Source organism: Propioniciclava sp. MC1683, assembly GCF_014164675.1.
Taxonomy (GTDB): Bacteria; Actinomycetota; Actinomycetes; order Propionibacteriales; family Propionibacteriaceae; genus Propioniciclava.
Genome location: NZ_JACJFX010000004.1, coordinates 1 through 57,671, shown reverse-complemented (window position 1 = coordinate 57,671; position 57,671 = coordinate 1). Strand labels below are relative to the sequence as shown.

The following is a 57,671-nucleotide window of genomic DNA, read 5'->3' as shown; positions in this document are numbered from 1 at the left end:
GACGCCGAGTCCGTCCCCGACGGGTCGGCCACCATCGGCCGGATCACGCTCACGCCCGAGCAGAAGCTGCTCGTCGTCGCCCTCTGCGAGGACGTGCTGCGCCGCGGCGACCGCGGGGCCGGGTCGGTGCCGCAGTCGGCGGCCGCGGCCGCCCGCCTCGGCTGGCCGGTCACCAAGTTCAACCGCAAGCTGGACGCCGTGTGCGCCAAGCTGGCCGACCAGGGCGTGCGCGGCCTCCACGGGGGGGCGGCCAAGCTCGCCACGTCACGCAAGGCGCGGCTGGTCGAGTACGCCATGGCCTCCCGGATCGTGACGTCCGACGACCTCGAGCTGTTGCCCCCTGTAGCCTGACAAGGAGATTCACCCGCCCCCATGAAGGTCACCCCCATGTCTCGACGCCCGCTCGCCCTGTTGCCCGCCGCCATCGTGGCGCTGGCGATGGTCGTGCTGGTGGCCTTCGCCGCCGTGGCACCGGGTTTCCCGGTGCGCAAGCTCGACCTCAACGACTCCGGCATCTGGGTGACCAACGACGCCGAGGCGCTGTTCGGGCGGCTCAACAAGTCCGCCGAGTCGCTCGACGGCCTCCTCGGCCCGGCCGGGGGAGCCCAGGCCGCGACCAGCTTCGCCCTCGACACGCTGCAGGACGCCTCGGCCGTCGTCGCGCGCGACCTGCGCTCGGGCCGCGTCACGTCGGTCGACGTGGCCGGGGTGGCCCACCGCACCGACCGCGGCGGCACCATCGACCCGACCTTCGCCCTCGACCTGCGCGGCGGCACCGCCGCGGTGCTCGACCCCGCCAACGGCCGGGTGTGGGCGGTGCGCTACTCCGCCGACAACCCGCTGGTCGACGTGCCCCGGCTCGAGGCCAGCCAGAAGGTGGTGGCCGACCTCGGCAAGGCCCCCGACGGCGTCGTCGCCGGGCAGGCGGCCGGGCTGTCGGTCGGCCTCGACGGCGTGATCCACGCGGTCTCGACCAACGGCAAGGTGGCGGTCATCCGCCCGGGCGGCGACGCCTTCGCCGAGCCCGAATACCGCGACGGGCCCGCGCGCAGCGCCGTGCAGGTGGCGGCGATCGGGGCCGACCACGTGGTGCTGGACGCCCAGGCCGGCGTCCTGACCCGCGCCGACGGCAGCACCCACGACCTGGGCAGCGACCCCGAGGCCCAGCTGCAGCAGGCCTCGGCCGCTTCCACGCAGGTCGTCGTGGCCACCTCGACCGCCCTGTTGGGCATCGCGAAGGGGGAGGCGACCCAGCTCGCCGAGGGCAACGGCGCGAGCCCGGCCCGCCCGGTGGTGCTGGCCGGCTGCGCGTTCGGCGCCTGGCCCGGCGAGCCCGGCACGGTCGTGCGCTCCTGCGACGGCGTCCCAGCCAGCGCCGAGCCCGGTGCGGAGGCGCTCGCGCTGAAGGCCCCGGCGTTCCGGACCAACCACGGCCAGATCGTCCTCAACGACACGGCCGACGGCAAGATCTACTCCTTCGAGGAGCAGCGCTACATCCAGAACTGGGAGGAGACCCAGCCGCAGGAGAGCTCCGACCAGGGCGACCCGAACCGCGAGAGCCGCGCCCGCGACGACGTGCCGCCGCACGCCGGCGACGACCGGGTCGGGGCCCGCCCGGGCCGCACGACCGTCGTCCACGTGCTCGACAACGACGCCGACCAGGTCGGTCGCATCCTCGCGGTCGTGGACGTGACCCAGCCGATCGGCGGGGCCACGGCGTCCATCGCCCCCGACGGCCAGACGGTGCTCGTCACCCTGCCCGAGGACGCGCACAACACCTCGTTCCACTACACGATCACCAACGGTGCGGGCAGCGACACGGCCCGCGTCGACGTCGAGGTCCGCCCCGACGGCGACAACCACGCCCCGAACCTGCGCGCGGGCGCCGAGCCGCGCACGTTCTCGGTCGCGTCGTGGGGGACCATCGTGCTCCCGGCGCTGGGCGACTGGCGCGACGACGACGGCGACCCGGTCGCGATCGAGGAGGTCCGCGCCGGCGACCACAAGGTCGGCACGACGCCCGACGGCCGGATCACGTTCACCGCACCCCGCGTCACCGAGCCCACGATGGTGGCGATCACCTACGACGTCTCCGACGGCCGGTCCGAGCCGCAGCAGGCGACGATGAACGTCAAGGTGCTCGCCTTCGACGCCACCAACGGCGACGCGCCCATCACCGAGCCCGACGCCGTGCGCGGCGAGGTCGGCCGCCCGATCCTGGTCCGCCCGCTCAGCAACGACATCCCGGGTGCCGACCCGCTGAACCCGCGCGCCACGCTCGAGCTGGCGTCCCGGCTGCAGGCCGTCGACGGGCTCCAGGTCGACACCGACCTGAAGTCCGGCGAGGTGCTGGTCACGGCGGCCGAGGCGCGCACGTACTTCCTCGAGTACACCGCGAAGTTCGGGGCGGCCAAGTTCGCGCAGGGCAACATCCGCATCGACGTGGCCGAGTCCGGCCCGAGCCGGCCGACCGCCTCGCCCGACCACGTGACCATCCGGGGCACTGCCTCGGTCATGGTCGACGTGCTGGCCAACGACTCCGACCCGACCGGCTCCCTGCTCACGGTGCAGTCCGCGCGTCCGGCCGACGCCGGCGACGACGGCGGCCAGCTCCAGGTGGCCGTGCTCAAGGGTCGCTGGGTGCGGATCATGCCGCGCACCGAGCGCCTCGACCCCAACCCGCAGGTCGTGCACTACACGATCTCGAACGGGATGGGCGACCCGGTGCAGGGCACCATCACGGTCACGCAGCTGCCGCAGCCGCGCGTCGACGAGGCGATCATCCACGACGACTTCGCCACCGTCCGCGCGGGCGACACGGTGCTGGCCGACGTGCTCGCCAACGACACCTCGACCTCGGGGGAGCAGCTGGTCATCGACCGCAACACCCCCGACCTGCCCGCAGGCCAGCTCGCGGTGGTCGACCCCAACCTCGGTGCCGTGGAGGAGGCCCCCGACCTCGGCGCGGCCTACGTCGTCGACGACCGGGTGCGCTACATCGCGCCCGCGACGGTGGCCGCGCCCCGCGAGCTGCGGGTCGAGTACCAGGCGGCCGTGGCCGGGGGGACGCCGCAGACCGGCGTGCTCACCGTGACCGTGCTGCCCGCGCCGACCGAGGAGACGCCCAACCGGGCGCCGGCCCCGCAGAACCTCGAGGCGCGGGCGTCCTCGGGGCAGACGATCGAGATCCCGATCCAGCCGTGGGGCCAGGACCCCGACGGCGACACCGTCACCGTCCTGGGGCTGGCCACGCCGCCGACCAGGGGCCGCATCCTCGGGTTCACGCCCAACGCGCTGACCTACCAGGCGTACCCCAACCTCGACAACGGCGGCACCGACACCTTCCGCTACCTCGTCACCGACGCGTGGGGGGCGACCGAGGCCGGCATCGTCCGCGTGGCGATCACGCCCCCCGGCGACGTCCAGCCGCCCGTGGCGGTCGCCGACGTCGTGACGGCCGAGCCCGACACCGACGTCCAGCTCTTCCCGATGACCAACGACATGGTCGACGAGGCCGACCGGGCCACGATCGTCCCGTTCGAGGACCTCGGCAACCGGGTGCCCGACGGCATCGCGCTCGCGGGCACGACGGGGCCGATCACGGGCCGGACGCCGGGGCGCGACGGCGCACCGGTGCAGTTCGCCTACGCCCTGCAGTCCTCGGGCGGCGTCGGACCCGCTGCGCAGGTGACGATCCGCTCCCAGCCGGGCTACCTGAACCCGCCGCGCCTGGCCGACACGGTCGCGGAGGCCTCCGGCACCAACGCCACCGCCGACGTGTTCGAGCGCGCCTGGGACCCCGACGGCCCCAACTCCGAGCTCCGGGTCACGCGGGTGAGCAACGAGGGCGCCACGGTCAGCGGCGGCACCATCAGCGTGCCGCTGGCCGAGCGCGCCCAGGTGGTCAGCTACGAGGTGACCGACCGGACCGGCGCGACCTCCTCCGCGGTGGTCTTCGTCCCGGCCGCCGGGGCGGGCCTGCCGCACCTGAAGCCGGGCACGCTCATCGAGATGTCGCCCAACAGCACCCACAGCTTCGACCTGTCCGAGCACATCGTGTCCCCGCGCCAGCAGCCGGTGCGGATCACGGTGGCCGAGTCCCTGACGACCTCGCCGGCCCAGCTGTCGGTCGCGGCCGAGAGCGCCGAGCGGCTCACGCTCACGGCAACCGGCGACTACGTCGGGCCCGCGTCGGTGACCCTCGAGGTGATCGACGGCGAGGCCGATGAGGGCGCCCGCCCGGCGGTCATCTCCATCCCGGTCCAGGTGGGGCCGGCCACGCCGGTGCTCCGCTGCCCGCCGACCACCCAGCGCCTCGTGCAGGGCGGCGCCCCGGTGACGCTGCGCATCAACGCCATCTGCAGCGTCTGGACGCCCAACCCGGGCGACGCCGAGACCCTCGAGTACTCCGCCGAGCTCGCCGGCGGCCTCGGCGACGTGCGCGCGTCCGGCGACGTCGGCACCGTGACCGTCGAGGCCGGCTCGAACGCCGTCCCCGGCGCGTCTGGCATCCTCCGGGTCGGGGTGGCGGGCAGCCAGACCACGCCGCAGGAGATCAACGTCGAGGTCGTGGCGGCGCCGAAGCCCAGCCTGGTGGTGCGGGACATCACCGACGTGCAGCAGGGCACCTCGGTCAGCCAGGACATCCAGCTCAGCTCGCCGCTGCGCCGACCGACGCCGCAGGTCATCGACATCGACCAGCTCGGCGGCATGCCGGCCGAGGCGACCTACGACGGCTCCCGGTTCACGATCACCCCGGGCAAGGACAGCTCCGGCCTGATGACCTTCCGGGTCATCGCCAGCGACGTGGCCGACCGGGGCCGCACCGACCGCCACGTCACCGCGACGCTGTCGGTGACCGTCTATGGCCGCCCCGACATCCCGACGCCCCCGCAACCGGCCATGCAGCTGCGCAGCAGGGCGGCGTCGGTCACCTACACCCCGGGCGCCGACAACGGGGCCCCGATCACGGCGTTCCGCGTCGAGGTCGTCGAGACCGGGCGCATCGTCCAGTGCGGGCGGGCAACCCTGTGCGACATCACCGGCCTCGAGAATGGCGACCCCGTGAGCTTCCGGGTCAGCGCCGAGAACAAGGCCGGCTGGTCGGAGTGGAGTGCCCCTGGTCCGAGCGTCACCCCCGACGAGGTCCCCGGCCGCGTGCCCTCGTTCTCGACGGGCAGCCCGTCGGACGGCTCGCTGGTCCTCACCTGGGCCCCGGCGATCAACGAGGGCTCGGCCCTGACCGGCTACGCCATCACCTACGGCGGCCAGACCGTCGAGGCACCCGGCTCGGCCACCAGCACGACCATCCGGGGGCTCGACAACAACGCGAACTACACGTTCACGATCGTGGCCCGGAACAACGCCGGCACCAGCAAGTCGCCGACCAGCACGACCGGGCAGTCGTCCGGGCGCCCCCGCCTGTCCACCCTGAACGTGGCGGCCAGCGACCTGGGCGCGACGGCGCAGGTGACGGTCTCGTGGACGGCGGCCGACCCGCAGGGCCCGCGCCCGGTCACCTACACGCTGACCCGCTCGGGCGGCAGCGCCGGGTCGCGGACGTGGACCGGGATCACCGGCACCTCGGTCGCCGACAACCTGACCTACGACGGCTCCCGCTACACCTACGCCGTGACGGCCACCAACGCCACCGGCGGGCCATCGCACACCTCCGCGGCGGTGTCGAAGCAGTTCACCGCGACCGGCAAGCCGGCGCCGTGGGGCTCGTGGACCGCGCGCCCGACCGGCACCGACGGACAGCTGTCGCTCACCTACACCGTGCCCGCCTCGCGGGGCGGCCAGTCGGTGGTGACCCTCACCGGGGCCGGCGGCACCCGCACGATGGCGGCGGGCAGCGGAACAGCGTCCACGACCTTCAACGGCGTGGTCATCGGGGGCCTGAGCAACGGGCAAGCCTATTCGATGCAGCTGCGCGTCTGCAACGAGGGCGGTGCCTGCAGCACCTCGTCAACGGTGACCGCGACGCCGTACGGACCCCTGCCGCAGCCGACCCTGACGGCCAACGCGAAGGCCGACGGGTTCACGTGGTCGGCCGGCGGCAACGGCAACGGCCGCAACGCGGTGCTCACGGTCAACGACACGGTCGGCTCGCCGACCCGCACGGGCGCCGGGGCGCTGTCGCTAGGCCCCACCACGCGCACCGTGGGGTACAGCAAGACCGTCACGATCACGGCCACGCTCTCCGACCCGGCCGGCGGGCGCTCGTCGACCTCGGTGTCGCGCACCGTGACCACCGAGCCGCCGCCCCCGCCGCCGCCTCCGCCGCCGCCCCCGCCGCCACCGCCCAAGACGGTGACCGTCTGGAAGGGCGGGCGTGCGCCGATCACGGAGCAGTGCTCCCGCTACTACGGCGACGGTGGTGCCTGCTTCTTCGTGGGCGTCACGACCGAGGGCTTCAGCGGCACCTACACGTGCTCCATCCAGGGGAACTACTCGGGCACCTTCGAGCAGTTCGGGTCGGTGCGGATCACCGGCAGCGCCTCGGTGCAGAGCACCGCCCGGTACGGCTACCCGGCGACGGTCCGCGTCGTCTGCCAGGACACCAGCGGCAGCCTCAAGTGGTGAGACAGGAAAGAGGAACACGATGAGCATCAGCCCCGACCAGGCCACCTGGTTCGCCTCGACGTTCGACCAGCTGGTCGCGAACGTCGGCCTGGCCATCCGCGGCAAGGAGCGGGTGATCCGGCTCGCGCTCACCTGCATGCTGTCGGAGGGCCACCTGCTGCTGGAGGACAACCCCGGCACCGGCAAGACCGTGCTGGCCAAGGCGCTGGCCGCGACGGTGCAGGGCACGCACCACCGCATCCAGTTCACCCCCGACCTGCTGCCCAGCGACCTGCTCGGCGTGACGGTCTACGACCAGAAGACGCAGAGCTTCGAGTTCCACAAGGGGCCGGTGTTCGCCACCGTCGTGCTCGCCGACGAGATCAACCGCGCCTCACCCAAGACGCAGTCGGCGCTGCTCGAGGTCATGGAGGAGTCGCGCGTGACCGTCGACGGCGAGCCCCACTCGGTGGGGCGTCCGTTCATGGTCATCGCGACCCAGAACCCGATCGAGCAGGCGGGCACCTACCGCCTGCCCGAGGCGCAGCTGGACCGCTTCCTGATGAAGACCGAGGTGGGCTACCCCGACCTCGGCGTCGCCGTCGAGCTGATGGCCCAAGCGGCCAACCGCGACCGGGCCGCCGACGTGCGCCCCGTGATCGCCGCGCACGCGGTGTCGCAGATGTCGTCCTTCGCCAACCAGGTGCACGTCGACGAGGCCGTCCTGCGGTACGTGGGCACGATCGCGGAGGAGTCGCGCCGCCACACCCACGTGAAGCTGGGCCTGTCGATGCGTGGCTGCCTGGCGTTCATCCGGGCGGCCAAGACCTGGGCGCTGTCCCAGGGCCGCCAGTATGTGATCCCCGACGACATCAAGGAGCTCGCCATCCCCGTCATGGCGCACCGCCTGATCCTGAACGCGGAGGCCCAGTTCTCCGGCGTCAACGTCGAGCGCGTGATCGACGACCTCCTCGCCTCGGTCCAGGCGCCGGCGGACCGCGTCCGTTGAGTTCCCCCGCCGGCCCCGTGACTCCACGGTTCGCCACCCTCCGCCGCTGGTGGGGGGTGCTCGCCGACCTCGCCCGCCCCGTCACCGACGTCGTGCGGGCGGGGGCCGACTGCGTCTCCGGCCTGGGCTGGACGACCCTGGTCCTCGGCGTCGTGGCGCTCGCCGCCGGCTGGGTGCTCGGCTGGGACGAGTTCCGCATCATCGGGGCGAGCCTGCTGGTCCTGCTCGGGCTGTCGGTGCTGTTCCTGATCGGCCGCACCCAGCTCGAGGTCGACCTCGAGCTGTCCCCGGCCCGGCTCGTGGCTGGCGACTCCTCGGCCGCGCACGTGCACGTCACGAACGTGGCCCGGACGCCCCTGCTCCCGGTCGGCCTGGAGGTGCCGGTGGGGGAGGCGTCGGCGCGGTTCACGCTCCCGGCGCTGGTCCCAGGCGGCACGTTCGAGGACGTGCTGGTGATCCCCACCGAGTCCCGCGGCGTGATCCCCGTCGGGCCGGTGCGCACGCAGCGGGGCGACCCGTTCGGGCTGCTGCGCCGCGAGCTGGAGTGGAGCGAGGGGCTCGACCTGTTCGTCCACCCGCGCACCGTCGCACTGGAGAGCCTCGGCTCGGGCCTGCTGCGTGACCTCGAGGGCCAGACCAGCAACGACGTGTCGATGAGCGACCTCGCCTTTCACACCCTGCGCGAGTACGAGCCCGGCGACGACCGGCGCTACATCCACTGGCGCAGTTCGGCGAAGGCGTCCGGCGCGTCGGGCCAGAGCGCGTTCATGGTCCGCCAGTTCCTCGACACCCGCCGCTCGCACGTGGCGGTCGTGGTCGACGTCGACGAGGCGGCCTACACCCACCCCGACGAGTTCGAGCTGGCCCTCTCCTGCGGTGCCTCGGTGACCCTGCGCGCGCTGGCCGACGAGATGGAGACCACCGTCGTGTGCGGCACCCAGTCGGCCGTCCAGCCCGCGCCGCACACCGCCCTCGACACCTACAGCCGCGCGGCCTTCGGGCCGTGGCCGCTGCCGGCGGCGACCTCCCGCCTGGGCACGCTGGCCCCCGACGTCTCCGCGGTCGTGCTGGTGACCGGGCCGCTGACCACCTTCGAGGTGCTGCAGCGCGCCCGCGCCTACCTGGCCCCCCAGGTGCGCCTGGTCGCGGTGCAGGTCGTCCCCGACAGCGCGCTGTCCTACCGGGAGGGCGCCGGCATCGTCGTCGTCACCCTCGCCGAGCTGTCGGAGCTGCCGCTGGTCCTGGCAGGGGGTGTGACCGCATGAGGGTCGTCGCACCCCGCCGCGCCGAGCCCACCACCGGCTCGGCCTTCACCGGCACGCTGCAGCTGCTGCGGCCCTCCTCGGCCGACCTGACCGATGCCGCGTTCGTGCTGGGCCTGGGCCTGGTCGCGCTGGCCGCCTGGGCGTCCACCTTCAGCACCGGCACCTACCTGGCCGTTGGCGCGCTCGGCCTGCTGCTCGGCGTGCTGGCCGCCCACGTCACCAACGCCCTGCGCTGGCACTGGGTGACCGCGGTGGGCATCGTCGTCGTGCTGTACGCCCTGCTCGGCGGGGTGGTGGCGCTGCGCGACGACCTCGTCGCGGGCTTCCTGCCCTCGGCCAAGACGATCCGCGGGCTCGCCCACGGCGCGGTCGGCGGGTGGAAGGACCTGCTCACCACGCTCGCCCCGGTGCCCGGCGACTTCGAGTTCCTCGTCCTGCCGTGGCTGGTGGGCCTGGTCTTCGGCGCCGGTGCCCACCTCCTGGCCCGGCGCACCCGCAGCGTGTGGGGCCCGCCCGCCCTCGCGGTCGGGCTGCTGGCCGGCACCATTCTGCTCGGCTCGTTCGTGGCGGCGACCCCGCTGGCCGTCGGGGTCCTGGGCACGCTCGGTGTGTTCGTGTGGCTGTTCGTCCGCCACACCCGCCGCCGGTCGCTCGGCGGCACCGGTCTCGGCCGCTCCACCCGCTGGACCGCCGGCGCGCTGCTGTTGGCGATCGCGCTGGCGGGGGGCGTGGGGGCCTCCTTCCTCATGCCCGGCCCCGAGCGCACGCCCCGCACCGTGCTGCGCCCCTGGGTGCAACCGCCGCTCGACGTCGACCGCTACCCGTCGCCGCTGGCCGGGTTCCGCAAGTACTCCTCCGACTCCCAGGCGCTCTACGACCAGCCGCTGCTGCGGGTGGAGGGCGCCGCACCGGGGACCCTGCTGCGCATGGCCGTCCTCGACGACTGGGACGGTTTGGCGTGGAGCGCCTCCGGCGGTGTCGAGGGCGACCCCCGCACCGGTTTCCAGCGCATCGGCGCCGTGATCCCCGGGGCCGCCACGGGCCGGACCACGACCGTGCGGCTCACGGTGGAGCCGGCCTTCGCCGCCACGCGCGAGCTCGCGGTGTGGCTGCCCGCCCCCGGCCCGGCCACCGAGATCCAGTTCACCGGCCCCAACGCCCGCGCCCACGGCGAGGTCGTCCGGTACAACATCGGCACCGGGCAGGGGCTGGTGCCCGACATGCTCCGCGCGGGGGACACCGTCGAGGTGACGTCGGTGGCGCTGCCGTCCGAGACCGGCCAGCTGCCCCAGGCTGCAGGGCCGGTGTTGGTCCGCGACGCCGTGAGCGCCCCGCTGGTGCCGATCCTCGACTCGCTGAGCGCCGCGGCCGGCGACCCGTGGAGCCGGGCCGAGGAGGTCGCGAAGGTGTTCCGGGAGACCGGCTCCTGGAGCAACGGCACCAAGCCCGGCCAGCAGCAGTACCTGCCGGGGCACGGCCTGAAGCGCCTCCTGACCTTCGGCACCGAGCTGGTCGGCAGCGACGAGCACTACGCGGCCACCTACGCGCTGGCCCTGAACCGGCTGGGCTACCCGGCCCGCGTCGTCATGGGCGCGGCCGTGCCCGAGGACGGCGTGGTCAAGGGGCAGCACGTGCAGGCGTGGGTCGAGGTGAGCCTGGCCGACCGCGGCTGGGTCACGATCCCCACCGAGGCGTTCACGCCCGACCGCAACAAGGAACCCAACAACATCCCGCCCAAGTCGCTGGAGCAGCAGAACGCGCCGTACGTGCCCCCGCCGAACCCGACGCGCCCGCCCGGCTCGTTCGACTCGCTGTTCAACACCCACGGGGTGGGGGACGTCCTCGAGCGCCCGGCGCGGTCGACGGACTGGATGGCGATCATCCTCGGCGCAGTGCGCGTCGTCGGACCGCCGGTGGCCGCGATCCTGGCCGTCGTGGGGCTGCTGCTGGGGGCCAAGGCCGTCCGGCGGTACCGCCGCCGCACGCGCGGTGCCGCCTCCACCCGGGTGGCGGCCGGCTGGCTGGAGTTCCTCGACCGGGCCCGCGACCTCGGCCGTCCCGTCCCCGCCCGGGCCACCCGGCTCGAGCAGGCGGCGGCCGTGGGCGGACCCGAGGCGCTGGCCCTGGCCCGCTCGGCGAACCAGGCGGTCTTCGGCCCCGGTGAACCGGACGCCGAGGCCTCGGGCGGCTACTGGTCCGGCGTGATGGACGCGCGCAAGTCCGTCCTGGCCGGCCTGCCCTGGTGGCGCCGTTGGGCCGTCGCGCTCAACCCGCGCTCCCTGGTGCCGCTGGGTTCCGACCGCTCGGGGGGGGGCCGTGACGCCCGCCCCGTGCGCCGTCGGCGAACTCGGGGCTGAACCTCGCGCTGGTCACCCCAAACGGTGGCCGAAGGTGGCAGGATCGGGGCATGAGCGAAGACGGATATGCAGACCAGTCCTCGGGTGAGGACAACGTTGAGCAGCTCCAGCAGGCGGACACGCTCATCGACCGTGGGGTCGACGACGTGCTCGACGAGGGGTACATCGCGCCCGACAACTGGTCGCCCGCCCAGGGCTTCGGCAACACGCCCGCCGAGATGCGGCAGCGCGAGAACCTGGACATGCGGGTGAAGCAGGAGGAGCCGGAGGCCGAGGCCCCCGACGACAGCCCCTGGAACCCCGACGGCGAGTCGCGCGAGGTCGGCTCCGTGCGGGCCGGGCGCCTCGTCGACACCGGTGAGCGCGACCACGAGTCGGTGGCCTTCTCCGTCGGCATCGACGGCGGGGCGGCCTCGGCCGAGGAGGCCGCGATGCACGTGATCACGCCCGAGGACGACGACGACGTCGTCTGAGGTCACCGACCCGCGAGCCGGCGGGCGTCGCGCAGCCCGGAGGGGCGTGCAGGCCCACCCCCGCGGTGGCGGGGCGTGTCTAGACTGGTCAGCACGCCCGGGCGTCCCGCCGGGGCACGACGAACTTGGAGACGACCCTGTCGACCGACACGACCGCACCGCGCCCCGCCACCCGCCGGATCAGCATCCCGGCGTCGATCCCGATGGTGAACATCGTGGGGCCGCGCGACGAGTTCCTGCGCATCCTCGAGCGGGTGCTGGACGCCGACATCCACGTGCGCGGCAACGAGATCACCCTGTCGGGCAGCGCCGAGGGCGTCACGCAGGGCGCCGAGGTGCTCACCGAGATGACCACGATCGTGCGCACGGGCCAGGGCCTGACCGGTGACGCCGTCGAGCGCATCGTCAGCATGAACGGCGAGGCCGGCGAGCTGCACCCGGCCGAGGTTCTGACCCAGAACATCCTCTCGTCGCGCGGCAAGACCATCCGGCCGAAGACGCTGAACCAGAAGCGCTACGTCGACGCCATCGACGCCCACACGGTCGTCTTCGGCATCGGCCCCGCCGGCACGGGCAAGACTTACCTCGCCATGGCCAAGGCCGTGCAGGCCCTGCAGGCCAAGGAGGTCAACCGGATCATCCTCACCCGGCCCGCCATCGAGGCCGGTGAGCGCCTCGGGTTCCTGCCCGGCACGCTCAACGACAAGATCGACCCCTACCTGCGGCCGCTGTACGACGCGCTGCACGACATGGTCGACGCCGAGTCGGTACCCAAGCTGCTGACCGCCGGCACCATCGAGGTCGCCCCGCTGGCCTACATGCGCGGCCGCGCCCAGCCCGTGGACACCCCCGTGCTGACCCCGGACGGGTTCCGGCCGATCGGCGAGCTCGCGGTGGGCGACCTGGTGGTCGGGTACGACGGGCAGCCCACACCGGTGATCGGGGTCTACCCGCAGGGGCGCAAGCCCGTCTACCGCGTGACGGCCCAGGACGGCGCGTCCACCCGGGCCTGCGCGGAGCACCTGTGGCAGGTGTGGACTCGGGCCGACCGGCGTCGCAACCCGGCGGGGCGGGTGCTCCAGACCCGGGAGATGGTCGGGAAGCTGCGATCGTCTCACGCGCGACGCTACGAGTTGCCCGTGGTGGCACCGGTGCACATGCCGGACCGCGACGTTCCTCTGGACCCCTACGCGCTCGGGTTGCTGCTCGGCGACGGCTGCCTCACCACGACCACGACGCCCATGTTCTCGACCCGTGACCCGGAACTGGCCGAGGCTCTGGACGCCGCGATCCCCGGTATCGCCCTGCAGCCCAAGGGCGAGGGGGACTACGTCCTACGCCGCCGGAACGCGAGCCGCGGCGGCGTCATCGTGACGAACCCCGTGACGCAGATCCTGCGCGACCTGGGGCTGGCAGGCACTCGGTCCCACACCAAGTTCGTGCCCACCGACTACCTGCTGAACAGCGTCGCGAACCGTCTGGCGCTGCTCCAGGGCCTGCTCGACACGGACGGGGGACCGGTTACCCAGGTCGGTCGGAGCGCCCGGATCCAGTACACGACGTGTTCGGACCAGCTCCGTGACGACGTCATCCAACTCGTTCGTTCCTTGGGTGGCGTCGCGTACACCAGGACGCGCCGTGCGGAGGGCCGCCGGCCCGGCTTCGCCGCCGGTCGTCCCGTCCCGTACCGCCATGACGCCCACGTCGTCGAGATCCGACTCCCGGACGGGATGTACCCCTTCCGACTGGAGCGGAAGGCCGACCTGTACGAACGGCACGGAGGCGGTCGCCCCATGCGGTTCATCGACTCCATCGAACCTGACGGTGAGGCCGAGTGCGTGTGCATCGCGGTCGCAGCCGCTGACTCCCTCTACGTCACCGAGGACTTCCTCGTGACCCACAACACCCTGAACGACGCGTTCATCATCCTCGACGAGGCGCAGAACACGTCGATGGAGCAGATGAAGATGTTCCTGACCCGACTCGGCTTCAACTCCAAGATCGTGGTCACCGGCGACGTCACCCAGGTCGACCTGCCCGGCGGGGTGAAGTCGGGCCTGCGCGAGGTGCAGTCGATCCTGGACGGCGTGGAGGACATCGCCTTCTGCCAGCTCACCAACCACGACGTCGTGCGGCACCGCCTGGTCGGCCGCATCGTCGCCGCCTACGACCGCTACGACGCCACCCAGCCGCCGCCGTACAAGCGCGACCACAAGGACCGCCGGGACCGGAAGGACCGCTCATGATCGACCTGAACAACGAGTCCGGCGTCGAGGTCGACGAGCAGCGGCTCGTCCAGCTGGCCCGCTTCGCGATGGACCAGTTGCGGATCCACCCGCAGGCCGAGCTGTCGATCCTGCTCGTCGACGAGAAGACCATGGCCGACTACCACGTCCGGTTCATGGACCTCCCCGGCCCCACCGACGTGCTCAGCTTCCCCATGGACGAACTGCGCCCACCCTCCGACGACGAGGAGCCGCCCCTCGGACTGCTCGGCGACATCGTGCTCTGCCCGACCGTGACCGCCGCCCAGGCGGCCGAGAACGGGCGCACGCCCGACTCCGAGGCCGACTACCTGCTCGTGCACGGGCTGCTGCACCTGCTGGGCTACGACCACGCCGAGCCAGCCGAGAAGAAGGTCATGTTCGACCTCAACGACCGCCTCGTCGCGGCGTGGGACGCCTCGCGGTCCTGATCGCAGCCGCGTTCGTCCGCCCCTGAGCGCGCCCTTCATGCAGGCCGATGGCCCGGGCGGATGATTCCGGTCGGGTTCGGCCTGCTTGGTCGGGCGTCGGGTGTCAGGCGACGTAGGGCAGGGGTGTCTGTCGTTCGCCCGGGTCGGGTGGGATCGGGGCCGTGCCTGCTCGGCCGGGTGGCCCGAGGTCGTCGGGTGGCTGGTGGTCGGGTGGTTCCTGGTGCCACCACCGGTGTTGGGGTGGTTCGGGTTTGCCGATCCGGATGGTGCCGGCGGCTGTGACCGCGTACTGGTAGCCCAGGGGTGAGCGCCACAGGAACAGGCCGGGGGTGGGTTGTTCGAGGTGCCAGCCGCCGTGGGTCTTGAGCCGGTGGGTGAAGCTCGACAGGGGACCGAGGTTGCCCAGGTGGGTCTGCCCGGTGAGGCCTGCTTGGTAGGGGATGGTGTGGTCGGCCTGGCAGGAGCCGGCCGTGCGGGTTCCCCACGGGAAGACGTCGACGGGGTTGCGTTCTTCGAGGACGCGGCGCATCTGGTCGGGGATCTGGTAGCCATCGACGGCCGGGAGGCTGGTGTCGATGACGATCGGGCGGACGGTGACCTGGCAGCCGGTGAGGATCGTCCCGAGTTGGGAGAGCAGCACGTGCCCCCACCCGGCGATGTCCGCGGTGCCGCTGCCCGGGTCGGCGAGGTCAGCGCTGTCGATCCGCACGACGATCTCCGCCTTCTTCGCCACGCCACCGGTGGGGAGGGTGTCCTGCCCGAGCACGGTGCGTGCCATGAGCCCGAGGGCGCTGGCACGCCGGTGGTCGATGGTCTCCCCGTCCAGGTTCTCGGCGAGGTAGTTGAGGGCGTCGTCGAGGGCGAGTCCGTCGGCGGCGTCCAACTGGCCCCACAGGCCGACGTGGCCGGCCTTGATCGGGCCGAGGTCGACCCGTCGGCGTCCGGCAGCCGCTGCGGCGTTGGCGGCGGCCTGGGTGGGGTCGGCCTTGACCAGCCAGCGTTCGAGCTGGCACTTCACGCGTGCCCAGGGTTGGAGGGCCAGGGCGTGGGCGCACATGCGGTCGAACCGACTGCAGGCGTCGGCGTCGAGCTTCGCGGCTGCGGCGGCGTCGGCGACCAGGAAGGCCTCGTGGGCGCGGATGTCGCCGGTGACCACGAGCGTCCAGAGGGTGGGGTGGCGGTGGCGCAGGTTGAGGACCCGGTGGATGCGGAGCACGGTGGCGCCGATGCCGGCGCCGAGCAGGCCGGCGATCTCGCCGATGACGAACTCGCCGATGTGTGGGGTGCCGTCGGCGCCGCCGGGGACCCAGCGTTCGCACCCGTCGACCAGCACGGACTCGTCCACCTCGTGCAGGTCACACAACGCGGCGATGGCCAGGCACTGCGCGACCTCGGCGGCGCGGATCGTGTCGGTGGCGTGGTCGAGGGCTGCTGCTGCCACCGCCACCGAATCCAGGACCAGTTCCGCCATGAACCAACCCTCCCAGCCCCCACTGACAATTTCCGAACGAGGGGCCGAATCCGCCGGCGTCCAGGCATCACGATCAAGTCACAGCGCGGGAGCGACCACCGGGGTCGCAGGGGCTGGCGGTGCGGGGGGACAGAGTGCCGCGGCGCGTCGCCCGCCCTGGGCCGTGCGAACCGGGCGGCCGCTAGACTGCCCCCGTCGCCTACGAGGGAGTCGTGAACACAAGCCTTGACAGAAACTGAGTGGATCCTGCTCGGGGTCGCGCTCGCCTGTGTCCTGGTGGCGGGGTTCGTCACCACGATCGAGACCGCGCTCCAGTCCTTCAGCAAGTCGCGCGCCGAGGCCCACGTCAAGGACGGCGCCCGCAACGCGGGCAAGCTCCTGCAGGTCATGCAGGACCCGGCGCCCTTCCTGAACACCGCGCTGTTCCTGCGGATGGTCTTCGAGATCGCCGCGATCGTGCTCGTCGGCGTGGTCGTTTTCGACCGCTTCGACGCCCTCTGGCAGCGCCTGCTCTACACGATCGCCCCCATGACCATCGTGTCGTTCGTGCTGCTCGGCGTCGCCGCCCGCACGCTGGGCCGGCAGCACGCCGACGCGGTCGCCCTGCGCACCGTGGGGCTCATCTCGGCCCTCACCACCGTCGTCGGGCCGATCCCGCAGGTGCTGATCATCCTCGGCAACCTCGTCACGCCGGGCAAGGGGTTCACCGACGGCCCGTTCAACTCCGAGGCCGAACTGCGCGAGATGGTCGACATGGCCGAGGCGTCCGACCTCATCGAGGCGGGCGAGCGCCGCATGATCCACCAGGTCTTCGAGCTGGGCGACACCATCGTCAAGGAGGTCATGGTCCCGCGCACCGAGATGGTGTGGATCGAGGGAGACAAGACCCTCCGTCAGGGCCTCTCCCTCGCCCTGCGCAGCGGCTACTCCCGCATCCCCGTCATCGGCAACGACGTCGACGACGTGCTGGGCATCCTCTACCTCAAGGACCTCATCCGCCGCTCCTACGACAACCCCACCTCGCAGTCGACCGAGACCGTCGAGTCGCTCATGCGGCCGCCGACGTTCTGCCCCGACTCCAAGCCGGTGGACGCCCTGCTCAAGGAGATGCAGCTCACCCGCAGCCACGTCGTCATCGTCGTCGACGAGTTCGGCGGCACCGCCGGCCTGGCCACGATCGAGGACATCCTCGAGGAGATCGTCGGCGAGATCGTCGACGAGTACGACGAGGAGATCCCGCCGCACGTGCAGCTGGCCGACGGCCGGTTCCGCGTCTCCAGCCGCCTGCCCGTCGACGAACTCGGTGAGCTGTTCGGCCTGCGCGTCGACGACGAGGACGTCGACACTGTCCTGGGCCTCATGGCCAAGGAGCTCAACAAGATCCCGATCCCCGGCTCGGCCGTGGTCTGGGAGGGCATCGAGCTGGTCGCCGAGCGCGCCTCCGGCCGCCGGCACGCCATCCAGACCGTGGTGGCCGGCCTGATCGACGAGTCGGCCGACTCCGACACCGCGGTCGACGCCACCGTCGAGCTGGCCGCCGTGTCGGCCAGCGAGTCCGGACGCCGCCGGCTCGACACGCGCTCCCCGGCGACCCCGACCAAGGAGGACGCGTGAGCGACCAGACGCCCGACACCCAGCCCGACGACGGCTTCGACACCGAGGGACTGGACGCCGCCGAGCTCGCCCTGCTGCGCTCGGCCGGCGCGCCCGCGCCCGGCCCGATCCCGTTCCCCAAGGGCTTCCGCTCCGGTTTCGCCTGCTTCGTCGGACGCCCCAACGCCGGCAAGTCGACGCTGACGAACGCGATCGTGGGGGAGAAGATCGCGATCACCTCCTCCAAGCCCCAGACCACCCGCCGGATCATCCGCGGCGTGGTGAACCGGCCGGACGCCCAGCTGGTCCTGGTCGACACCCCCGGCCTGCACCGCCCGCGCACTCTGCTCGGCGAGCGCCTCAACGACCTCGTCTACGAGACCTGGTCCACCGTCGACGTGATCGGCGTCTGCCTGCCCACCAGCCAGCGCATCGGCCCCGGCGACGAGTACCTGCTCTCCGAGATCGCCAAGCTTCCCCGGCGCCCCAAGCTGGTGGCGCTCGCCACCAAGACCGACCTCGTCTCGCCCGAACGCATCGCCCAGCACCTGGTCAAGATCATGTCGCTGGAGGAGAAGCTCGGCATCCGCTGGGAGACGGTCATCCCGGTCAGCGCCCTGACCGGCGACCAGGTCGACATCGTCGTGTCCGAGCTGATGGCGCACCTGCCCGACGGCCCGCCGCTGTACCCCGAGGGCGAGGTCACGGACGAGCCCACCGACACCCGCATCGCCGAGTTCATCCGCGAGGCGGCGCTCGAGGGCGTCTCCGAGGAGCTGCCCCACTCGATCGCGGTCGTCATCGACGAGATGAAGCTGCGCGAGGGGCGGCCGGAGGACAAGCCGCTGATGGACGTCTTCGCCAGCATCGTGGTCGAGCGCGAGTCCCAGAAGGGGATCATCATCGGCCACCGCGGCGAGCGGCTGAAGCAGGTCGGCCAGGAGGCGCGCCTGCAGGCCAAGCAGCTGCTGGGCATGCCGGTCCACCTCTCCCTCCACGTCAAGGTGCTGTCGGACTGGCAGCGCGACCCCAAGCACCTCAACCGCCTGGGCTTCTAGGGCCATGCGCCGCTGGGTGCTCTTCGTCGCCGCGCGGATCCGGCAGGGGGGACGCCGGGTCGGCGGCTCGTTCGTGCCCATCCTCCAGTCCGCCGTCGCGGCGGCCATCGCCTACGTGATCGCCGAGCAGGTCTTCGGACGCCCCGCGCCCCTGTTCGCCCCCATCGCGGCCTGGGTGTGCCTGGGCTTCAAGGCCGACCGCGTGCCCCGAAAGGTCGCCGAGCTCGGCGTCGGCGCGACGGCCGGCGTCCTGAGCGGAGAGTTCTTCGCCGCCTGGCTCGACGTCGGCTGGTGGCAGGTCGGGCTTGCCCTCCTCGTCGGCGCGCTTCTGGGCCGGTTCCTCGACCGCGGCGACCTCACCACGATCCAGGGCGGCGTGAACGCCGTGGTCGTGGTCAGCATGTCGTGGCTGACGTCGGTGACCGGCGGGGTCACCGGCCGCTGGGTCGAGGCGCTGGTCGGCGCCGGCGTCGCCCTGGTCGTGGCCGCCCTGCTGCCGCGCAACCCCACTGCCCGGCCGCGCCGGTACGCCCGATCCACGCTCACCGAGTACGCGACGCTCCTCGGCGTGGTGGGCCGCGGGCTGCGGGCCGGCGATGTGCAACTCCTCGCCGACGCCCGGGGCCAGCGGCGCGCCGTGGTCGAGCTCATGGTCGACTGGGAGGAGACCCTCACCACCGCCCGCGAGGTCGTCGCGATCAACCCCACGCTGCGCCGGTACCGCCCCGAGGTGGCCGAGCTCAGCCGGGTGTTCCGCCTCATGCAGCGCACGCAGCGGGCCTCCTACCTGCTGGCCCGCCAAGGACTGGCCATGACCGAGGAGGTCGGGCCGATGCCCGAGGTGGGCGAGGCGCTGATCGAGGTGTCCACGGCGCTGAACTCGCTGGCCGGGGCTGTCGGCCACTGGAACCGGCCCGTCCGCGCCCGCGCGATCCTCCTCGCCGTGGCCCGGACGGCCGCCCCGTCGGAGGTCGAGGGCGGCGACTGGCGCCCGGTCGCGCTCCTCTCGCTGCTGCGCGCGGTGGTCGTCGACCTGCTGCAGGTCACCGGACTCTCCCGGGCGCAGGCCCGTGACGCGCTGGCCGACACGTGGGAGCGTCCCTTTGAGGACCGCGACGTCGAGCTCACCCCCGGCGAGAGCGACGACGACGCCTCACCCCTGTGGGGCTGAGTGGGATGCTGGGGCGATGACGACCGCGCCGCGTGAGATCACCGCCCCCGTCGAGCTGGTCCGCCCCGACGGGCGCCTGAACCCGGACGCCGTGGGCTGGAGCCGGCGTCCCCTCCACGACACGTCCGTCGCGTCGACGAGTCCGCGGTGGTGCCGTTCGCATGGCACACCGACCTCCCCGGGTCGCTGGGCGCCGGGGTCGCCGAGGCCGGCTCGCGCGGCCTGGCCGGGCGCATCGAGGAGACGGCCGGCGGCACCCGGCTGCGGGCCCGGGCCGAGGGCGTCCGGTTCGACGTCACCGCAGGACGCCTCGGGGCCGGTGGCCGTACTCGATGTGGTGGAACTGGGCCGCCGGGGCCGGCCACACCGCCGACGGCCGGGCGCTGGGGCTGCAGTTCGGCGGCAAGTGGACCGACGGCACCGGCCAGCGCGAGAACGCCGTCGTGGTGGACGGCACGCTGTTCCCGCTGCACGATTCGGCACGTGGCACGGCACCGTCACCGCCGGGGGAGAGCAGCTGGAGGTCGACGGCGTGCTGGGCTTCGCGGAGGACGTCCGCAACCGCTGGTGAGGAGGGGGTTGCCAGCGCGGTCCGCCGTCACGTACCGTTGAAATACCCAGGGGGGTATGGCATCGACGAGGATGCCGACGGAACGGGGGAGCACACATGGCACGCACGGTCATCCTCGGCGCGGGGGTCTCGGGGCACACGGCGGCGCTGCACCTGCGGCGCCTGCTCGGCAAGGAGCACGAGGTCGTCGTCGTGACGCCGAACAGCCAGTGGAACTGGATCCCCTCCAACATCTGGGTGGGGGTCGGCACGATGCCGAAGAAGGACGTCGTGTTCCCGCTCGCCCCGGTCTACGCCAAGCAGGGGATCACCTACGTGCAGGCGCTGGGCCGCACGATCTGGCCACACGGCGATGCCGACAGCCCCCAGGGCGCCGTCGACGTCGAGTACACCTCGCCCGAGCGGCGCGGCGAGACCGAGCGCCTGCGCTACGACTACCTGATCAACGCCACCGGCCCGAAGCTCAACTTCGGCGCCACCCCGGGGCTGGGCCCCGACGCAGGCCACACCGTGTCGGTGTGCACCGCCGACCACGCCGTGCACGCGGCGGCCGAGCTCGCGGCGTCCATCGAGCGGATGAAGGCCGGTCAGCGCCAGGTCATGGTGGTCGGCACCGGGCACGGCGCCTGCACCTGCGAGGGCGCCGCCTTCGAGTACGTCTTCAACGTCGAGCACGAGGTGCGCAAGGCCGGCGTGCGCGACCTCGCCGAGATCATCTTCCTGACCAACGAGTACGAGCTGGGCGACTTCGGGGTCGGGGGCATGGAGTTCGAGGAGAACGGGTTCCGCACCACCGGCAAGATCTGGACCGAGTCGCTGTTCCGCGAGCGCGGCGTGCGCGCCATCACCGGCGCGGGCTGCACCCGGATCGAGGAGGGGCTGATCCACTACGAGCTGCTGGACGGCACCGAGCACACCCAGGCGTTCGACTTCGCGATGCTCCTCCCGCCGTTCTCCGGGGTCGGGCTCAAGGCGTCCGACCGGGACGGCACCGACATCACGGACAAGCTCTTCGCGCCCAACGGCCTGATGCGGGTGGACGCCGACTACTCGGGCAAGGCGTACGAGGAGTGGAAGGCGTCCGACTGGCCCCGGACCTACCAGGTGCCCGGTCTGGACAACGTCTGGGCGGTCGGCATCGCGTTCGCCCCGCCGCACCCGATCAGCAAGCCGCGCAAGAGCCCGAAGGGGACCGTCATCTCGCCGGCCCCGCCGCGCACCGGCATGCCGTCGGGCGTGATGGGCAAGACCGTTGCGATGACCATCGCCGACCGGGTGAAGGGGAGGGCCAAGCCGCCGCACGAGGCGTCCATGGCGAACATGGGGGCAGCCTGCGTGGCCTCGGCAGGCACCGGCCTGTTCGAGGGCTCGGCCGCGGCGATCACGATGATGCCGGTGGTGCCCGACCATGAGCGCTATCCCGAGACCGGTCGCGACCTCGGCGAGACCAAGGGCGAGATCGGCCTCGCCGGCCACTGGATGAAGGCCTCGCTGCACCACCTGTTCCTGTACAAGGCCAAGGCCCTCCCGGGCTGGCAGATGATCCCGGAGTGAGGACGATGACCCACAACGAACACGCCACCATCGGCAACATCGACCACGTCATCGCGGCCGCGCCGCTGCCGACCAGGGCCACGCTCCGCCGGCGGTTCAATCCGGTCTGGCAGCTGTTCCGTGGTGCCGCGTTGATGATGCGCATCATGCGGATGGTCATCAAGGGGCACTCCGGCCACTGAGCGGCTGGCGCGCTCCTGCATACTGGAGCGCATGCCGCAACCTGCACCGGAGGGTTCCCATAGTCCTTGTGATCTCGGAGCCGCCCCGTGACACCCGTCGTCTCGCTCATCGTCGGCGTCGTCGTGGTCTTCGCGATCACCGTCGCCACCGGGTACTTCGTGGCCCAGGAGTTCGCCTACGTCGCCGTCGACCGCTCCCGCCTGGCCAGTCGTGCCGCCGCGGGTGACGAGAAGGCAGAACGCACCCTGGGCATCACCCGCCGCACCTCGTTCATGCTGTCGGGCGCCCAGCTCGGCATCACCGTCACCGGACTCCTCGTCGGCTACGTCGCCGAACCCCTGATCGGCCAGGCCCTCGGCTCGCTGGTCAGCGGCGGCGCCAGCACCGCCATCGCCGTCACCATCGGCGGCATCGTCGCGATCGTGTTCTCGACGCTGGTGCAGATGCTGTTCGGCGAGCTCTTCCCCAAGAACTACGCGATCGCGAAGTCGGCGGAGGTGGCCGACGCGCTCACCCCGTCCACGCGCCTGTACCTGACGATCTTCGGCCCCCTGATTTGGATCTTCGACAAGTCCGCCGAGCTGCTGCTGCGCGCGCTGCGCATCGAGCCCGTCCACGACGTCGAGGACACGGCCTCGGCCACCGACCTCGAGCGCGTCGTGGACGCCTCGCGCCGCGACGGCACCCTGTCGGAGGAACTGGGCCTCATCATCGACCGGATCATCGACTTCCCGCGCCGCGACGTGCAGCACGCCATGGTGCCCCGGGTCGCCGTCGACACCGTGCGCGACACCGCGACGGTGGCCGAGGTCCGCGCGCTGATGGCCACCGGCCACACCCGCTACCCGGTGCTCGACCCCGAGGAGGGCATCGTCGGCGTCGTAGCGCTCGTCGACGTGCTGGACGCCACCGACCGCCCCGACGAACCCGTCACCACCATCGCCCGTGAGGCGCTGGTCCTGCCCGAGTTCATGCCGCTGCCGGACGCCCAGCAGGAGCTGCGCGACACCGGCCAGGAGATGGCCTGCGTCGTCGACGAGTTCGGCAGCTTCACCGGCGTCGTCACGCTGGAGGACCTCGTCGAGGAGATCGTCGGCGAGCTGACCGACGAGCACGACCCCGACGACCCCGACTACCTGCCGAGCGAGACAGACGGCGTGTGGGTGATGGCCGGTGACGTGCACGTCGACGAGGTCGAGCGCGCGCTCGGGCTCGACATGCCGCCCGGCGACCACGAGACCATCGCGGGACTGATCATCCAGGTGCTCGGCGCCCTCCCCGAGGTGGGGGAGACGGTCACCCTCGACCTCGAACCGACCGCCGCCCAGCTCGCCCTCGACGGCGACGCCCGGGCCCGGCGGGTGCTCATCGAGGTGCTCGCCATCGAACGCCACGTGCCCTCGCGGGTGCGCGTGAGCCTCCCGGACGGAGACCCCGCATGACGCCCCTCGAGACCGGCATGGGCGGATGGGCCGTCGCCGGCTGGACCGCCCTGCTCATCGTGCTGAGCGCCTTCTTCGTGGCCGCCGAGTTCGCCCTGATGGCCGCGAAGCAGCACCGCCTCGAGGAGCGCGCGGGGTCGGCCGCCGGCCGCGCCGCGCTGCGCAACTCCGCCGAGCTGACGCTCGTGCTGGCCGGCTCCCAGCTCGGCATCACCGTCTGCACGCTGGCGCTCGGTGCCATCACCAAGCCCGCCGTGCACCATGCGCTGACGCCGCTGCTGGCGGCGTGGGGCATCCCGCTGGCCGTGGCCGACGTGGCCTCCTTCGTGCTCGCGCTGGTCTTCGTCACCTTCCTGCACCTGGTGGTCGGCGAGATGGCCCCCAAGTCGTGGGCGATCGCGCACCCCGTGCAGTCCTCGGTGCTGCTGGCCCTGCCGATGCGCGCCTTCATGTTCGTGATGCGCCCGATCCTCATCGCGATGAACTCCGCCGCCAACTGGCTGGTGCGCAAGGCGGGCGCCACCCCGGTCGACGAGCTGTCGGCCGGCCAGGACGCCGCCGGCCTGCGCCAGCTGGTCGAGCACTCCGCGAACGTGGGGGCCCTGGACGCGCGCTACCACCAGTCCCTGACGCGCGTGCTGACGCTGCGCGACCAGACGGTCGCCGACGTGGTCCCGCAGGGGCAGGAGCTGGCGTGGGTGCCGGCCGACGCCACGCTGGCCGATGTCCAGGCCGTCACCCGGCAGCACCGCCACCTGCGCGTGCTGCTGCGCGAGGGGGGCCGCACGGTGGGTGTCGTGCACGTCCGCGACACCCTCGCCGAACCGGACCTGACCCGTCCGGCCCGCGAGATCGCCCGCGAGCCGGTCCTGCTGCCGCACGACACGCACCTGGCCGAGGCGCTCAAGCGCATCCGGCAGGCGCGCACGCAGCTGGCGATCGCCACCCGCGGGGACGTCGAGCTCGGCGTCATCACCCTGGAGGACGTGCTGCCGGCGCTCATGCCGACCGCGATCCTCGAGGAGGAACCGGTCGCCGCGGCCGGGCACTGAGTCCACCCGAACCCACGGCGTCCGCGTGTCGGACGCCGTGGCACGGGGGCGTCAGGGGTGTACGATCCCAGCCATGGCATGGGTGACCCTCCTCCTTGGTCGCCGCAGCGAGGCCTAGGCTTCCTCGACACAGTCCCGTCGAGTCGAGCCGGTCGGGCTTCCTCGTTGCGGAGAGTTTGCGCGCCTGGCAACCCCCATCGTCTCGATCCAGCGAAGGACACCAGCATGACCACCACCGCCAACACCTTCGGCACCCGCACCCAGCACGGCGCCCCCGTGCAGCAGCCCAGCCCGATGCCGTACCACCGCTACAAGGCCTTCGAGCCCGTCGATGTCCCCGACCGCACGTGGCCCAGCAAGAAGATCACCCAGGCGCCGCGCTGGCTGTCGACCGACCTGCGCGACGGCAACCAGGCCCTGATCGACCCCATGACCGTCTCCCGCAAGCTGAAGATGTTCGAACTGCTGGTGAAGATGGGCTACAAGGAGATCGAGGTCGGCTTCCCCTCGGCCTCGCAGACCGACTTCGACTTCGTGCGCAAGCTGGTCACCGAGGACCGCATCCCCGACGACGTGCAGATCTCCGTCCTGGTCCAGGCCCGCGAGGACCTGATCTCCCGCACCGCCGAGTCCCTGGTCGGCACGAAGCGCGCCAACATCCACATGTACAACGCGACCGCCGAGATGTTCCGCCGCGTCGTGTTCGGCATCGACGAGGCCCAGTGCATCGCGATGGCCACCCGCGGCACCGAGTTGGTCATGAAGTACGCCGAGCAGTTCCTGGGCGAGACCGAGTTCGGCTTCCAGTACAGCCCCGAGATCTTCACCCAGACCCCGACCGACTTCGCCGTCGAGGTCTGCAACCACGTCGCCGACGTCTGGCAGCCCGGCCCCGACCGCGAGATCATCTTCAACCTGCCCGCCACGGTCGAGATGAGCACGCCGAACACGTACGCCGACCAGATCGAGTACTTCATCCGCAACGTCCGCAACCGCGAGAACGTGGCCGTCTCGCTGCACCCGCACAACGACCGCGGCACTGCGGTGGCGGCGTCCGAGCTGGGCATGATGGCCGGCGCCGACCGCGTCGAGGGCTGCCTGTTCGGCCACGGCGAGCGCACGGGCAACGTAGACCTGGTCACGCTGGGCATGAACCTGTTCAGCCAGGGCATCGACCCCAAGATCGACTTCTCCGACATCGACGAGATCCGCCGCACGGTCGAGTACTGCACCGGCCTGCCCGTGCACCCGCGCCACCCGTACGCCGGCGACCTGGTCTACACGGCGTTCTCCGGCTCCCACCAGGACGCGATCAAGAAGGGCCTGGAGTCGCTGGAGAAGCGCGCCGCCGCCGAGGGCCGCACGATCCACGAGGTTGACTGGGAGGCCCCCTACCTGCCGATCGACCCCCACGACGTGGGCCGCACCTACGAGGCCGTGATCCGGGTCAACAGCCAGTCCGGCAAGGGCGGCATGGCCTACATCATGAAGAACGACCACAAGATGGACCTGCCGCGCCGCCTGCAGATCGAGTTCAGCCGCGTCGTCCAGCAGCACACCGACGCCGCCGGCGGCGAGGTCAGCCCCGAGCAGATGTGGCAGATCTTCGAGGCCGAGTACTTCGGCGACCACACGCCGCTGGAGCTGCTGCAGTACCGCTCCGAGGCCGACAACGGGCACTACAGCGTGGACGCCGTCCTGCGCGTCAACGGCATCGAGCGCCAGGCCGGCGGCGAGGGCAACGGCCCGCTGTCGGCGTTCGTGGACGCCCTGGGCGCGGCCGGGTACCCGGTGCGGGTCCTGGACTACTCCGAGCACGCGCTCAGCTCCGGCGGGGACGCGCTGGCCGCGGCCTACGTCGAGGTCGAGATCGGCGAGGGTGACGACGCCCGCGTCCTGTGGGGTGTGGGCCGGCACAGCTCGATCGTCACGGCGTCCATGAAGGCCGTGCTCAGCGCGATCAACCGTTCCGACCGCACCGACTGATCCGACGGGCCCGGGTCCCGGATCCCATTGTGGGACGGCGGCCCGGCCGCGTGCAGCGACTCCTAGACTGCACACGGCCGGGCCGCCGTCCGGTCGTTGCGCGACAACGAAGGAGACCACCCATGGAACTCAGCCCCACGCTGCAGGAGGAGTTCGACATCGTCATTCGCCGCAACCCCGGCGAGGCGGAGTTCCACCAGGCGGTCCGTGAGGTGCTGGAGTCCCTCGACCCGGTCATCAAGAAGCGACCCGAGTACGTCGAGTACGGCATCATCCCGCGCATCTGCGAGCCCAACCGCCAGATCATCTTCAAGGTCAACTGGCAGGACGACAAGGGCCGCGTGCACACCAACCGCGGCTTCCGCGTCCAGTTCAACTCGGCGCTCGGACCCTACAAGGGCGGTCTGCGCTTCCACCCGAGCGTGTACCTCGGCATCATCAAGTTCCTCGGTTTCGAGCAGATCTTCAAGAACGCCCTGACCGGTATGCCCATCGGCGGCGGCAAGGGCGGCTCGGACTTCGACCCCAAGGGCAAGTCCGACCACGAGATCATGCGGTTCTGCCAGGCGTTCATGACCGAGCTCTCGGGCCACATCGGACACGACATCGACGTGCCCGCCGGTGACATCGGCGTCGGCGGCCGCGAGATCGGCTACATGTTCGGCCAGTACAAGCGCATGACCGGCCGCTACGAGTCCGGCGTGCTCACCGGCAAGGGCCTCACGTGGGGCGGCTCCCGCGCCCGCACCGAGGCCACCGGCTACGGCACGGTGTTCTTCGCCGACGAGATGCTCAAGCTGTCGAACGAGAGCTTCGAGGGCAAGAAGGTCGTCGTGTCCGGCTCGGGCAACGTGGCCATCTACGCCCTGGAGAAGCTGAACCAGCTCGGCGCGACCGTCGTGGCGATGTCCGACTCCGGCGGCTACATCGTCGACGAGACGGGCATCGACCTGGCCCAGATGCAGGAGCTGAAGGAGGTCCGCCGCGGCCGCATCAGCGAGTACGCCGACGCCAACTCGTCCGCGCGCTTCGTCGAGGACGGCCAGATCTGGGACGTCCCCTGCGACATCGCCCTGCCCTGCGCCACCCAGAACGAGCTGAGCATCGGCGGCGCCCGCGCCCTCATCAAGAACGGCTGCACGCTGGTCGCCGAGGGCGCCAACATGCCCTCGACGCCGGACGCGATCCGCGCCTTCCGCGAGGGCGGCGTCCGCTTCGCCCCGGGCAAGGCGGCCAACGCCGGCGGTGTGGCGACCTCCGCCCTGGAGATGCAGCAGAACGCCTCCCGCGACTCCTGGAGCTTCGAGCACACCGAGGAGCGCCTGCAGGACATCATGGTCGGCATCCACGAGCGCTGCGCAGAGACGGCCGAGGAGTACGGCCGCCCGGGCGACTACGTGACGGGCGCCAACATCGCCGGCTTCATCCGCGTCGCCGACGCGATGATGGCCCTGGGGGTCATCTGAGGCAGGACCGGCGCGCGCACAGCACGCGCTGGGACACGACGTCGGAGTAGAGCTCGAGGTCGTCGAAGCGCGCCACGTGCACCACGGCGGCCAGGTGGGGGTCGGCGTCCGGCACCAGCTCCAGCAGCGCGTTCTCCCGGGCGGCCACCAGCGCCGGGTGGAACGTCACGCCCGGGCGGTCGTCGAAGACGGCGGCGTAGAAGATGCCGGTCTCCACGAGGTCCTGGAAGAAGTGCGACCCGTAGGACAGCTCGGGGCGGAAGTTGCCCGCGGCGTCCGTTGCCTCGACCAGCGCGGCCGCGTGGTTGATCTCGGCGAAGCGGACGGGCACGCCCAGTGACTCGGTCGTCGTGCCCCACCGGCCGGGGCCCAGCAGCAGGAAGCTGTCGTCCTTGAGCCGCCGGTTCACCTCGCCGACGAGCCGCGCGACGCCGTGCCGCTGCGGGGACCCCAGCCCGAGGTAGGGCGTGGCCCGCACCATCACGACCCAGTCAATCGGCAGGTTGACGTTGCCGCCCATGAACTCCCCGGGTGCGGCGAACAGGACGCCGCTGTCGTCCGCCACCTCGGGGATCGCCACCGACTGGCCGGGTCCGCGGGTCTGCAGCGGGCGGCACTGGACGATGCCGATGCGGGGCTCCCCGGCGCTGGTCATGTTCACGGTGAACTCGACGTCGACGGGGTAGTCGTAGGCGGCGGCGAGCGTGGCGAGGGCGTCCCGCATCAGGGCTGGGAAGGCGGTCTCGCCGAGCAGGCCCCGGAAGTCGGCCACCACCGGGGCGGCCCGGCCGGAGGTCGGACGCCCACGCTCGCGGTCGCGCTCGCCCAGCCGGCGCAGCACCGCCGTATCGGGGCTGGTGAAGAGCGACCAGTCGGCGCCGACGTCGGTGGCGGCGAGGTCGGCCAGCGGGACGGCGGCCTGCCGGCCGGCCGCGAGGTCGAGCACGTCCACCCGGCGCTGGCTGAAGGCCGAGAGGTCCTCGGGGTCGAACATGCGAGCGTTGAGCGGGTCAGCCAGGGCGACGATGCGGGCGTGATCGCTGGTGGTGCGGTCCACGGCGCGGGTGCCCAGGCCGAACACCAGCCGCAGCATGCCGGCCTCGGCGTCCACCGTCGCGTCCCACGTGTAGAGGTTCGAGGAGTTGGCCACCCCCGCGGCGTGCGGGAAGAAGAGCTGGCCGTGGTGGTCGCCCGAGACGCGCTGGATGAGAATGGCCATCTGCTCGTCCACCTCGGCGAGGTTGCGGGAGAGCCGGTAGCGCAGCGCCTCCTCGCTCATGGCCGACGCGTAGACCGCGCGCACGGCGTCCAGCAGCGCCTCCAGCCGCTCCTCGGGTGCCCCCTGGTTGGTGAGGAAGAAGCTGTCGTACTTGCCGGCGAAGGCGTTGCCGAAGTTGTCCTCCAGCAGGGAGCTGGAACGGACGATGATCGGCGCCTGCCCGAAGTGCCCGAGCATGTCGAGCAGCTGCTCGCGCACCGACGCCGGGAAGCGGCCGGTCGGCATCAGCTCGTGCAGCGTCGCGCCGGCGGACAGGAAGGTGCCGGGGTGGCTCTGGGCCAGCCGGTGCCCCCACCAGCCGTTGCTGACCAGGTAGTGGTAGAAGACGTCCGCGCCGAGGTGGAACGAGTCGTGCGGCTCGAGGTGGTCGACGAACCGCCCGTCGATGTCGTCGGCAAGGATCGCGCGGGCCGTCAGCATGCCGACCGCCTTGCCGCCGATGTGCCCGGTGCCCACGAGGCGCGTCGCGACGACGAGCAGGTCGTCCAGGCTCAGGTGGCGCCGGGCCAGCCCCGCCATCCGGCCGTCGTCGCGGCCCAGCAGTGCGTCCGCGAGCAGGGCGTGGGCGTCCCGTTGCTCGGCGATGCTGCCGTCCAGGGCGTCGAAGGCGTCGTCGACCAGGCGCGTCCAGTGGTCCGGACGCCGGCGCATCCGCCCGCGCGTAGCCGCCAGCCGGGCCGAAGCCGCGGACGAGGTGACCGGGATGGCCCGCTCGCCGGCGATGAGGTGCGGGAAGAACATGGTCGCCGAGCTGCGGCCGTCCACCTTCAGGGGGTGCACGTACGTCTCGTCGCCGACCACCTGCAGGTCGAACAGCACCTGCGTGGTCTCCCGGATGCCGGCCACCGTCGCCGCGCTGACCTCGTCGCGCAGCAGCGGGAAGTAGGCCACGGTGTCGAGCTCGTAGAGGAAGGGACAGGTCACCTTGAAGAAGCTCGTCAGCAGCAGGTCGGAGTGCCAGGCCTCCAGCAGGGCGGCCAGGGAGTCGAACACGTAGAACGCCTCGCGCCCGGTCTCCTCGACCAGGTCGTGGACGGCGATCGCGAACGGCTCGAAACCTTCCGCTGGGTCGAGGCGGTGCACCTGGACGTCGTCGCCTCCCACCAGCGGGAGGTGGTCGGCGAAGCGGACGTAGACGAGGCGCCGCCGCTCGCGGCGGGCGCCGGCCACGTAGGGCTCCAGCATGCGGGCGAAGTCGTCCAGGTCCTCGCAGTGCCACACGACGTTGTCCCCGATCCGGAGCCCGTCGATGGCGGCATCCAACCCGCCGATACCGGTGCTGACGCGTGCGGGATCCATGGTGGGGGCCTCTCCTTCGGACGGGTTCCACCGTAGCGGGGCGGGACGGGGGGGCGGGCACGCGGGGATAGGATCGCCCCCATGTCCAAAGTCCTGATGAAGCTCCCGGTGGGGGAGAAGGTCGGTATCGCCTTCTCCGGTGGTCTCGACACGTCGGTCGCCGTCGCGTGGATGCGCGAGAAGGGTGCGATCCCGTACACCTACACCGCCGACATCGGGCAGTACGACGAGCCGGACATCGCCTCGGTCCCCGGCCGCGCGGGCGCCTACGGCGCCGAGGCCGCGCGCCTGGTCGACTGCAAGGAGGAGCTGGTCAAGGAGGGCCTGGCCGCCCTGCAGTGCGGTGCGTTCCACATCCGCAACGCGGGCGTCCCCTACTTCAACACCACCCCGCTCGGCCGCGCGGTCACCGGCACCATGCTGGTCAACGCCATGTACGCCGACGGCGTGAACGTGTGGGGCGACGGCTCGACCTACAAGGGCAACGACATCGAGCGGTTCTACCGCTACGGCCTGCTGGCCAACCCCGAGCTGCGCATCTACAAGCCGTGGCTGGACGAGGACTTCGTCACCGAGCTCGGCGGCCGCGACGAGATGTCGGCGTGGCTGACCCAGCGCGACCTCCCGTACCGCGACAGCCAGGAGAAGGCGTACTCCACCGACGCCAACATCTGGGGCGCCACCCACGAGGCCAAGAAGCTCGAGTACCTCGGCACCGGCATGGACATCGTCGACCCGATCATGGGTGTGGCCCACTGGCGCGAGGACGTCGAGATCGCCGCCGAGGAGGTGTCGGTCACCTACGAGCAGGGCTGGCCGGTCGCCATCAACGGCGAGCGCCTCGACCCCGTCGCGCTGGTGCGCCGGGCCAACGAGATCGGCGGACGCCACGGCCTGGGCATGAGCGACCAGATCGAGAACCGCATCATCGAGGCCAAGAGCCGCGGCATCTACGAGGCCCCCGGCATGGCCCTGCTGCACATCACCTACGAGCGGCTGGTCAACGCCATCCACAACGAGGACACGGTCGCGGCCTACCACAACGACGGCCGCCGCCTCGGCCGCCTGCTGTACGAGGGCCGCTGGCTCGACCCGCAGTCCCTGATGCTGCGCGAGTCGCTCCAGCGCTGGGTCGGCTCGGCCGTCACCGGCACCGTCACCGTCCGCCTGCGCCGCGGCTGGGACCACACGATCCTCGACACCCAGGGCCCCGCGCTGTCCTACCACCCCGAGAAGCTGTCCATGGAGCGCGTCGAGGACGCCGCCTTCGGGCCGGTCGACCGCATCGGCCAGCTCACCATGCGCAACCTCGACATCGCCGACACCCGCACGCGCCTGGAGCAGTACAGCGCGCTGGGCATCGTGGGCGGGCAGGTCGCCGACCTCGTCGGCCAGCTCGAGGCCGGCCTCGCCGACCGCTACCTCACCGCCGAGATGTCCGACCCGGATCCGGCCCAGGAGGAGTCGGTGAACGTCTACGGCACCATCGGGGGCACCGACTGACGTGACCGACGTCTTCCTGGCCTGGCCCGTCCTCCTCGTGGTGGCGGCCCTGGTCGTGTCCCTCGTCGTCCTGGGCAAGTCGGCCGACATCCTGGTCGACAACGCCGTCGCGCTCTCCAAGGTGTGGGGCATGCCCGAGCTGGTGGTGGGCGCCACGATCGTCTCCCTGGGCACGACGCTGCCCGAGCTGGCGGCGTCCGGCATCTCGGCGCTGCAGGGCAGCGGTGAGTTCGCGCTGGGCAACGCCGTCGGCTCGATCATCACCAACACCAGCCTGATCCTCGGCCTCGGGGCGGTGTTCGGCGCGATCGCGGTCGGGCGCGCCGAGTCGCAGAAGCTCTCCATCCTGCTCGCGGCGACGGCCGCCCTTATCGTCCCCACCCTGGTCACCCTGGGCCCCGACGGGCAGGGCCACCTGCCCCGATGGATGGGTGTCGTCCTGCTGGTCAGTCTCCCGGTGTACCTGTGGTGGATGGCCCGCCAGCGGGCGCCCGAGGTCCCCGACCGCGGGGGCGAGCCGGTCGACTCCGGCGTGCTCGTCGAGCCCGACCTGGCCGAGGCCGGACCCCGGCCGGCACGCCTGCTGGCGATGGTGGCGCTCGGCGCGGTCGGCATCGCCGGCAGCGCGGTCGTGCTGGTCGGCTCGGCCGAGGCGCTGGCGATCCGCGCCGGCGTGCCCGAGTTCATCCTGGCCGTAACCCTGGTCGCGTTCGGCACGAGCGTCCCCGAGCTGACCACCGTCATCACCGCAGCCCGGCGCGGCTACGGCGGGCTGGCGCTGGGCAACGTGCTGGGCGCCAACGTGCTCAACATCGTGCTCGTCTCGGGATTCGCCGCCGCGGTCATGCCCGGGGGCATCCCCGTCGGCACCGACTTCATGCTCGTGAGCTACCCGGCGCTGTTCATCATCCTCGGGCTGTTCGGGTGGTTCGCGTACAACACCAAGGTCAACGAGATCCGGGTCCGTGAGGGGATCGCGCTGGTCGTCATCTACGTGGCCTTCCTCGCCGCCAGCCTCCTCGTCCCCAACTTCCTGTGACGAACCCCGCGGACCGGGCACCCAGGGGGGCGTCGCTGAACCGCGAGGTCCTCGCGCTGGCGATCCCCGCGTTCGCGACGCTCATCGCCGAGCCGATGCTCGTGCTGGCAGACACCTTCATCGTCGGCCACCTCGGCACGCCCCACCTCGGGGGCCTGACGCTGGCCTCGAACGTGGTCGGCATCGTGGTCGGGCTGTCTGTCTTCCTCGCCTATGGCACCACCGCGATGGTGTCGCGCCGCCTCGGCGCGGGGGACCGCGCCGGCGCCCTGTCCAGCGGCATCGACGGCATGGTCCTGGGCGCCCTGCTCGGGCTGGTCGTCGCCGCGGTGCTGGTCCCGTTCGCCCCGGCGGTCCTGGGCCTGTACGGCGCCTCCGCCGAGGTGACCGCGCTGGGCGCCGCCTACCTGCGCGTGGTCGCGCTCGGGCTGCCCGCCCTGCTGGTGATCCTCGCCTCGACCGGCGTGCTGCGCGGGCTGCAGGACACCCGCACGCCCCTGCGCGTGGTCGTCACCATCAACCTGCTCAACATCGCCCTCAACGTCGCGCTCGTCTACGGCGCCGGCTGGGGGATCGTCGGCGCGGCCACCGGCACCGCGGTCTCCCAGTGGATCGGCGCCGCCCTGCTCGGCGGAGCCGTGGTGCGCGGGGCCCGGCGCGAGGGCGTCCGGCTTCGGTTCGCGCCCGGTGGCGTGCTCGCGGCCGCACGCCTGGGCGGCTGGCTGGTCGTCCGCAACGCCGCGCTGCAACTGGCCCTGCTGCTGACCACGGTGACCGCCGCCTCGCTCGGCACGACCGCCCTGGCCGCCCACCAGGTCGTGAACACCCTGTGGCACACCGTCGCCTATGGCGTGGACGCCTTCGCCATCGCCGCGCAGGCCCTGGTCGGGCTGCGGCTGGGGGCCGGAGACGTCCGCGGTGCGCGGGCCGTCCTCGGCCGGGTGGTCGCCTGGGGCGTCGGCTTCGGCGTGGTCGTCGGCGTGCTGGCCGTGCTGCTGCGCGGCCCGCTGTCGGGCGCGTTCAGCCCCGACCCCGCGGTGCAGGACGCCGCGGGCGCGGCCCTGCTCGTCCTCGCCCTGATCGCGCCGATCGGCGCGGTGGCGTTCCAACTGGACGGCGTCCTGATCGGGGCGGGCGACGCACGGTTCCTCGCGCTGGCCGGCATCGCCACGACCCTCGCCTACGCGCCCTTCGTCGGCGCCGTGTGGGCGACCTCCGCGGGACTGGCCTGGCTCTGGGCCGCGTACGGGGCGTGGCTGGCGTTCCGCTCGGTGGTGCTGGGCCTGCGCACGCGCTCCGACCGGTGGCTCCGGCTGGGCGCCTGAGGGCACGGGGAAACCCCCGGGATCGCCCCCTCCCCGCGGTTCGGGGATAGACTGAGGCATCGCCGGACCACGATGCAGTGGCCCTCACTCATCGAGGAGGGAAGGAAGCCATGCCGATCTCGTTCAACGCCACAGGAAAGATCGTTGTCGGGACCGACCTCTCGGGTCGCGCTCAGGAAGCCGTCGCTTGGGCTGCCCACCGAGCGGCCGCCCGGAAGGTACCGCTCCTGATCGTCCTGGCCCTGCCCGAGGTGCCGATCCCGCGCCGCAGCCGACTGTTCGACGCCATGGTCACCGGTGACTACCACGGGTACCTCGCCGGGAACGCCAAGGCGAAGCTGGAGGAGCTGGCCGCCAAGGCGCGCGAGCTGCACCCCGAGCTCGAGGTGGAGACGGTCGCCGAGGAGGGCCTCGGCTCCTACGTGCTCGCCCAGGCCTCGAAGAAGGCCCTGCTCGTCGTCGTGGGCGCCCGCGGCGCCAACGCGCCGGCCAAGGTCCGGGCCCTCGGTGGCACGGCCGATGCCGTCGTCGCGCACGCGCACGGCCCCGTCGCCGTCATCACCGACCACGGCTCGCCGACGCCCGACGGCCCGGTGGTCGTGGGCGTGGACGACTCGCCCGAGTCCGACGCCGCCCTCGCCCTGGCCGCCGACGAGGCGGCCGCGCGTGGGGTGCCGTTGCGGGCGATCCACGCGTGGGACGTCGCACCCTGGATGATGGGCCCGATGGGGGTCACCGCCATGCAGTCGCTGCCCCCGGTGTCGCGCCTGAAGGAGCGCATCGAGGAGATCGTCGCGCCCGTCGTCGCCGACCACCCCGGGCTGGAGCACACCGTCGAGGTCGTCGAGGCTCGCCCGTCGGCGGCCCTCGCCGAGGCGTCGGTCGGGGCCAGCGAGCTGGTCGTCGGCTCCCGCGGCCTGGGCGGCTTCACCGGCCTGCTGCTGGGCTCGACGTCCAAGGAAGTGCTGCGCGACGCCGATTGCCCGGTGATCGTCACGCGCGCCAAGGAGTGAACCTCAGCGGCTGAGCTCGTTCGGCACGGCCCCGCCGTAGCGCCGGTCGCGCTGGGCGTACAGCTCGATGGCGTGCCACAGGTCGCGGCGGTCGAAGTCGGGCCAGAGGCGGTCGAGGAACACCATCTCGGCGTACGCCATCTGCCACAGCAGGAAGTTGCTCGTGCGCTGCTCGCCCGAGCTGCGCACGAACAGGTCGACGTCGGGCACGTCCGGCGCGTACAAGCGGCTCGCCAGTGACTTCTCGGTGATCCGCTCGGGGTCGATGCGCCCGGCCGCCGCGTCGGCGGCCAGGGCGCGCACGGCGTCCACGATCTCGGCGCGCCCGCCGTAGTTCACGCAGAACTGCAGCGTCAGCGTGGTGTTGTGCCGGCTCATCTCCTCGGCGACCTTGAGCTCCTTGATCACGCTCTTCCACAGGCGCGGCTCGCGCCCGGCCCACACGATCCGGACGCCCAGGTCGTTGAGCTCGTCGCGCCGGCGGTGGATGACGTCGCGGTTGAACCCCATCAGCCAGCGCACCTCGTCGGGGGAGCGCTTCCAGTTCTCGGTCGAGAACGCGTAGGCGGAGAGGTACTTCACGCCGATCTCGACCGCGCCGTGGATGACGTCGAGCAGGGATGCCTCACCGCGTGCGTGGCCGTCGGTGCGGGGCAGGTTGCGCTGCTTGGCCCAGCGGCCGTTGCCGTCCATGACGATGGCGACGTGGTTCGGGACGAACTTCGCCGGGATGCGGGGCGGCTGGGCGCCGCTGGGGTGCGGAGTCGGCGGGGCCGGGCGGTGCGCGGGCATGCGCCGAGCCTAGCGGCGATAGGCTGGTTGCCACCGCGCTGCCGGGCCGGAGGTGGTCTCGAGGAGGAGCCAATGACCGAGCAACTGCAAGCAGGAGGCCGGATCGTCGTCGGGACGGACCTGTCCCACAACGCCGACCACGCCGTCGACTGGGCCGCCGCGCGCGCAGTCGAGGTGGGTGCGCCCCTGCTGGTGGTGCTGGCACTGCCCGAGGTGATCATCCCCCGGCGCGTGCTGCCGCACCACGTGCTGGCCTCCGACCAGGGCATGGACGAGGTCCGCCAGCGCGCCTCCGCGCGCCTGGCCGAGCTGGGGGACCGGGTGCGCGAGGCGCACGAGGGGCTCCAGGTCGAGACCCGGCTGCTGACCGGCCGGGCGTCCTACGTCCTCGCCGGGGCGTCAAAGAGTGCCGAGATGGTCGTGGTCGGGGCTCGCGGGCGCTCCGACGTTCCCGCCTCGGTCCGGGCCCTGGGCGGCACCTCCGACGCCGTCACCACCCACGCGCACGGCCCCGTGGCGGTCATCCGCCCCGACACGAAGCAGGATGCCGCGGGCCCGGTCGTCGTCGGCGTGGACGACTCGCCCGAGGCGATGGCCGCCGTCTCGTTCGCCGTGCGCGAGGCCGTCCGCCGCGGGACCGGTCTGGTCGCCGTGCACGTGTGGGACGCCACCCTGATGCTGATGGGCGGCGCCGGCCTGTGGTCGGGCGACGGCACCCAGATCAGCGCGGCCCTGGAGACGATGATCGACGACGTCATGCGCCCCTACCTCGACGAGCACCCCGACCTCCAGTACCGCACGCTCGTGCTCTCCGGGCGCGCCCCGAACGTGCTCGCCGACGCCGCGCGCGAGGCGTCCCTGCTCGTCATCGGGTCGCGCGGGCGCCACGGCTTCGCCGGGCAGCTGCTCGGCTCGACGTCGCGCGACGTCCTCCGTGAGGCGGAATGCCCGGTCGTGGTGGTGCGCACCTAGCACAATGGCGGCCATGCACGCATGGTTCGACATCTCCGCCGGGGTCGCCGGTGACATGGTCCTCGGGGCGCTGGTCGACGCGGGCGCCGACGTCGGCGCCCTGCAGGCCGCCCTGGACGCCGTGGTGCCCGGGGCGGTGCGCCTCGACACCGAGGAGGTGACCCGCGGGGGGCAGCGGGCGACCAAGGCCCGCGTCCGCGTGCTGGTCGACGACCCGCCCCACCGCACGTGGGCGAGCATCCGCGCGATGCTGGCCGAGGCCGACCTCGCCGACGAGACCCGCGCCCGGGCACTGGCCGCCTTCGGCCGCCTCGCTGAGGCCGAGGGCCGGACCCACGGCGTCGACCCCGACACGGTGCACTTCCACGAGGTCGGGGCGCTGGACTCCATCGCCGACGTCGTCGGCGCCTGCGAGGCCCTGCGGCTGCTCGGGGTGACCTCGGTCTCCGCGTCCGCCGTGCGCGTCGGGTCCGGCCGGGTGCGGGCGGCCCACGGCGACATCCCGGTGCCGGTGCCCGCCGTCGCCGAGCTCGTCCTCGGCTGGCAGGTGCACCCCACGCCCGAGCGCGCGGGCGCCCACCACCACGACCACGACGACCACCACGGGCACGGGCACCCCCATGACCACCTGCACGAGCACCCTCACGACCATCACCACCACACCCACGACACCCCGGCCGCGGTGACGACGCCCGGCAGTGTCGGCGAGCTGGCCACGCCGACCGGCATGGCGCTGGTGCGCGCCCTGGCCGGCGACCGCTGCGAGGCGTTGCCCGGCCTGACCGTGCGCGGGCTCGGCGTGGGCGCCGGCGGCAAGGACACGGTGGGCTGGCCCAACGTCGTCCGCGTCGTTCTGGGCGAGACCGCCGCCGACCGCCCGGCGACCGGGCTGGCCGAGCTGCGCGCCAACGTCGACGACCTCGACCCGCGGCTGTGGCCGGGCGTGCTCGACACGCTGCTGGCCGCCGGCGCGGCCGACGCGTGGCTGGTGCCCATCCAGATGAAGAAGGGACGCCCCGCGTTCACCCTGCATGCCCTCGCCGACGCCGACCACCACGACGCGGTCACCGACGCGATCCTGACCCGCACCTCGACCCTCGGCGTCCGCTGGACGCCGGTGACCCGCACCGTCCTGGACCGCTCCTGGACCACCGTCGACGTCGACGGACAGGCGGTCCGGGTCAAGGTCGGCTCGCGCGACGGGGTCGTCCTGCACGCCACCCCGGAGTTCGCCGACGTGGCGGCCGCCGCGCTGGCGTTGGGGCGTCCGGAGGCCGACGTGTTGGGTCGCGCCCAGGCCGCGGCCGCGGCGTCCGGGATCGTGCCGGGTGCCTGCAACGCCTGAACGGCCGCCGATGCGCCGGTAGGGTGACGGCAGCGGAAGGAGCGCGGGTGGCGACACAGCACAGTGAGGAGGCGGGCCGGTGGTCCGGCTTGGCCGGTGAGCCGCTCGCGGACGCGCTCGCCGTGGCGAGCCGCCTGCCGGGGTCCGGCCGCCTCGGGGTGGCCTACTCCGGCGGCGTGGACTCCGCCGTGCTCCTCGCCGTCGCGGTGCGCGCGCTGGGCGCCGACCGGGCCCTCGGCCTGCTGGCGGTGTCCGACTCCCTGGCCCGCGACGAGCTCGCCGGCGCCCGTGCCACGGCGCAGGAGATCGGCGCCGCGGTGGTCGAGTTCTCGACCCACGAGGGCGACAACCCGGCCTACCGCCGCAACGACGTCGACCGGTGCTTCCACTGCAAGGACGAGATGTTCACCGTCATCGACTCCCGGCTCGTCGCCGAACACGGGCTCGCGGCGGTGGCCTACGGCGAGAACGCCGACGATGCCGCCCGCATCGACCGGCCCGGCGCCCGCGCTGCCACCGAGCACGCCGTGCTGCGGCCGCTCGCCGACGCCGGCCTGACCAAGCGCCGCGTGCGCGCCCTGGCCCGCGCGCTGGGACTGTCGGTCGCCGACAAGCCCGCCGCCCCCTGCCTCGCCAGCCGGATCCCGCACGGGCAGGAGGTCACCCCCGCCAAGCTCAAGCAGGTCGAGGCCGGCGAGGAGGCGCTGCGTGACCTCGGGTTCACCGACTCCCGCGTCCGCCACCACTGCGACATCGCCCGCCTCGAGGTGCCCGCCGCCGAGCTCGCCCTGTTCGCCGACGCCGAGCGCCGCGACGCCGTGCTGGCCCGCCTGCGCGCGGCCGGGTTCGCCTACGTGACGGTCGACCTGGCCGGGCTGCAGTCGGGCGCGTTCACGCTGCAGGTGCTGCGCCGTGGCTGACGACGACATCGCCGACCTCGACCTCGACCGCGGGCAGCGCCGGGGCGGGTTCCCCGAGGCCGTCTACTGCGAGGGCAAGTCGGTCGACCAGTGCCGCGAGATCGCGCGCCGTGTCGGCGAGCGCCCCGACGTGGTCACGATCTTCACCCGCGCCGACGCCGAACGCGCCGCCGCGGTCCGCGCAGCGCTGCCGGACGCCCACCACGACCCGGTCGCCCGGGTCCTGGTCTGGCCGCCGCGCCTGCCCGAGCCGACCGGGGACCTCGTCGTCGTCGCGTGCGCGGGCACCTCCGACCTGCCCGTGGCCCGCGAGGCGCTGCTCACCGCCCGCCACCTCGGACGCCGTGCCGAGCTGGTCGTCGACGTCGGCATCGCCGGGGTGCACCGCACCCTGGACAAGCTCGACCTGTTCCGCTCAGCGGGCGCCATCGTCGTGGTCGCCGGCATGGACGGCGCACTGCCCGGCCTCATCGCCGGCCTCGTCGCGTGCCCGGTCGTGGCGGTGCCGACCTCGGTCGGCTACGGGGCGGCCTTCGGCGGCATCGCCCCGCTGCTCACGATGCTCAACGCCTGCGCCCCCGGCGTGGGCGTGGTGAACATCGACAACGGCTACGGCGGCGGCCACCTCGCCGCCCAGATCGCGGCGCCCCGCGGCTGAGGGCTGTCAGCGCGCGACGTGCTGCATCGTGCGCAGGCCCCGCTCGAGGTGCCAGGCCACGAACGCGGCGATCAGCCCGGACGCCTGCCGTTGCGTCGGCTCGTCGGCCGCGCGCGTGGCCGGCCAGTCCCCGCTGATCAGCGCGGACAGGAGCGCCAGCGTGGCGGGCCGCACCTGCGGCGTCCCGGGTGGGCGGCAGCGCGGGCAGACCAGGCCGCCGGAGGCGGGGGAGAAGGCCTCGTGCGGGCCCACCTCGCCGCACGAGGCGCACGCGTCCAGGCTCGGCGCGAAGCCGGCGGTGGCGACGGCGCGCAGGAGGTAGGAGTCCATGACCATCGTGGCCGGACGCGGCCCGTCGCTGGTGCCGCCCACCAGCGCGTTGAGGGCGCCGGTCAGGAGCTGGAACTGGGGGAGCGCCGGCTCGTTCTCGATGCTCACCAGGCGGTCGGCGGTCTCGAGCATGACCTGCCCGACCGTGTAGCGCGGGTAGTCGGTGCACAGCGGCTCGGACCACGCGTGCAGCGTCACGGCCTCGGTGATCACGTCGAGCGTGCGGCCGGTCGCGAACTGGAGGTCGACGTGGCTGAACGGCTCGAGCCGGGCGCCCCACTTGCTGGAGGTGCGTCGGACGCCGCGGGCGACGGCGCGAACCTTGCCGTGGCGGCGGGAGAGCACGGTGATGATGCGGTCGGCCTCGCCCAGCTTGTGGGTGCGCAGGACCACGCCCTCGTCGCGGTAGGTGGGCATCGGGGCTCCCGGCTCAGGCGGCGCAGTCGGGGCAGACGCCGTGGAGCTCGATGGAGTGGTCGACGTCGCTGAAGCCGTGCTGGCGGGCGAGGGCGTCGATGAGCTCCTCGACGCCGGCGAACGCGATCTCGACCGTGCGGCCGCAGGAGCGGCAGATCAGGTGGTGGTGGTGTGCGTGGGTGGCGGTGCCGCACGCCCGGTAGGACGCCTGACCGTCGGGCAGCCGCACCACGTCGACCTCGCCCGCCTCGGCCATCGCCTGCAGGTTGCGGTAGACGGTGGCCAGGCCGACTGAGTGGCCCTGGTGGCGCAGGAGGTCGTGGATGTCCTGCGCGGTGCGGAACTCCTCGATCTCGAACATCACCTCGGCGATGGTGGCGCGCTGCCGCGTCCGCCGCTGGGGTGTGGTGGTCAATGCTCGGCCCTCCTCGTCCGGCCCAGACTACCCGTCGGCGGTTAGGCTGGGCCGCATGCTGGCCTTCAGTCGCTTCCGCGTCGCACCCGAGGCCGAGGCGTCCTTCGTGGAGCGCGCCGAGGCCGCCGTCGCCTTCTTCGAGTTCCGCCCCGGCAACATCTCGGCCACCCTGGTGCGCAACCTCGACGAGCCCGACCTGTGGGCCATCCAGACGACGTGGGAGAACGTCGGCTCCTACCGCCGGGCCTACAACGGATACGAGGCCAAGATGGTGCTGGTCACCCTGATGAGCGAGGCCCTCGACGAGCCGTCGGCCTACCTCGACCCGGCCGAGGTCGGCGACAACCTGCCGCGCGGGGAGTGACCCGCCCGGGCTGAGCCCGCTGCCCCCCGTGGGGGTGGTCCCGTGCCGGATCCTCCGGCGTAGCGTGGCCGCCGTGAAGCTCCTGACGAGGCGATTCGCCGCCCTGTGCGTCGCCGCAGCCGTCCTGCTGGCCAGCTGTGCGACGATCCCGGCCGACCCCGACGGCACCCTCGACCGGGTCCGCGCCGACGGCGTGCTGCGGGCCGGGGCGTCCCCCGGCGGTGGGCTGGTACGGGTCGACGGCGACCGCGTGACCGGCCCCGAGGCCGACCTGGTCGCCGACTTCGCCGCGTCGCTCGGTGCCGAGGTCTCGTGGCGCGTGGGCGGCGAGGAGGAGCTGGTCGCCGCCATGGAGCGCGGCGAGCTCGACGTGCTCGCTGGCGGGCTGACCGCCAAGTCGCCCTGGGCGGACAAGGTGGCCCTGACCCGGCCCCACGCGACCTCGGAGTTCGACGGCGGGAAGGTCGAGCACGTGCTCGCCGTGCCGCTGGGGGAGAACGCGCTGCTGTCGTCGTGCCCAGCGCCCCGGTCGAGCTGGCCGACCTCGAGGCGCTCGTCGACACGATCCAGGGCCTGGACTGGAAGCTCAACGACGTCGTGGTCGTCCCGGTCTCGCGGCTCCCGGACGCCGTGCGGGCCACTCCGGCGGCCGGATAGGGTGGCCCAGCACATGGAGGATGCCGGCCGGGCATCCCCAGCCGACAAGGAGGCACCGGGTCACATGGCCAACAAGCTCGACAACGTCATCAGCCTCACGAAGCGCCGTGGCTTCGTGTACCCCTGCGGGGAGATCTACGGCGGCACCCGGGCGGCCTGGGACTACGGTCCCTACGGCGTCGAGCTCAAGGAGAACATCAAGCGCCAGTGGTGGAAGAACGTCGTCCAGGGCCGCGCTGACGTCGTGGGCCTCGACAGCTCCATCATCCTGCCCAAGCAGGTCTGGGTGGCCTCCGGCCACGTCGGCGTCTTCTCCGACCCGCTGACCGAGTGCCTGAGCTGCCACAAGCGGTTCCGCGCCGACCAGCTCGAGGAGGCCTTCGAGTTCAAGAAGGGCCGCGCCCCCGAGGGCCTGAACGAGATCAACTGCCCCGAGTGCGGCAACCTGGGCCAGTTCACCGAGCCGCGCGACTTCAACATGATGCTGAAGACCTACCTCGGCGTCATCGAGGACGAGTCGGGCCTGCACTACCTGCGCCCCGAGACCGCGCAGGGCATCTTCGTGAACTTCGGCAACGTCGTGCAGACCTCGCGCATGAAGGTGCCGTTCGGCATCGGCCAGGTCGGCAAGAGCTTCCGCAACGAGATCACGCCCGGCAACTTCATCTTCCGCACCCGCGAGTTCGAGCAGATGGAGGTCGAGTTCTTCGTCGAGCCCGGCACCGACGAGCAGTGGCACCAGGACTGGATCGACGCCCGCATGGGCTGGTACACCGACCTCGGCATCAAGCCGGAGAACCTGCGCCTCTACGAGCACCCCGCCGAGAAGCTGTCCCACTACTCCAAGCGCACGGTCGACATCGAGTACAACTTCGGCTTCACCGGCGGTGACGGCTGGGGCGAGCTCGAGGGCATTGCGAACCGCACCGACTTCGACCTCGGCACCCACTCCCAGCACTCGGGCGAGGACCTGTCGTACTTCGACCAGGCCAAGGGCGAGCGCTACACCCCGTACGTGATCGAGCCGTCGGCCGGCCTCACCCGCTCGGTGATGGCGTTCCTCGTCGAGGCCTACGCCGAGGACGAGGCGCCCAACGCCAAGGGCGGCGTCGACACCCGCACCGTGCTCAAGCTCGACCCGCGCCTGTCGCCGGTCAAGGTGGCCGTGCTGCCGCTGTCGCGCAACGAGCAGCTGTCGCCGAAGGCCCGCGACCTGGCCGCCGAGCTGCGCAAGCACTGGAACGTCGAGTTCGACGACGCCCAGGCCATCGGCCGCCGCTACCGCCGCCAGGACGAGATCGGCACGCCCTACTGCGTGACCGTCGACTTCGACACCCTCGACGACCAGGCCGTCACCATCCGCGAGCGCGACACCATGGCGCAGGAGCGGGTGGCCCTCGACCAGGTCGCCTCGTGGCTCGGGGCGCGCCTGCTCGGCTGCTGATGTGCCTAGGCTGGCCCCATGACCGCACTCATCCACCTGCGTGCGGGCGGGGTCAGCCTCGTCCTCGACTCCAGCGACGGGCGTCTGCCCGCGGTGCTCCACTGGGGCGCCGACCTCGGTGAGCTGGACGCCGAGGGCTTGAGTTTCCTCGCCGCCGCCACCGCGCCGACGGTCCTGCCCAGCAGCCCGGACGTGCCGGTGCGGGTGTCGCTCGTGCCCGAGGCGTCCACCGGTTGGCTGGGGCGGCCGGGCCTGACCGGCTCGCGTGCCGGTCGGGATTGGTCGCCGCGCTGGGTCGTCACCGCCGTCGAGCGGATGGGGGACGCCGTCACGTACTCGTCGTCCGACGACGCGTGTGGGCTGGAGCTCTCGGTGGAGGTCGAGCTGACGCCGCAGGGGCTGGTGCGTACCCGCGCGTCGGTGACCAACACCGCGGACGACGACTACGACGTCGCCGAGCTGCTGGTCGTGCTGCCCGTGCCGCGCCGCGCCCGCGAGCTCCTCGACCTGGCCGGCGGCTGGGGCTCCGAGCGCCACCCCCAACGCACCCCGCTCGTGGTGGGCCAGCACCGCCGCGAGGGTCGCGCCGGTCGCACCGGCTTCGACGCACCCACGGTCCTGCACGTCGGGGTGCCCGGGTTCGGGTTCCGCTCCGGCGAGGTGTGGGGCGTCCACGTCGCGTGGAGCGGCAACCACGTGCACACCGCCGAGCGCACGGCGTCCGGCGTGCAGGTGCTGGGCGGCGGCGAACTGCTGCTGCCGGGCGAGGGCCGGCTGGCGCCCGGGCAGACCTACGCCGGCCCGTGGGTGTACGGGAGTTGGGGCGAGGGGCTGGACGCCGTGGCGCACCGCTTCCACCGTTGGCTGCGAGCTCGGCCGACCCACCCGGGCGTCGAGCGCCCGGTGACCCTGAACGTGTGGGAGGCGGTCCACTTCGGCCACTCCCTCGACCGGCTGCAGCACCTCGCCGACCTGGCCGCACAGGTGGGCATCGAGCGGTTCGTGCTGGACGACGGCTGGTTCGGGGCCCGGCGCGACGACACCCGCGGGCTGGGGGACTGGGTGGTCAGCCCCGAGGTCTGGCCCGACGGGCTCGGACCGCTGGTCGACCACGTCCGCGGGCTCGGCATGCAGTTCGGGCTCTGGGTCGAGCCCGAGATGGTGAACATGGACTCCGACGTGGCCCGCGCCCACCCCGACTGGGTGATGCAGCCCGGCCACGGCCGGCTGCCGGTCGAGGCACGGCACCAGCAGGTGCTGAACCTGACGATCCCCGAGGCGTACGAGCACGTGCGCGACCAGCTCCTGGCCGTGCTGCGCGACCACGACATCGCCTACCTGAAGTGGGACCACAACCGCGACCTCGTGGACGCCGGCGGCCCGGACGGTGCGTCCGCCGTGCACGAGCAGACCCTCGCCGCGTACCGGCTCATGGACGAGCTCAGGGCCGCCCAGCAGGGGCTCGAGATCGAGTCGTGCTCGTCGGGTGGCGGGCGCATCGACCTCGAGGTGCTGCAGCGCACCGACCGGGTATGGACATCCGACGTGATCGACCCGCACGAGCGCCAGCGGATGCTGCGCTGGACCGGACAGTTGCTGCCTCCCGACCTGCTCGGCTCGCACATCGCGTCGGGGCAGTCCCAGACCACGGGCCGCGTGCACGACCTGACGTTCCGCGCGTCCACGGCGGTGTTCGGGCACCTCGGGGTCGAGTGGGACCTGGCCGAGGCCTCGGCGTCCGAGCTCGCCGAGCTGGGCGCATGGATCGCGTGGTGGAAGGACGCCCGTTCGACGCTGCTCGCCGGCGACCTCGTGCGGGTCGACTCGCCCGACGCCGACGTGTGGGTGCACGGGGTGGTCACGCCCCAGCGGGGCATCTTCTCGATCGGGTCGGGGGCGTCGGGCCCGGTGTCGAACCTCGGTGACGTCGCACTCCCGGGCCTGGTCGCGGACGCCGTGTGGGACGTGCGCCCGGTCATCCCGGCCGCGCCGCCGCTCCTGTTCGGCCTGCCGGCCTGGTTCGGCGGCGTCCGGCTGACCGGTCGGGTGCTCGCCGAGGTGGGCCTGCGGTTCCCCGTCATGCCGCCCGACCAGGTGCTGCTCGTGGAGGCGGTGCGGGTCGGGTGAGCGCGACCACGACGGTGGAGAACGAGGTGGTCGTCCCGGCCGGGGTGGCCGCGGTCTGGGCCCGCGTCGTCGACCCGGACGGCATCAACCACGAGCTGCGGCCGTGGCTGACGATGACCATGCCGCGGGGGACCACGGGGCTGGCGATCGACTCGGTGCCGTTGGGGCGTCCCCTCGGACGTGCCTGGCTCCGCCTGTTCGGGATCGTCCCGTTCGACTTCGACCGGCTCGTCGTGGTCGAGGTCCAACCGGGCCGGCGCTTCCTCGAACGGTCGTCGATGCTGAGCATGCGCCTGTGGGAGCACGAGCGGACGTTGGCGCCCGTTGCCGGAGGGACGAGGGTCCACGACCGGGTGACGTTCCGGCCGCGGCTGCCGGTCCCGAGCTGGCCTGGCCGGCCGAGAACCCCGCGGGGGTGTGGCAGGAGAACACCATCGTCCACGGTGACCACCGCGGGCACCGCCTGGGGCAACGGGTGAAGGCTGCGAACCTGACCGCGCTGTTGGCCGAGAACCCCCACGCCCGACGGGTGCACACGTGGAACGCCAACGAGAACCGCTGGATGCTCGCCATCAACGACGCGCTCGGATTCGCGCCCATCGGCCTCGAGGGCCTGTGGCAGAAGAAGGTGTGACCCCGCCGGGTCTGTCCCAGCCTCAGGGGGTCGGAGGCACGTGCAGGATCACACCCTCCCGGGTGTCCTCGACCAACGTGCCCTCGGGGTGCTCGGCCACCATCCGCAGGATCATCCAGTCCCCGATGCACCCCGACAGGTGGAACGCGGCCGGCAGCACGAGGTAGGGGCCCCACGGGAGGGTGAACACCAGGACGGCCAGCAGCGCGTTGACGACGAACGTGGGCATCATCGCCACCCACCAGAACTGCCGCCGCGTGTACCTGAAACCGGGCGATGTGGCGTACGCGTAGGGGACCGTGCCCTGCATCATCCCGACCCCGAACTGCGGCCGGGCGCCGTAGCGGGCCATCACCAACCCGTGGACGGCCTCGTGCACCACCAACGCCGCCAGCGTCCCGGCGACGAGCAGGCCCGCGAACGGCACGAGGTTGCCGAGGCTCGCGAAGGGGTCGTGCAGCAGCGCCGGCCGGATCGCCAGCGCTGCGAACACCAGCCCGCCGACCGCGAACCAGACCAGGCTGCGCCGGGCCATCTGCTCGGTGTCGAACTGCTCCATGGTCCACTCGACGGTCGTCCACTCGGCCGCGGGGTCGGTCATGCGGGGGAGCCTATGCCGACCACCCCCAGGTCTCGCCGTCCGACGCGCGCACGACGACGCGCGGGGTGGGCTCGAGCTCGAGTCGCACGTCGACCCGATCGTCGCCGTGCGTCACCGCGTACTCGATCCAGGCGTTCTCCTTGGCGACCACCGCCAGGTGCCCGCGGGAGAGCCACGCGTGCCGACGGCGGAAGCCGATCAGGTCCCGGTACACCGTCTCCAGCCACGCACCGGTCGGCAGCAGGTCGGCCGGCGTCGCGGGCAGCGGCGGGCGGACGGCGTCGTCGGCGTAGAGGCCCGTGCCGCGCACGCCGGTGAAGCCCTGCTCGTCGCCGTAGTACACGCTCGGCATGCCGGGCACGGTGAAGAGCACGGACGCCGCGAGCGCGGCCCCGTCGCCCCCCACCAGGGACGCGATCCGGTCGACGTCGTGGTTGCCGACGAACGTGTTCAGCACGTGGTTCGCCGAGAAGGAGCGGTGGCGCTCCAGGGCATGGGCCAGCTCCCAGCAGTTGATGTCCTTGATCGAGCTCCAGGTCGCCTTCCACAGCTCGTAGGCGGTGACGGAGTCGAAGGTGGCGGCCTCCGCGATCGCGCCGTAGTCGCCGTGGATGACCTCGCCGAGGAAGAGCGCGTCCGGGAACTCGCGCCGCACCCGCGCGATCACCTCGCGCCAGAACTCCGGCGCCACGGCGTAGGCCACGTCCAGCCGCCAGCCGGCGATGCCGCGGCGCAGCCAGTGAAGCATGATCCCGGTGATCCAGTCAGCCACGTCGGCGCGGGTGTGGTCGAGCTCGACGAGGTTGTCGTGGCCCTCCCACGTGTACAGGTAGCCGTTCGAGCGGCGCAGCATGGGGGAGTCCTCGCCCACCAGCCCGTGCTGGGTGCTGACGTGGTTGAACACCCCGTCGAGCATGAGCGACAGGCCCCGCTCGCGGCACGCCGCGACGAGCGCGTCGAAGTCGCCGTCGTCGCCGAGCCGGGGGTCGATGGAGTAGTGGTCCAGCGTGTCGTAGCCGTGCGACACCGACGTGAAGATCGGACCGAGCAGCAGGCCCGAGCAGCCCAGCCCGACCGCGTGGTCGAGCCACGGCTCCAGGGCGCCCAGGCGGTGCACCACCTCCGCGCCGCGCTCGTGGACGGGCGCGCCCAGGGCACCGAGGGGGTAGACGTGGTACCAGATGGCGTGGTCGTCGAGGCTCATCGCATCTCCTGTTGACTGACGATCAATAACGTTGTTGAGAGTAGCTCAATAACCGGTACGCTGGCAAACATGACGGCAACACGACCCGCGCCGCGCAGGCGCCTCGGCCCCGAGGAGCGCCGCGCCGCCATCCTCGCGGCAGCACGCGCGGCGTTCGCCACGGCGTCCTACGGCGAGGTCGGGGTGCCCGAGGTTGCGCGGCAGGCCGGGGGATCGCCGGCCATCGTCTTCCACTACTTCGGCTCCAAGGAGTGCCTCTACGCCGCGGTCCTCGAGGCCGACCTGGCCCACCTCGCCGACCGCCAGCGGGCGGCGGACGAGGCGCTGCCGGCCAACACCTCGGCCCGCGACCGGGTCCGCACCTGGGTGCTCGCCCGGCTCGACCACGTCGCCGCGCACGCCCGCGGCAGCCTGGCCCGGGAGGAGCCGGCCGCAGCCGCCGGCGTCCGGGACCGTGCGCGCGAGGCCGACCTGGCCTTCCTCACCGAGGTGCTGCAGCCCACCGACGCCGCGCGCGACCGGTTCTCCCTGCTCGGCTTCCTCGGCTTCCTGGACGCCGCGGGTGCGGCCTGGGCGTCCGACGGCTGCCCCGAGGACGACCGGCACCCGCTCGCCGAGGCCGCCCTCGGCGCCCTGCAGGGGGCGCTGGGCGACTGGCGCCGCTGATCGGCGTAAGCTTGGCCGACGTGCCTGACGTCGTCCCCGAGCCGCTCCGCTTCACCGCCCCCTCCGGGGGATCGGTCGAGGTGGCGACCCCGGTGGTCCTGGCCCCGATGGCCGGCATCACGAACCCGGCCTACCGCCAGCTGTGCCTGGAGCAGGGCGCGGGCCTGTACGTCTGCGAGATGATCACCAGCCGCGGCATCGTCGAGCGCATCCCCAAGACCTTCGGGATGCTGCAGTTCGCCCCCGGCGAGACGGTGCGCTCGGTGCAGCTCTACGGCGTGGACGCCGACATCATGGCCCGCGCCGCGCACATCCTGTGCGAGGAGTTCGGCGTCCACCACATCGACCTCAACCTCGGCTGCCCCGTGCCGAAGGTGACCCGCCGCGGCGGCGGGGGAGCCCTGCCGTGGAAGACCGACCGCCTCGAGTCCATCCTGCGCGCGACGGTGAAGGCGGCTGACGCCCACGGGGTCCCGGTCACGGTCAAGACCCGCATGGGCATCGACGACGACCACCTCACCTACCTCGATGCCGGCCGCATCGCCCAGGACGCGGGCGTCGCCGCGATCGCCCTGCACGCCCGCACGGTGCAGCAGGCCTACGCGGGCGAGGCCCGCTGGGAGCACATCGCCACCCTCGTCGACGCCGTCGACATCCCCGTCCTCGGCAACGGCGACATCTGGGAGGGCGCGGACGCCCTCCGCATGGTCGAGCAGACCGGCGCTGCGGGCGTGGTGATCGGCCGCGGCTGCCTGGGGCGTCCGTGGCTGTTCCGCGACCTGGCCGACGCCTTCGCCGGACGCCCCGTCCAGCCCTACCCGACGCTCGGCGAGGTGACCGCCATGCTGCGCCGGCACGCGGTGCTGCTGGCCGAGCTGCACGGAGAGCGCTGGGGGCTCACCGACCTGCGCAAGCACATGGCCTGGTACTTCAAGGGGTTCCCGATCGGGGGCGACCTGCGCCGCGCCTTCGCGACGGTCTCGAGCCTGGCCGAGCTCGACGAGAACATCGCCCAGCTCGACCCGACGGCCACCTACCCCGAGCACGAGCTCGGCACGCCGCGGGGCCGTCAGGGGACGCCGCGGGCCCACGTCACCCTGCCGTACGGGTGGCTGGACAGCCGCGAACTCGGCGACGAGGACCTCTCCGCCGCCGAGTCCGACGTCTCGGGGGGCTGACCCTCGGGCCAGCCCGTCGGGGTCAGCCCGCCAGTACCGAGGCGGCCGGCCACATGCCGACCATCATCGCGATGACGCCGATGATGGGGGCGAGGGTGCCGAGGATGATGCCCCAGATCCCCAAGGTGCGCCCGCGGCGGCGGGAGACGGCGATGATGCTGACGATCCAGCCCACGATGCCGGCGAGCGTCCCGAAGGTGATCGCGGTGAACGGGCCCTGGAGCTGCTGGCCGAAGGCGATCAGCATCGGGTCGTTGGGGTCGGGGTTCTGCATCGAGTCGATGCCGTAGTCGAGCATGAACTGCCCCATCCCCGCGCCGACGAGGTAGCCGGCGATCGCGACGACGAGGGTGCAGATCGCGACGACCGCCAGGCCCATGAGGCCGAGCGTCTTGCTCTGCGGGGGCTCGGGCTCGCTCGGCCACTGGGGCTGGTACTCGGCGGGCTGGTACTGCTGGCCGTAGGGCTGCGCCGGGTACTGCTGGCCGTAGCCACCCTGCTGCCCGTACTGCTGCTGGCCGTACGGCTGCTGCGGGGGCTGCCCGTACTGCTGCTGGGGCTGCCCGTACTGCTGCTGGGCGTAGGGCTGCTCGTAGGCCTGCTGGCCGTACTGCGGCGCCTGGTACTGCTGTTGGGCCTGCTCATGGCCGTAGGCCGGCGGCGCGTAGCCGCCCTGGGCCTGCGGGGGCTGCTGGTCGTAGCGGGGGGCCTCGTAGGCCTGCTGCCCGTAGGCGGTCGACCCGGTGGACCCGTACTGGGGCGGGTTGTAGGTGGCGTCGGACGCCGACTCGGGCGCCTGGGGCACCGACTGCTCGGGGGTGTCCGGATCCGTCTCGCGGCGCTGGGGGTCGGGGGTGGGGTACTGGTCGCTCATCGTCCGTCCTCGTGTCGGTGGTGGTCCCATCTTACGAAGGACGCGAAGATGAACCCATGACGGACGCGCTGAACCCCCGCACGGTCGCCTGGGCCCGCACCATGGCGGGCCACGCCGACGGCGACGTGGTCCGGGCCCACCGCGACTCGTCCGCCCGCCTCGACCTGCCCGCCCCGATCGGCCGCGAGGCCCGGGAGGAAACCCAGCGTAGGTTGTGGCGTCCGGAGGCCACGTTCGCGTCGGGGGCCGGCAACCGGGCGATCGAGGAGGAGCCCGACATCGAGCGCACCTGCTTCGAGCGCGACCGCGACCGGATCGTGCACTCGACCGCGTTCCGCCGGCTGGCCGGCAAGACCCAGGTCGTGGTCTACCCGACCGACCACCAGCGCACCCGGCTCACCCACGCCATCGAGGTCGCGCAGGTCGCCACGTCGCTGGCCCGCGGCATCGGCGTCAACGTCACGCTCGCCGACGCGATGGCGCTCGGCCACGACTGCGGGCACGGCCCGGGCGGGCACGCGTCGGAGGACGCCTTCGACGCCTTCATCCCCGGCGGCTACGACCACGGCCCGTGGGGCGCCGACGTCGTGCTCACGCCCCTGAACCTGTGTGTGGAGACGCTCGACGGCATCCGCAACCACTCGTGGTCGCGGCCGGCGCCGATGACGATCGAGGGCGAGCTGGTCAGTTGGGCCGACCGCATCGCCTACTGCGCCCACGACCTCGAGGACGCCGTGCACGCCGGGATCGTCTCCCTCGACGACCTCCCCGCCGAGGTCGCGGAGGTCGCCGGCCGGACCCGGCGCGAGCAGCTGGCCACCTTCATCCGGTCGATCATCGGCACGGTCGCCGAGACCGGCATCGTCGGCATGGACGCCGACGTCGCCGCCGCCCTCGCCGCGCTGCGGAAGTTCAACTACGAGCAGATCTACACCCGCCCCGAGTCGGTCGCGCAGAGCAACGCGGTGATCGAGGTGCTGCGGGGCCTGGTCGAGTACTACTGCGAGCACCCCCGCTCGATGCCCGGCGACTACCACGCCGGCGCCGAGGACGACCTCGTGCGCACCGCCGTCACCTACGTCGGCGGCATGACCGACCGGTTCGCGTTCGACATGGCCGAGCAGCTCCTCGGCTGGGATCCCGACCGCCTGCCCCAGGGCATCGGCCGCGGCGTCTGACCCACCCCAGGGTCACGGGTGCAGGACGGGGACCAGGTCGGCCGGGACGATGCGGGCCCGTCGCACCAGCTCGCCGAAGACGCCCACCGTGCAGGCCTGCCCGGCCATGATGCCGATGAGCACCAGCACCTGGGCCGCGCCCGCCTGGAGTGGGGAGCCGCCGCCGAGCAGCACGCCGATGAAAGCGCCGGGGAGGGTGACCAGGCCAACGGTCCGGGTCTGGTCGATGTTGGGGATGAGCGCCTCGCCGAGCACGCGGTCGGCGACCAGTCCGATGGCCGGGCGGCGTTCGAAGCCGAGCGACAGGGCGGCCTCGTAGGACGCCCTGTTGTCGCGCAGTTCCGCGAACGTGCGGCGCCCGGCCAGCGTGTGCGCGGTCATCATGTTGCCGGCGACGATCCCGCCCAGGGCGACGATGGTGATGCCGTTGAACGGCGCGGCCCCGGTGAGGAACACGATGAGCAGCACCGGCAGTACCCCGGCGGCCATCGCGAGCGCGGTCCACGGCCAGCGGTCCCGGACGCCCACCCGCCCGGTCGTCGTCCACACGCCGATGGCGAACATGACCAGCGCGAAGGCCAGCCCGCCCCACCAGGTCTGCACGGCCACGGTCACCACACCGGCGATCAGCGCGAGCTGCACCACAGCGCGCAGGGCCGCGACCACCTGCTCCCGGGCCAGCGGACGGGCCCGGCCCTGGGCGTCCGGGGCCCCGAGCCGGCCCAGCCGGGCCGCCACGACGCCGAGCGCCACCAACAGCACGAGAGCGACGGCCAGGCCCCACCCGATGGTCACGGTCATGCGCCTCACCCTACGCCCGAGCCCGGGCGCGGCCCGCGCGGCTAGACTGCGCGCCATGGCCGGCCTGATCCACCCCGAGGACCTCGAGACGGTCCGCGAGAGGAGCCGGATCGACGACATCGTCAGCTCGTTCGTGATGCTCAGGCCCGCCGGGGGCGGCGCGCTGGTGGGGCTGTGCCCATTCCACGACGAGAAGACCCCCAGCTTCCGGGTGACGCCCAGCAAGGGCTTCTACTACTGCTTCGGTTGCGGCGAGGGCGGCGACGTCATCAAGTTCGTCCAGCAGGTCAACAACATGGGCTTCACCGAGGCGGTGGAGTTCCTGGCCGACCGGTGCGGGATCCAGCTGCGCTACACCGAGGGCGACGGCGGTCCGCGGCACGAGCCCGGCCTGCGCATGCGCATCCTGGAGGCCAACCAGGCCGCCGCCGAGTTCTTCGCGGCCCAGCTGACCAGCCCCGACGCGCTGGCCGGGCGCGTGTTCCTCGACCAGCGCGGCTTCACCCGTGAGCACGCCGAGCACTTCGGGATCGGCTACGCCCCGCGCGGCGGCCGCGACCTGCTCAACCACCTGACGGCGAAGAAGTTCACTCGTGACGACCTGGTCAAGGCCGGCCTCGTGCGCGAGCAGGGCTGGGACTTCTTCCAGGGCCGCCTGCTGTGGCCGATCCGCGACGCCGGTCGATCGACGCTCGGCTTCGGCGCGCGCAAGCTGTACGAGGACGACCGGATGCCGGCCAAGTACCTCAACACCCCCGAGACGCCGGTCTACAAGAAGTCGCACGTGCTCTACGGCCTCGACCTGGCCCGCAAGAACATCGGCAAGAAGAACCAGGCCGTCGTCGTCGAGGGCTACACCGACGTCATGGCCTGCCACATTGCCGGCGTCGACACCGCCGTCGCCTCCTGCGGCACCGCGTTCGGCCCCGACCACAGTCGGATGATCGCCCGCCTGATGACCTCCGACGCCCTCGCAGGCGAGGTCGTGTTCACCTTCGACGGGGACGCCGCCGGGCAAGCCGCCGCGCTCAAGGTCTTCTCGTCGGACTCCACCTTCTCGTCGCAGACCTACGTCGCCATCGAGCCCACCGGGATGGACCCCTGCGACCTGCGCATCCAGTCCGGGGACGCCGCCGTGCGCGAGCTCGTCGCCCGCCGGGTGCCGCTGTACCGGTACGTGATGAAGAACACGCTGGGCCAGTTCGACCTCGACCGGGCCGAGGGACGCCTCGGCGCCGTCCGCGCCGCCGCCCCCCTCGTGGCGTCGGTGCGCGACCGGTCGCTGGTCTCGGAGTACCTGCGCGAGCTCGCCGGCATGGTCGGCATGGACACCGACACCGTCCGCGCCGAGGTGCAGCGGGTCAACAACCGCAAGGTTGCGCCCGAGCCGGAGCGCCACCCGCGGCAGGAGGCCACGGCCGAGCCCGCGGCGTCCGGGCAGGTGGCGATGATGCTGCTGCCCGACGCGGGGGACCGACGGCTGGCCACCGAGCGCGGCCTGCTCAAGCTGGTGGTGCAGCACCCGAGCCTGTTCCCCGATGACTGGGGCGGCGTGGTCGCCGACGACTTCCAGCACCCCAGCTACCGGCACGTCTTCGAGGTGGCCGCGGCCGCCGACCGCAGCCAGACGGGCTTCGCGCAGGCGATCGTGGACGCCATGCCCGACCCGGTGGGGGAGCAGCTCGTCGTCGCCCTCTCGGTCGAGCCGTTGCTGGCCGAGCCGTCGGGCGCCTACGCCCGCGAGTACGCCGCGCGCCTGCGCCTGGCCCGCGTGGTGCGGGACATCAACGACCTCAAGTCGCGCATGCAGCGCACCAACCCCGTCGAGGAGCAGGCCGCTTACAACCGGATGTTCGCGCGCCTCCTCGAGCTCGAGACCCAGCGCCGCACCCTCGAGCAGCACGCGGTCGGCTCGTAGGCAAGGGCTCCGGACAATCGTTGTTGTCCGGATGTTGCAGGCGGAACAACTCCCGGGGGGTCTTGCGGGTACCCCTCGCCCACGAGGCTCGGGTGCATGCCAGACAGCACCCCCACCGTCGTCGCCGACCTCGACACCCCGCCCACCCACGCCACCGAGAACGATCGCCTGCTGCGCCTCATCGAGGCCGGGACGATCGCCGAGGCCGCCCGACGCGGCTGGTTCGTGGGCGCACCCGCCGCAACTGCAGCCGAGCTCGACGCCATGGCCGCGGACGGCCGGCGCGCCCGCACCCGGCTCGCCGAGGTCAACGCGCCGCTGGTCACCTGGGTGGCGCGGCCCATCGCCCGCTCCACCGGCCACGACCTGGACGAGCTGGTGCAGGAGGGGGCGATCGGGCTCCTCGAAGCGATCGACCGCTTCGACCCCACCCGGTCGCGGTTCGCGACCTACGCCGTCCCGCGCATCCGCATGCGGGTGTGGGACGCCGCGGTCACCTCGCTCGGCAGCCTCGGCATGTCGCCGCGGCGGGCCCGCGAGTGGCGGCGAGCTCGGGCCGCCTCGGCCCGGCTCACCATGACGCTGGCGCGGCGACCACTCGCCGAGGAGGTCGCCGGCGAGCTGGGGGAGAGCGTCTCGGTGGTCCGGACGCTGCTTGCCTTCGCGCCGCCCGTCACCCTCGCCCCGGACGCCGCGGGCTGGCGCCTGCTGGCCGCCGAGGCCGAGCCCGAGGCGTCCGACGGGGTGGACCGGGCCGCCGTGAGACGGCTGCTGCGGCGGCTCGACGACACCGACCGGTGGATCGTCAGCCAGCTCTACGGCCTGGACGGGCCCGCGCGGTCGCACGCCGAGGTGGCCGGAGATCTGGGCCGCAGCCCGTCGACGGTCCGGCGGCGGGAGCGGCAGGCGCTCGAGCTGCTCCGGGCCGGGACGGACGACCTGCTCGCTGCGTGAGCCGGGCACAATGGGGGCCGTGAAACTCTTCTCGCGCACTGCCCTGCCCGACGACCTGGCGGCCAAGGTGTCCGGGTTCCTCGGACGCCGGCCCCGCATTCTGGCCTGGGGCCGCACCGAGAACGGAGCCGTCGTCGCCCTCCACGACCGGCTGGTCCACGTCGTCGGTGACGATGTCGCCGAGCTCGGCTGGCACGACATCCTGCGCGGGGGCTGGGACGGCGAGAGCAAGACCATGCGCTGGGTGCAGATGTCGACCGGCGAGACGACCCGCGTCCCGCTGGTCGAGCCAGGCTCGTTCCCCGAGGTGTTCAAGGAGCGCGTCGAAGCGACCTTCCTGTTCCAGACGGCGATCCACCCCCGGCCCGGCAAGACGATCACCATCAGCGCCCGGCGCAACCTCATGGACGAGGGCGCCCGCGTGCTGTGGACGGCCCACCCGGCCGCCGGGGTGAAGATGGACGAGGAGACCGTCGCCTTCACCGAAGCCGAGCTCGGTCGACTGCGCGCTGAGTACGCCTTCTGAGGCTGCCTGCGCCCCGGGCCTGCGGGGGAGGGCGGCCAACTTTGCGATCCCCAGCACGGCTGGTAGTGTTCCTTCTCGCGCACAGCGGTCCCCTGTAGCTCAATTGGCAGAGCATCTGACTGTTAATCAGAGGGTTACTGGTTCGAGTCCAGTCGGGGGAGCCAAACACCCTAGTGAAACCACTACTGGGTTGGCTTCACAAATTCCTCTATTGCCCAAAGTACCCACGTTGGTACCCACGTGGTGTTTTCGGCGACACCGATGACCCTTTGTGGGACAGGGGTGGACCCTTGTCGCATTGAACCGCCCCGGGTCTCGTGGTCTGATTCCGCGAGAGGAGGCAGACCATGCCAGCACCAAGGAAGTACCCCGAGGAGTTGCGGGCCCGTGCTATGCGGCTTGTGGCTGAGGCCCGTGAGCAGGACTCGGCGTTGTCGTTGAACGCGGCGGTGAAGCGGATCGGGTCGAGGATCGGGGTGAATCCCGACACCCTGCGGGGATGGGTCAAGCAGGCCGACATCGACGCGGGGAAGCGGCCCGGGATGACCAGTGATCCCGGGTTCCGCAGTTGGTGGGCAGATGAATCGCCTGAATTGGCGGGTTGACTAGGTCGAACGCGTGGTTTGGGTGCGTGGGGTCGTGTGCCCACGCGTCCGCAGGTCACCAGAAGCGCCGTTTTGCCTTGTCAGGCTGGGGTGAGGGTAGTCACGGTGGGGGGCGGGGTGACCTTGCAGGCGGCAAGAATGCCGCTTTGGGTGGTGTTGAGCGGGGTGACGTGGACCACGCTGCCGGCACTCCCGGTGAGGGTGACCGCGTGGACGCGGCCGAGTTCGATCGCGATCCGTCGCCGCGTCTGTCCGGTGGACCGTTCGGCCACGCGGATCAGCAGGAGGGCGAGCCAGCACAGCAGGACGTGGGCGCGGATCCGTGGTTCCAGGTGGTGGTGGACCGGGCGTAGCTCCAGGGTGGACTTCAGGTCGCGGAAGCCGCGTTCGGCCTCGAGCAGGTTCTTGTAGCCCAGGGCGATGTCTTCGGCGCTCAGGTCGGGGTCGGAGGTCGACAGCAGGTACTTGCCGTCGAGGCGTTCCTCCGCGGTGACCTTGGCCCGGTCGATGACCAGCCGACCCGAGGGTTGTTGCTTCACCCAGCGGCCGTAGGCGGGATGGTCCCGCAGGGCACACTCGGCCTTCACATGCGCCGGCTCCACAGACCGCCCGTCCGCCTTCCTTGACGTCTTGGCTGCAGTCCTGGTCGACGCCTTCGCTGGCGTCTTGGTGGCTCGGTCGCGTAGCGTCTTGATCCGGTCGAGTTCGGCACGGATGTGGTCC

At 72.4% G+C, this 57,671-nt stretch carries 47 protein-coding genes, 1 tRNA gene and 4 pseudogenes (1 of these 52 running past the window's edge); 41 read left to right on the top strand and 11 right to left on the bottom strand.

What is annotated here, in order from left to right; translation table 11 throughout:
• The 10 genes and pseudogenes from H5397_RS03560 to ybeY all read left to right on the top strand — a co-directional run.
• A protein-coding gene (locus H5397_RS03560) for a hypothetical protein (protein WP_182814937.1) crosses the window boundary here: on the top strand, window positions 1–351 show its 3' portion. 345 nt of this gene lie to the left of the window's left edge; 351 of the gene's 696 nt are visible here — the last part of the coding sequence; its start codon lies off the left edge, out of view; it ends in the stop codon at window positions 349–351.
• A gap of 21 nt (window positions 352–372) precedes the next feature.
• Window positions 373–6,585, top strand: a complete 6,213-nt coding sequence (locus tag H5397_RS03555; RefSeq protein ID WP_182814936.1) for an Ig-like domain-containing protein — start codon at window positions 373–375, stop codon at window positions 6,583–6,585.
• Between the two features lie 19 nt (window positions 6,586–6,604).
• Complete coding sequence (locus H5397_RS03550) at window positions 6,605–7,573, top strand: MoxR family ATPase (RefSeq protein WP_182814935.1); 969 nt, start codon at window positions 6,605–6,607, stop codon at window positions 7,571–7,573.
• Window positions 7,574–7,590: 17 nt separating this feature from the next.
• A complete protein-coding gene (locus tag H5397_RS18750) occupies window positions 7,591–8,838 on the top strand; it encodes a DUF58 domain-containing protein (RefSeq protein ID WP_182814934.1) in 1,248 nt (415 codons plus the stop codon).
• A complete protein-coding gene (locus H5397_RS03540) occupies window positions 8,835–11,195 on the top strand; it encodes a transglutaminaseTgpA domain-containing protein (RefSeq protein WP_182814933.1) in 2,361 nt (786 codons plus the stop codon). The genes H5397_RS18750 and H5397_RS03540 overlap by 4 nt, the downstream gene beginning before the upstream one ends.
• A gap of 50 nt (window positions 11,196–11,245) precedes the next feature.
• The gene (locus H5397_RS03535; RefSeq protein WP_182814932.1) at window positions 11,246–11,668 is read left to right on the top strand and encodes a DUF5709 domain-containing protein; all 423 of its coding nucleotides are present in this window, start codon (window positions 11,246–11,248) and stop codon (window positions 11,666–11,668) included.
• Window positions 11,669–11,871: 203 nt separating this feature from the next.
• Window positions 11,872–12,498 (top strand): annotated as a pseudogene (locus H5397_RS17980) (PhoH family protein); the annotation flags it as partial.
• Window positions 12,487–13,317: pseudogene (locus tag H5397_RS18745) on the top strand (LAGLIDADG family homing endonuclease); the annotation flags it as partial. The pseudogenes H5397_RS17980 and H5397_RS18745, both read left to right, overlap by 12 nt.
• Before the next feature lie 255 nt (window positions 13,318–13,572).
• Window positions 13,573–13,914 (top strand): annotated as a pseudogene (locus H5397_RS17970) (PhoH family protein); the annotation flags it as partial.
• On the top strand, window positions 13,911–14,363 hold the full coding sequence (gene ybeY, locus H5397_RS03525) for an rRNA maturation RNase YbeY (protein WP_182814931.1): 453 nt from the start codon (window positions 13,911–13,913) through the stop codon (window positions 14,361–14,363). The pseudogene H5397_RS17970 and the gene ybeY, both read left to right, overlap by 4 nt.
• Before the next feature lie 103 nt (window positions 14,364–14,466).
• Here the strand turns inward: ybeY and H5397_RS03520 are convergent, their stop codons facing one another.
• Entirely contained in the window at window positions 14,467–15,834 is a 1,368-nt protein-coding gene (locus H5397_RS03520) for an HNH endonuclease signature motif containing protein (protein ID WP_182814930.1), read from the bottom strand.
• A 225-nt stretch (window positions 15,835–16,059) separates the two neighbouring features.
• On the opposite strand from H5397_RS03520, the gene H5397_RS03515 reads away from it, so the two are divergent.
• The 3 genes from H5397_RS03515 (at window position 16,060) to H5397_RS03505 (ending at window position 19,656) form a co-directional block, all read left to right on the top strand.
• On the top strand, window positions 16,060–17,448 hold the full coding sequence (locus tag H5397_RS03515) for a hemolysin family protein (RefSeq protein WP_182814929.1): 1,389 nt from the start codon (window positions 16,060–16,062) through the stop codon (window positions 17,446–17,448).
• 71 nt (window positions 17,449–17,519) lie between these two features.
• On the top strand, window positions 17,520–18,485 hold the full coding sequence (gene era / locus H5397_RS03510; protein WP_255438609.1) for a GTPase Era: 966 nt from the start codon (window positions 17,520–17,522) through the stop codon (window positions 18,483–18,485).
• 4 nt (window positions 18,486–18,489) lie between these two features.
• On the top strand, window positions 18,490–19,656 hold the full coding sequence (locus H5397_RS03505; protein WP_182814928.1) for an aromatic acid exporter family protein: 1,167 nt from the start codon (window positions 18,490–18,492) through the stop codon (window positions 19,654–19,656).
• Window positions 19,657–19,951: 295 nt separating this feature from the next.
• Here the strand turns inward: H5397_RS03505 and H5397_RS17965 are convergent, their stop codons facing one another.
• Window positions 19,952–20,113 (bottom strand): hypothetical protein, encoded by a 162-nt coding sequence (locus H5397_RS17965; protein WP_243760893.1) that lies wholly within the window; start codon window positions 20,111–20,113, stop codon window positions 19,952–19,954.
• On the opposite strand from H5397_RS17965, the gene H5397_RS19055 reads away from it, so the two are divergent.
• The 7 genes from H5397_RS19055 to gdhA all read left to right on the top strand — a co-directional run bounded on the left by H5397_RS19055 (window position 20,040) and on the right by gdhA (window position 27,910).
• Window positions 20,040–20,423, top strand: a complete 384-nt coding sequence (locus H5397_RS19055) for a hypothetical protein (RefSeq protein WP_375539404.1) — start codon at window positions 20,040–20,042, stop codon at window positions 20,421–20,423. The genes H5397_RS17965 and H5397_RS19055 overlap by 74 nt on opposite strands.
• Window positions 20,324–21,781: an NAD(P)/FAD-dependent oxidoreductase gene (locus H5397_RS03495; protein WP_182814927.1), complete on the top strand. Its 1,458-nt coding sequence runs from the start codon at window positions 20,324–20,326 to the stop codon at window positions 21,779–21,781. Before H5397_RS19055 ends, H5397_RS03495 begins: the two co-directional genes overlap by 100 nt.
• Before the next feature lie 5 nt (window positions 21,782–21,786).
• Window positions 21,787–21,963 (top strand): hypothetical protein, encoded by a 177-nt coding sequence (locus tag H5397_RS03490; RefSeq protein ID WP_182814926.1) that lies wholly within the window; start codon window positions 21,787–21,789, stop codon window positions 21,961–21,963.
• 87 nt (window positions 21,964–22,050) lie between these two features.
• Window positions 22,051–23,406, top strand: a complete 1,356-nt coding sequence (locus H5397_RS18740) for a hemolysin family protein (RefSeq protein WP_182814925.1) — start codon at window positions 22,051–22,053, stop codon at window positions 23,404–23,406.
• Window positions 23,403–24,458: a CNNM domain-containing protein gene (locus tag H5397_RS03480; RefSeq protein WP_220491959.1), complete on the top strand. Its 1,056-nt coding sequence runs from the start codon at window positions 23,403–23,405 to the stop codon at window positions 24,456–24,458. The genes H5397_RS18740 and H5397_RS03480 overlap by 4 nt, the downstream gene beginning before the upstream one ends.
• 225 nt (window positions 24,459–24,683) lie before the next feature.
• The gene (leuA, locus tag H5397_RS03475) at window positions 24,684–26,444 is read left to right on the top strand and encodes a 2-isopropylmalate synthase (protein WP_182814924.1); all 1,761 of its coding nucleotides are present in this window, start codon (window positions 24,684–24,686) and stop codon (window positions 26,442–26,444) included.
• A 122-nt stretch (window positions 26,445–26,566) separates the two neighbouring features.
• Window positions 26,567–27,910, top strand: coding sequence for an NADP-specific glutamate dehydrogenase (gdhA, locus tag H5397_RS03470; RefSeq protein WP_182814923.1), 1,344 nt, complete (start codon window positions 26,567–26,569; stop codon window positions 27,908–27,910).
• Here gdhA and H5397_RS03465 read toward each other — a convergent pair.
• Complete coding sequence (locus tag H5397_RS03465) at window positions 27,903–30,488, bottom strand: PEP/pyruvate-binding domain-containing protein (protein WP_182814922.1); 2,586 nt, start codon at window positions 30,486–30,488, stop codon at window positions 27,903–27,905. The genes gdhA and H5397_RS03465 overlap by 8 nt on opposite strands.
• Window positions 30,489–30,569: 81 nt before the next feature.
• On the opposite strand from H5397_RS03465, the gene argG reads away from it, so the two are divergent.
• The 4 genes from argG (at window position 30,570) to H5397_RS03445 (ending at window position 35,368) form a co-directional block, all read left to right on the top strand.
• Window positions 30,570–31,991 carry an argininosuccinate synthase gene (gene argG / locus H5397_RS03460; protein WP_182814921.1) on the top strand — a complete coding sequence of 474 codons (1,422 nt, stop codon included), beginning with the start codon at window positions 30,570–30,572 and terminating at the stop codon, window positions 31,989–31,991.
• 1 nt (window position 31,992) lies between these two features.
• Window positions 31,993–33,030, top strand: coding sequence for a sodium:calcium antiporter (locus tag H5397_RS03455; protein ID WP_182814920.1), 1,038 nt, complete (start codon window positions 31,993–31,995; stop codon window positions 33,028–33,030).
• Entirely contained in the window at window positions 33,027–34,355 is a 1,329-nt protein-coding gene (locus H5397_RS03450; protein WP_309224265.1) for an MATE family efflux transporter, read from the top strand. Before H5397_RS03455 ends, H5397_RS03450 begins: the two co-directional genes overlap by 4 nt.
• Window positions 34,356–34,465: 110 nt before the next feature.
• On the top strand, window positions 34,466–35,368 hold the full coding sequence (locus H5397_RS03445) for a universal stress protein (protein ID WP_182814919.1): 903 nt from the start codon (window positions 34,466–34,468) through the stop codon (window positions 35,366–35,368).
• A 3-nt stretch (window positions 35,369–35,371) separates the two neighbouring features.
• On the opposite strand, the gene H5397_RS03440 is transcribed toward H5397_RS03445, so the two are convergent.
• Complete coding sequence (locus tag H5397_RS03440) at window positions 35,372–36,160, bottom strand: isoprenyl transferase (protein ID WP_182814918.1); 789 nt, start codon at window positions 36,158–36,160, stop codon at window positions 35,372–35,374.
• A 72-nt stretch (window positions 36,161–36,232) separates the two neighbouring features.
• On the opposite strand from H5397_RS03440, the gene H5397_RS03435 reads away from it, so the two are divergent.
• Genes H5397_RS03435 through larB form a run of 4 tightly spaced genes read left to right on the top strand, consistent with a single transcriptional unit; the run spans window position 36,233 to window position 40,055 of the window.
• Window positions 36,233–37,132 (top strand): universal stress protein, encoded by a 900-nt coding sequence (locus tag H5397_RS03435; RefSeq protein WP_182814917.1) that lies wholly within the window; start codon window positions 36,233–36,235, stop codon window positions 37,130–37,132.
• Window positions 37,133–37,145: 13 nt separating this feature from the next.
• Window positions 37,146–38,477, top strand: a complete 1,332-nt coding sequence (locus H5397_RS03430) for a LarC family nickel insertion protein (protein WP_182814916.1) — start codon at window positions 37,146–37,148, stop codon at window positions 38,475–38,477.
• Window positions 38,478–38,524: 47 nt separating this feature from the next.
• The gene (gene larE, locus H5397_RS03425; protein ID WP_309224264.1) at window positions 38,525–39,397 is read left to right on the top strand and encodes an ATP-dependent sacrificial sulfur transferase LarE; all 873 of its coding nucleotides are present in this window, start codon (window positions 38,525–38,527) and stop codon (window positions 39,395–39,397) included.
• Window positions 39,390–40,055: a nickel pincer cofactor biosynthesis protein LarB gene (gene larB / locus H5397_RS03420; protein ID WP_182814915.1), complete on the top strand. Its 666-nt coding sequence runs from the start codon at window positions 39,390–39,392 to the stop codon at window positions 40,053–40,055. The genes larE and larB overlap by 8 nt, the downstream gene beginning before the upstream one ends.
• Before the next feature lie 6 nt (window positions 40,056–40,061).
• Here larB and recO read toward each other — a convergent pair whose 3' ends face one another.
• Together recO and H5397_RS03410 are read right to left on the bottom strand one after the other, a co-directional pair.
• Entirely contained in the window at window positions 40,062–40,802 is a 741-nt protein-coding gene (recO, locus tag H5397_RS03415; RefSeq protein ID WP_182814914.1) for a DNA repair protein RecO, read from the bottom strand.
• A 13-nt stretch (window positions 40,803–40,815) separates the two neighbouring features.
• Window positions 40,816–41,217 (bottom strand): Fur family transcriptional regulator, encoded by a 402-nt coding sequence (locus H5397_RS03410; RefSeq protein WP_220491958.1) that lies wholly within the window; start codon window positions 41,215–41,217, stop codon window positions 40,816–40,818.
• 55 nt (window positions 41,218–41,272) lie between these two features.
• Between H5397_RS03410 and H5397_RS03405 the strand changes: the two genes are divergently transcribed.
• The 5 genes from H5397_RS03405 (at window position 41,273) to H5397_RS03385 (ending at window position 46,443) form a co-directional block, all read left to right on the top strand.
• Window positions 41,273–41,581 carry an antibiotic biosynthesis monooxygenase gene (locus H5397_RS03405; protein ID WP_182814913.1) on the top strand — a complete coding sequence of 103 codons (309 nt, stop codon included), beginning with the start codon at window positions 41,273–41,275 and terminating at the stop codon, window positions 41,579–41,581.
• Window positions 41,582–42,302: 721 nt separating this feature from the next.
• Window positions 42,303–43,682 carry a glycine--tRNA ligase gene (locus tag H5397_RS03400; protein WP_182815026.1) on the top strand — a complete coding sequence of 460 codons (1,380 nt, stop codon included), beginning with the start codon at window positions 42,303–42,305 and terminating at the stop codon, window positions 43,680–43,682.
• Window positions 43,683–43,700: 18 nt separating this feature from the next.
• The gene (locus H5397_RS03395) at window positions 43,701–45,809 is read left to right on the top strand and encodes an alpha-galactosidase (protein WP_182814912.1); all 2,109 of its coding nucleotides are present in this window, start codon (window positions 43,701–43,703) and stop codon (window positions 45,807–45,809) included.
• A complete protein-coding gene (locus H5397_RS03390; protein ID WP_182814911.1) occupies window positions 45,806–46,288 on the top strand; it encodes a hypothetical protein in 483 nt (160 codons plus the stop codon). The genes H5397_RS03395 and H5397_RS03390 overlap by 4 nt, the downstream gene beginning before the upstream one ends.
• Window positions 46,285–46,443: a hypothetical protein gene (locus H5397_RS03385; protein WP_182814910.1), complete on the top strand. Its 159-nt coding sequence runs from the start codon at window positions 46,285–46,287 to the stop codon at window positions 46,441–46,443. The genes H5397_RS03390 and H5397_RS03385 overlap by 4 nt, the downstream gene beginning before the upstream one ends.
• Window positions 46,444–46,465: 22 nt before the next feature.
• Here H5397_RS03385 and H5397_RS03380 read toward each other — a convergent pair whose 3' ends face one another.
• Together H5397_RS03380 and H5397_RS03375 are read right to left on the bottom strand one after the other, a co-directional pair.
• Window positions 46,466–47,044 carry a DUF3267 domain-containing protein gene (locus tag H5397_RS03380; RefSeq protein ID WP_182814909.1) on the bottom strand — a complete coding sequence of 193 codons (579 nt, stop codon included), beginning with the start codon at window positions 47,042–47,044 and terminating at the stop codon, window positions 46,466–46,468.
• Between the two features lie 10 nt (window positions 47,045–47,054).
• Complete coding sequence (locus H5397_RS03375; protein WP_182814908.1) at window positions 47,055–48,248, bottom strand: alpha-amylase family glycosyl hydrolase; 1,194 nt, start codon at window positions 48,246–48,248, stop codon at window positions 47,055–47,057.
• Window positions 48,249–48,317: 69 nt separating this feature from the next.
• On the opposite strand from H5397_RS03375, the gene H5397_RS03370 reads away from it, so the two are divergent.
• Together H5397_RS03370 and dusB are read left to right on the top strand one after the other, a co-directional pair.
• Complete coding sequence (locus tag H5397_RS03370; protein ID WP_182814907.1) at window positions 48,318–48,914, top strand: TetR/AcrR family transcriptional regulator; 597 nt, start codon at window positions 48,318–48,320, stop codon at window positions 48,912–48,914.
• A gap of 20 nt (window positions 48,915–48,934) precedes the next feature.
• Entirely contained in the window at window positions 48,935–50,092 is a 1,158-nt protein-coding gene (gene dusB / locus H5397_RS03365) for a tRNA dihydrouridine synthase DusB (protein ID WP_260519445.1), read from the top strand.
• Window positions 50,093–50,114: 22 nt separating this feature from the next.
• Here dusB and H5397_RS03360 read toward each other — a convergent pair whose 3' ends face one another.
• Window positions 50,115–50,966, bottom strand: a complete 852-nt coding sequence (locus H5397_RS03360) for a hypothetical protein (protein ID WP_182814906.1) — start codon at window positions 50,964–50,966, stop codon at window positions 50,115–50,117.
• A gap of 101 nt (window positions 50,967–51,067) precedes the next feature.
• Here H5397_RS03360 and H5397_RS03355 point away from each other — a divergent pair, with 101 nt between their 5' ends.
• Window positions 51,068–52,144: an HD domain-containing protein gene (locus tag H5397_RS03355; RefSeq protein ID WP_182815024.1), complete on the top strand. Its 1,077-nt coding sequence runs from the start codon at window positions 51,068–51,070 to the stop codon at window positions 52,142–52,144.
• 12 nt (window positions 52,145–52,156) lie between these two features.
• Here H5397_RS03355 and H5397_RS03350 read toward each other — a convergent pair whose 3' ends face one another.
• On the bottom strand, window positions 52,157–52,945 hold the full coding sequence (locus tag H5397_RS03350) for an ABC transporter permease (protein ID WP_182814905.1): 789 nt from the start codon (window positions 52,943–52,945) through the stop codon (window positions 52,157–52,159).
• A 55-nt stretch (window positions 52,946–53,000) separates the two neighbouring features.
• Between H5397_RS03350 and dnaG the strand changes: the two genes are divergently transcribed.
• From dnaG to H5397_RS19050, 5 genes are all read left to right on the top strand, one after another.
• Entirely contained in the window at window positions 53,001–54,863 is a 1,863-nt protein-coding gene (gene dnaG, locus H5397_RS03345; protein ID WP_182814904.1) for a DNA primase, read from the top strand.
• Between the two features lie 96 nt (window positions 54,864–54,959).
• Window positions 54,960–55,817, top strand: coding sequence for a sigma-70 family RNA polymerase sigma factor (locus H5397_RS03340; RefSeq protein ID WP_182814903.1), 858 nt, complete (start codon window positions 54,960–54,962; stop codon window positions 55,815–55,817).
• Window positions 55,818–55,836: 19 nt separating this feature from the next.
• Window positions 55,837–56,343: a hypothetical protein gene (locus H5397_RS03335; protein ID WP_182814902.1), complete on the top strand. Its 507-nt coding sequence runs from the start codon at window positions 55,837–55,839 to the stop codon at window positions 56,341–56,343.
• Window positions 56,344–56,431: 88 nt separating this feature from the next.
• Window positions 56,432–56,507, top strand: a tRNA-Asn gene (locus H5397_RS03330).
• A 183-nt stretch (window positions 56,508–56,690) separates the two neighbouring features.
• Window positions 56,691–56,948, top strand: a complete 258-nt coding sequence (locus tag H5397_RS19050) for a transposase (RefSeq protein WP_182814901.1) — start codon at window positions 56,691–56,693, stop codon at window positions 56,946–56,948.
• 80 nt (window positions 56,949–57,028) lie between these two features.
• Here the strand turns inward: H5397_RS19050 and H5397_RS03320 are convergent.
• Window positions 57,029–57,671 (bottom strand): annotated as a pseudogene (locus tag H5397_RS03320) (hypothetical protein); the annotation flags it as partial.

Bases quoted from the DNA above. Each gene is read 5' to 3' on its own strand.
- H5397_RS03555 (WP_182814936.1), top strand. From the start codon at position 373: ATGAAGGTCACCCCCATGTCTCGACGCCCGCTCGCCCTGTTGCCCGCC.
- H5397_RS03550 (WP_182814935.1), top strand. From the start codon at position 6,605: ATGAGCATCAGCCCCGACCAGGCCACCTGGTTCGCCTCGACGTTCGAC.
- H5397_RS03540 (WP_182814933.1), top strand. From the start codon at position 8,835: ATGAGGGTCGTCGCACCCCGCCGCGCCGAGCCCACCACCGGCTCGGCC.
- H5397_RS03535 (WP_182814932.1), top strand. From the start codon at position 11,246: ATGAGCGAAGACGGATATGCAGACCAGTCCTCGGGTGAGGACAACGTT.
- ybeY (WP_182814931.1), top strand. From the start codon at position 13,911: ATGATCGACCTGAACAACGAGTCCGGCGTCGAGGTCGACGAGCAGCGG.
- H5397_RS03520 (WP_182814930.1), bottom strand. From the start codon at position 15,834: ATGGCGGAACTGGTCCTGGATTCGGTGGCGGTGGCAGCAGCAGCCCTC.
- H5397_RS03505 (WP_182814928.1), top strand. From the start codon at position 18,490: ATGCGCCGCTGGGTGCTCTTCGTCGCCGCGCGGATCCGGCAGGGGGGA.
- H5397_RS03495 (WP_182814927.1), top strand. From the start codon at position 20,324: ATGGCACGCACGGTCATCCTCGGCGCGGGGGTCTCGGGGCACACGGCG.
- H5397_RS03490 (WP_182814926.1), top strand. From the start codon at position 21,787: ATGACCCACAACGAACACGCCACCATCGGCAACATCGACCACGTCATC.
- H5397_RS03480 (WP_220491959.1), top strand. From the start codon at position 23,403: ATGACGCCCCTCGAGACCGGCATGGGCGGATGGGCCGTCGCCGGCTGG.
- leuA (WP_182814924.1), top strand. From the start codon at position 24,684: ATGACCACCACCGCCAACACCTTCGGCACCCGCACCCAGCACGGCGCC.
- gdhA (WP_182814923.1), top strand. From the start codon at position 26,567: ATGGAACTCAGCCCCACGCTGCAGGAGGAGTTCGACATCGTCATTCGC.
- H5397_RS03465 (WP_182814922.1), bottom strand. From the start codon at position 30,488: ATGGATCCCGCACGCGTCAGCACCGGTATCGGCGGGTTGGATGCCGCC.
- argG (WP_182814921.1), top strand. From the start codon at position 30,570: ATGTCCAAAGTCCTGATGAAGCTCCCGGTGGGGGAGAAGGTCGGTATC.
- H5397_RS03445 (WP_182814919.1), top strand. From the start codon at position 34,466: ATGCCGATCTCGTTCAACGCCACAGGAAAGATCGTTGTCGGGACCGAC.
- H5397_RS03440 (WP_182814918.1), bottom strand. From the start codon at position 36,160: ATGCCCGCGCACCGCCCGGCCCCGCCGACTCCGCACCCCAGCGGCGCC.
- H5397_RS03435 (WP_182814917.1), top strand. From the start codon at position 36,233: ATGACCGAGCAACTGCAAGCAGGAGGCCGGATCGTCGTCGGGACGGAC.
- H5397_RS03430 (WP_182814916.1), top strand. From the start codon at position 37,146: ATGCACGCATGGTTCGACATCTCCGCCGGGGTCGCCGGTGACATGGTC.
- recO (WP_182814914.1), bottom strand. From the start codon at position 40,802: ATGCCCACCTACCGCGACGAGGGCGTGGTCCTGCGCACCCACAAGCTG.
- H5397_RS03405 (WP_182814913.1), top strand. From the start codon at position 41,273: ATGCTGGCCTTCAGTCGCTTCCGCGTCGCACCCGAGGCCGAGGCGTCC.
- H5397_RS03400 (WP_182815026.1), top strand. From the start codon at position 42,303: ATGGCCAACAAGCTCGACAACGTCATCAGCCTCACGAAGCGCCGTGGC.
- H5397_RS03395 (WP_182814912.1), top strand. From the start codon at position 43,701: ATGACCGCACTCATCCACCTGCGTGCGGGCGGGGTCAGCCTCGTCCTC.
- H5397_RS03380 (WP_182814909.1), bottom strand. From the start codon at position 47,044: ATGACCGACCCCGCGGCCGAGTGGACGACCGTCGAGTGGACCATGGAG.
- H5397_RS03375 (WP_182814908.1), bottom strand. From the start codon at position 48,248: ATGAGCCTCGACGACCACGCCATCTGGTACCACGTCTACCCCCTCGGT.
- H5397_RS03370 (WP_182814907.1), top strand. From the start codon at position 48,318: ATGACGGCAACACGACCCGCGCCGCGCAGGCGCCTCGGCCCCGAGGAG.
- H5397_RS03360 (WP_182814906.1), bottom strand. From the start codon at position 50,966: ATGAGCGACCAGTACCCCACCCCCGACCCCCAGCGCCGCGAGACGGAT.
- H5397_RS03355 (WP_182815024.1), top strand. From the start codon at position 51,068: ATGGCGGGCCACGCCGACGGCGACGTGGTCCGGGCCCACCGCGACTCG.
- H5397_RS03350 (WP_182814905.1), bottom strand. From the start codon at position 52,945: ATGACCGTGACCATCGGGTGGGGCCTGGCCGTCGCTCTCGTGCTGTTG.
- dnaG (WP_182814904.1), top strand. From the start codon at position 53,001: ATGGCCGGCCTGATCCACCCCGAGGACCTCGAGACGGTCCGCGAGAGG.
- H5397_RS03340 (WP_182814903.1), top strand. From the start codon at position 54,960: ATGCCAGACAGCACCCCCACCGTCGTCGCCGACCTCGACACCCCGCCC.
- H5397_RS19050 (WP_182814901.1), top strand. From the start codon at position 56,691: ATGCCAGCACCAAGGAAGTACCCCGAGGAGTTGCGGGCCCGTGCTATG.